The following is a 57345-nucleotide window of genomic DNA, read 5'->3' as shown; positions in this document are numbered from 1 at the left end:
ATTGGTCAGCTCGCTGGGGTCACCCGGCCCAGGCAGGTCGCCAGTGTGGTACTCCCAGGCCTTCTCGAGCTGGCCGGCATTTTCCGGAGTGATCACCGCCGCGGTGGAATACCGGTCGCCCTGCTTCGACCCTCCATAAGCAGGCCATTCACTTTGCGAGCGCCCGGCCAGCGCCTGCGGCGTGCCGCCCTGCATCTGCGCACCGCTGAACTCGCCTTCGATGGAGTGGTAATCCTGCGTCAACGAATAGCAGGCCATCAGTGCGCCGGCCAAGATACCTACACCCAGAATGCCAGTGGCGCCATCACGCCAGACGCCGCGGTTGCCAACATGACGATTGACGAACGGCAGAATCAACCACAAACCAAGGATGCACCACAGATCGATACGTGGCGCCAGCTGCCACCAATCGAAACGGACCTCATAGAAGGTCCAGGCCAGGGTGCCTAAAAGCAGCAGGCCATACAGCGCGATCGCCGCCCGGCTGCGTGCGAACACCAGCCCCGCCACGACCAACAGACCGACGCCTGCCACGAGGTAGTACCAGGAGCCGCCAAGGGTGACGAGGTAACCGCCCCCTGCGGCCATCAGAGCACCTAGCAACACCATTACCACAGCGGTCAGGATAACGAGTGTGGGCCGACGGCCGTAATGGGTATTCATGGCAAGCTCTCCATCTGATTCATTCCACAGCAAGCGCAGCGAAACCTTTTGAAACATAGGTTTGGCGATAGTCTGTGGAGAGGATGGAGGGGGTTTGGTTCAGGTTTTTTCCGGCGTGAATTGGCGAAGCTTGGCTGCTACAGTTGCTACTACAGACTCGAGGTACTCGATGATTGCCCTCAGCATTTATCTAAGTGAACAGCCATTGCGTATGCAGCAAAATTAGTGTGGCGTAATCCGCCGAACGATGCCCGCCGTACCGCAGAAACCAGAAAGCAAAACGCCCCGCAAGAGGCAGGGCGTTTGGTGTTGTGGAGAATGTCGCAGGTTACGGTGAACGACGGATTACGCTTCGCTAATCCATAACTACGAGTGATCTATCATATCGCGATGCAGTCACTTATTTATAACTGCTGCAGCACTCAGGAATTGTTAATTCATATGCCTTAAAGTTAGGGAAACCGGCCTGCCTTTCTGAGGCGATTTTCTGAAGATAGGTAATTTCGCGATCAGGCCAAATCCTTCTAATACTCTCGACCAGATAGCCATCAGGTAAATTCGGGTAAACCGCGTATCTCGCTTTTAAAACAGAAGAGGCAAAATCGAAATCTTGCCGTGCAAGAGCGAATAGAGCCACACGCTCCAGATAAATATAATTAGGCTCCTTTACTGCCATAAAAATGGTCTTGCACATTCTGTACTCCCAATCAGGCCCATTCTCAACAACAAGATATTCCATCAAAACTTTGTCAGCAGGCCAATCAAGTGCCGGATTGAGTGAGTACTCGATCAACTCTTGCATCCGCTGCAAATTCACTCGAGAATCTTTTGTGGGATAGACATACCCCGCAAGGGAAGAATATCCAAAAACAACCGCTACTCCCAAAACCACGCCGCACGCCGCAACCACTCTTAAAATACTGCCACTTAGCCTCTTAACAACCGGCATATATATCGCCAAAAACGACAAAAACAAAGCAAGAAAATTCATGTACCAGAGTGGATACTCAAGCAAGCTATGCACACAAAAAATCAATAAGACAGCGGCCACCACCAGACCGTCCACATTATTTCTCAGACAGCGACCAAGCGCCCCTTTAAGCACCCATATAGCGAGCAGCAATAAAGGAAACGCCCACACACCCAATTCCACCAGAAAATGAAATACAATATTGTGAGCGTGAGACCACGTTATCTGCGCGGGCAAGCCAGACTCGAGCTGATAAACAAAGCTATAACGTGCATAGTTACCAAAGCCAACCCCCCAAGGGTAATCCAAAAATATACTCCACGCCTTACTCCACTCCTGTAAGCGATACACATCCCCCGCGATGGATATACGGGACGAAGCACCCAACTCAAAGAACCACAGAACAATCAAACACAGCGAAAAGAAAATCGAAAACAGGGAGTAAGAATAGAAAGCTACAGACTCTTCCGCAGACCAATCACGTAGCCTAAATACTATCAAAGCTAAAAGCAGGAGAGTCAGCACCGCAAGAACGGCCATACGCGAAGCAGCGTAGGCTAGCAAAATTGCTACGAGCGCTAGCATCCCTCCCGCAAATAGAACATTAATATTTCGTTTACACAACAGCCCACACAAGACAACCGAAAAAACCAAAAGGTATGTAGAGAAGTTATTTCGCTGCCCAAAATTCCCATACACCTGGTATCCACCGCGAAAAACCAACGCCGAAATATGATCGACCCAGCCAAACAACTGAAAATACCCAAGCACAACATTCAAAAAGCCTCCGACGACTACCCCCCACAGGCACCCGGCGAGAAATGACTCACGAAGATTAGCTTCAAGCCCAGATACGGTAGAAAAATACAAAAACAAACAGATAACTGCTGCAATCGGAAAAAACCAGCCTTGATAATAATAACCCCTCTCACCAGCAGCGAGAGCAATCAGAAGAAAAAAAGAAAACACCCAGACAATATGCGTCATTGCCACACGTCGACCAAAACATACAACAACGCATAGCGACAGAATCACTGCCATTGCATCTGAATAGAAATCCCCATCAGGATAATCCCTAAACGGGAGAACAAACGAAGCCCCGCAAATCAGAAAAGCGAAAATGAAAATTACTTTACTCAAGCACACCCCCACTTACAACGCCAAAAAAAAACGCCTCCCAGTGATGAGAGGCGCTCTAAGCAACTAAACCATATAAAACTTAGCTACCTTTGCACCAGCCCTTGGTTACGCACTGACCGGAAACTGCCCAAGTCACGTTGCGAGTAGTAGTGTTATAAGTTGGAGTGAGAACGTAGTCATCCCCCGCAACGAAGCCATTGGTGGCCTTCGGTACTACGGTGACAACACCGCCACCGCCAACAGTGATAGTGCTGTATTGAGCTGTTGTAGGAGCATCTGTTGCCGCGAGATCAGCCGGAACCGAAGAAGCCGCACGTGAAGCAGACGCAGGAACAGTAATACCGTTCGCTGCGGCGTTCAGGCAGTTGCCGTTAGCAACACACTCGGTAACACCGAGCTTGTAAGGAGCGGTAGCCAAGACAATCTCAGCACCGCGAGCACGCTTGGTGTAGTCCTGATAAGCGGGCAGAGCGATTGCGGCCAAAATACCGATGATCGCGACTACGATCATCAGTTCGATCAAGGTAAAGCCTTTTTGAGCTTTCATAAGAATCTCCAGAGTAATGAGAGTAGGCAGACAAGCCTGAAGGAGGTTTAGCAGAACTCATGCCAACACCTCACACGCTCGTTAAACCTTTGTTCTCTAAGCAGCAATACGCATCAGCGGCACTCAACTTAGCCCCTTCAACTGAACAGCTTGGCCAGCATGAGCAACTTGTGACATTTTTGGTCACATCAACGCACCCTGTTTGGCAGCCTTTGGCATCTGCGCTATAACGCACCCATTCGATATGTGTGAGGTCCCCATGAGCGAGAACATCCCCCTTTCTGGCTTGGCCAAGCAGGTAGTACTGGCTGATTTGCTGGATGAAAAGGCCGCTCAACAGGCTCAGGTGCAAGCAAAGCGCAACAAGCTGTCGCTGGTTCACTACCTAGCTCAGAACAAGCTGGTGAAAAGTCGCGCGTTAGCTGAGCTGACCGCTGATCAGTTCGGTATCGCCTACTTCGACCTCACCGCGCTGGACAAGGACGGTCAGCCTAGGGACCTAGTCAGCGAAAAGCTGGTGCGCCAACACCGAGCACTGCCTTTATGGCGCCGTGGTAATAAGCTTTTCATAGGCATCTCCGACCCATCCAACCATCAGGCCGTCACGGATATCCAATTCAGCACAGGGCTCTCCACTGAGGCGTTGCTGGTGGAAGACGACAAGCTGGGCGATGCCATCGACAAGTTTTTCGAGACCGGGCATAGCGGCCTTGAGGATATGGGCGACGTCGACCTGGATGGCTTGGAAACCGAATCCGTCGATGACGACAAGAAGATAAATGACGGTAGTGGTCAGGACGCTGACGATGCGCCGGTGGTGCGTTTCGTCAACAAGATGCTGCTCGATGCCATCAAAGGCGGCTCATCGGACCTGCACTTCGAACCTTACGAGAAAGCCTACCGCGTACGCTTTCGTACCGACGGCATCCTGCATGAGACGGCTCGCCCGCCCATTCAGTTGGCGCCACGCATCTCTGCGCGCCTGAAAGTCATGGCTGGCCTGGACATATCCGAAAGACGCAAGCCACAGGATGGCCGTATCAAAATGCGGATATCAAAGAGCAAATCTATCGACTTCCGCGTCAACACGCTGCCCACTCTTTGGGGCGAGAAGATCGTGATGCGGATTCTCGACTCTTCAAGCGCTCAGATGGGCATCGACGCCCTGGGCTATGAGGAGAGCCAGAAAGATCTGTATATGGCGGCGCTCAAACAGCCACAGGGAATGATTCTAGTAACAGGCCCTACGGGTTCGGGTAAAACCGTCTCTCTCTATACCGGTCTCAACATTCTCAATACCCCTGATGTAAATATTTCCACAGCGGAAGACCCGGTAGAGATCAACCTGGAAGGCATCAATCAGGTCAACGTCAACCCCAAGCAGGGCATGGACTTTACCCAGGCGCTGCGCGCTTTCCTGCGTCAGGATCCGGACATCATCATGGTCGGCGAGATCCGTGATCTGGACACCGCCTCGATTGCCATCAAGGCGGCGCAGACCGGTCACATGGTGATGTCGACCCTGCACACCAACAGCGCGGCGGAAACCCTGACGCGGCTGCGCAATATGGGCGTGCCTTCTTTCAACATCGCCACCTCGGTGAACCTCATCATCGCTCAGCGCCTGGCGCGCAAGCTGTGCAGCAGTTGCAAGAAGGAAATGCCTGTCCCGAATGAAGCGTTGCTGGAGGAGGGTTTCCCGGAAGGCAAGCTCGGCACCTTCAAGCTTTACGGTCCCGTTGGCTGTGAAAATTGCAAGAACGGTTACAAAGGTCGTGTCGGTATTTATGAAGTGGTTAAAAACACGCCGAGCCTGCAGAGGATTATCATGGAGGAAGGCAACTCCATCGATATTGCCACGCAAATGCGTAAAGACGGCTTCAACGACCTGCGCACCTCGGCCTTGCTGAAGGCCATGCAAGGCGTGACCAGCCTCGAGGAAGTCAACCGCGTGACCAAGGATTAACCATGGCAACAGCAAAGGCAGTAAAGACCAGCACGTTTGTCTGGGAAGGCAAGGATCGCAAGGGGTCGGTGGTCAAAGGCGAGCTCAATGGGCAAAACCCGGCGCTGGTCAAAGCGCAGCTGCGCAAGCAAGGGATCAATCCGACCAAGGTACGCAAGAAGGGCATCAGCCTGTTCGGGGCGGGCAAGAAGATCAAGCCCATGGACATCGCGCTGTTCGCTCGGCAGATGGCGACAATGATGAAGGCAGGGGTCCCGCTGCTGCAGTCGTTCGATATCATCGCCGACGGCCTTGAAAATCCGAATATGCGGAAGCTGGTTGACGAGATCAAACAGCACGTGGCAGCTGGTAATAGTTTCGCCGCCGCGTTGCGCACCAAACCTGCTTATTTCGATGACCTGTTTTGCAATTTGGTAGAGGCTGGTGAGCAATCAGGTGCACTGGAAACCCTGCTCGACCGGGTTGCAACCTATAAAGAAAAAACTGAGGCTCTGAAAGCCAAGATAAAAAAGGCGATGAACTACCCAATCGCAGTAGTGGCAGTCGCAGTGATCGTGACCTGTATTTTGCTCATCAAAGTAGTACCGCAATTCAAAGATGTTTTTGCAGGTTTTGGTGCTGAACTGCCTGCATTCACACTTTTCGTAATTGACATATCTGAAGGACTACAAAGATGGTGGTTTGTTTTCCTGATTGCGATGATTGCAGCGGGCTACGCCTTTATTCAGGCTAAACAACGCTCAGAAAAATTCCGTGATGCACTTGACCGCACCGTTCTTAAAACACCGATTGTTGGCAACATCGTCTACAAATCATCCGTAGCACGCTATGCCCGCACCCTATCCACAACATTCGCAGCAGGCGTTCCTCTTGTAGAAGCCCTGGACTCTGTGGCCGGAGCGACCGGCAACGTGGTATTCCGCAATGCCGTTAATAAGGTCAAGCAGGACGTCACTAGCGGCATGCAACTGAACTTTTCAATGCGCTCTACCAATGTATTCCCGGCAATGGCCGTGCAGATGACAGCCATCGGCGAAGAGTCAGGCGCACTGGATACCATGCTTGATAAGGTTGCCAGCTACTACGAGGCAGAAGTAGATAACGCAGTAGACGGCCTCACCGCCTTAATGGAGCCAATGATAATGTCTGTACTTGGAGTGCTGGTAGGCGGTCTTATCATCGCCATGTACCTGCCAATTTTCCAACTGGGCAACGTCGTATAATCCATGACAGTAATCGACTTTCTGGCCGGCAACACGCCGGCCTTTGTTTTCTGCGCGCTAGTTGTCGGCTTGCTGGTTGGCAGCTTCCTGAACGTGGTGATCCATCGCCTGCCGAAGATGATGTTTCGTGATTGGCGCATTCAGGCGCGCGAAGTGCTGGAGCTACCCGCAGAGCCTGCTGGGGAAACCTACAACCTGGTACTCCCCCACTCAAGCTGCCCACAGTGCAAACACGAAATACGCCCCTGGGAAAACATCCCGGTTGTCAGCTACCTTTTTCTGCGCGGCAAATGCGCGGGCTGCAAGGCGAAGATCAGCCTGCGCTATCCGCTGGTCGAGTTGAGCTGTGGGTTGCTGTCGGCGTATATCGCCTGGCATTTTGGCTTCAGCTGGCAGGCGGCCGGCATGCTGGTGCTGGCGTGGGGGCTGCTGGCGATGAGTTTGATCGATGCGGATCACCAGCTGTTACCGGATTCGCTGGTACTTCCCCTGCTGTGGCTGGGCCTGATCGCCAACCACTTTGGATTGTTTACCAGTCTTGAAGATGCACTGTGGGGCGCCGTGGCGGGCTATCTGAGCCTTTGGTCGGTGTTCTGGTTGTTCAAGCTCGTCACCGGCAAGGAAGGCATGGGCTATGGCGATTTCAAGCTGCTGGCGATGCTTGGAGCGTGGGGCGGCTGGCAGGTTCTGCCTTTGACCATTCTGTTGTCTTCGGTGGTTGGCGCCGTGTTGGGCGTGATCATGTTGCGGATGCGCGATGCGAGTACCAGCACCCCTATTCCCTTTGGCCCCTATCTGGCCATTGCCGGTTTTATTGCCTTGCTGTGGGGCAAGCAGATTACCGATACCTACCTGCAGTTCGCCGGCTTCAATTGAAAGCCGAGCCATGGGCCGCGGCGGGCAGTGCGTACGGCCGGAGTCGGTGGCGTTGCTACGATCTTTCGCGCCGGGGGCGACGCTCCTGCGCGAGTGGTGGTGTGCCGCAATCCATTGCAGGAGCCGCGACCCCGCTGCGAATGGCGGCCATTACGCGGTTGCGCGGCACGGCTGCAGTCGTTCGCGCCGGGAGCAATGCTCCTACGCGAGTGGTGGTGGTCCTGCGATCCATTGTAGGAGCCGCGACCCCGCGGCGAATGGCGGCCGTTACGCGACGGCGCGGCACGGCTGCCATTTTCGCGCCGGGAGCAATGCTCCTGCGCGAGTGGCGATGCCGCAATCCATTGTAGGAGCCGCGACCCCCCGGCGAATGGCGGCCGTTACGCGATGGCGCGGCACGGCGGCGATCTTTCGCGCCGGGGGCGACGCTCCTACGCGAGTGGTGGTGTGCCGCAATCCATTGTAGGAGCCGCGCCCCCGCGGCGAATGGCGGCCGTTACGCGACGGCGCGGCACGGCGGCGATCCTTCGCGCCGGGGGCGACGCTCCTGCGCGAGTGGTGGTGTGCCGCAATCCATTGTAGGAGCCGCGACCCCGCGGCGAATGGCGGCCATTACGCGATGGCGCGGCACGGCGGCGATCTTTCGCGCCGGGGGCGACGCTCCTGCGCGTAGCTGCCTTAACCCCTGCCCATCCTAGGCGTTGCGACCTCGCGGCGATGGCGTGATCGATGCCGGCGTACCCAGCCGATTCGCCACGCAACGGCTGTCTCCTTTACAATCCGCCCCTGATTTTCCATAAGGGGCATGCGCACCCATGAAACCCTGGACGCTTGGCCTGACCGGCGGTATCGGCAGCGGCAAGAGCGCCGTCGCCGGGCATTTCGTCGAGTTGGGCGTGGACGTGGTCGATGCTGACCAGGCCGCTCGCTGGGTTGTCGAACCCGGGCGCCCTGCCCTCACGGCCATTGCCGAGCATTTTGGCGACCACATACTGCAGCCTGATGGGCAACTGAACCGTTCGGCGCTGCGGGCGCAGATCTTCGCCGATCCGGCCCAGCGTCGCTGGCTGGAGAGTCTGCTGCATCCACTGGTCGCTCAAGAAGTGGCGCGGTTTCTGGCTGAAGCCACGTCGCCCTACGCCATCATGGTTTCACCGCTGTTGATCGAATCCGGTCAGTACAGATTGGCGCAGCGCGTGCTGGTGGTCGATGTACCCGAGCAACTGCAGATCGAGCGCACCATGCGTCGTGATCAGTTGTCAGCCGAACAGGTGCAAGCGATTCTGGCCGCTCAGGCGACCCGTGAAGAGCGCCTGCGTCATGCCGACGATTTGCTGACCAACGACCGCGACCTGGCCTGGATGAAAAACGAAGTCGAGCGCCTGCATACCTATTACCTGACCTTGACTGGAGGCCAACCATGACCACCCCCACCCTCGTCGCATGCCCGACCTGCGCCGCTCCGGTGGAATGGGGCCCGCAAAGCCCGAGCCGCCCATTTTGCTCCGAACGCTGCAAATTGATCGACCTTGGCGCCTGGGCCTCGGAAGAGCACGCGATCCCCGGCAACGAGCTGGAAGATGACCTGTTCTCCGACGACCTCCCCCCGCGCCAGCACTGACGGTGGTTGCGCCGCAATGCATGAAGCGCATGTTGCGTGGCTGACCTGCTGTGATCAGTCAGTACATCTGCCTGTGCAACACGCCTTGCGGATCCCTTTCTCCACCCCGGTATCGTCATGAGCCCGCTACAAGCCCTGATTGCCGCCGTGCCACAGCACGGCCAGGTACGCTGGATTGGTGTTCGCCCGCAGTCACGCGGCGAGATGCTGGCACTCGATGCAGTGGAAGCGCGCCGCGAAGCCGGGCTCACCGGCGACCATGCCCGCCCGGGGCCGCGTAACGCACGGCAGGTCACGCTGATCCAGTGGGAGCACCTGGCAGTCGTCAGCGCGCTGCTGGGCCGCGATGCCGAGCACGCGATCAGCCCGCAAGATCTCAGGCGCAACATCGCCGTCAGTGGCATCAACCTGTTCAGCCTCAAGGGCCGACGCTTCCGGCTCGGCCAGGCCATTCTGGAAACCACCGGCTGGTGTCAGCCCTGCGCCCGCTTGGAAGAACGCCTGGGTACAGGCACATTCCAGGCAGTGCGCGGCCACAGCGGCATCACGGCGCGGGTGCTGCACGGCGGTATCATCCGCCTCGATGATTCACTGACTGTCGAGCCCCTGCTGACCGACGAGTAGCTTCCTGAAGACGGATCACGCCCCCTGCCCGCCAGCGCCCTGCTAGACTGGCCGCATTTGCGCAGCACGCGTGCCGGGCGATTGAACCTTGGCAGTCAACGTCGAGTCGATGACACCAGAGTGCACCTCGGCGCTGTGTTGCACGTCAGTTTGCTGCGGCCTGCCGAGCCGCCCCTGAGTCGCCCGGCGCCATGAGCCTCGCTCGCCCGGACTCACACCGATTTTTTAGCCTTGAGAGAAGTATCGATGAGCCATCGAATCGTAATTGTCGGCGGCGGTGCCGGCGGCCTGGAACTCGCCACTCGCCTGGGCAGGAAGCTCGGCAAGCACGGCAAGGCCCACATCACCCTCGCCGACGCCAACCTGACGCATATCTGGAAGCCGCTGCTGCACGAAGTGGCCGCCGGCTCGCTGAACTCCACCGAGAACGAACTCAACTACGTGGCCCAGGCAAAATGGAATCACTTCCAATTCCAGCTCGGCCGCATGAGCGGCCTGGACCGCGAGCGCAAGACCATCCAGTTGGCCGCGACCCTGGATGAGGACAATCGCGAACTGGTGCCCGCCCGCGAACTGTCCTACGACAGCTTGGTGATTGCCGTGGGCAGCACCACCAACGACTTCGGCACCGAGGGCGCGGCCCAGCACTGCATCTTCCTCGACACCCGGGAGCAAGCCGAGCGCTTCCACCGCAAGATGCTCAGCCATTACCTGCGCGCCCATGCCGGCAACGGCGACAACGACCAGATCAGCGTCGCCATCGTCGGCGCTGGCGCCACTGGCGTCGAACTGGCAGCCGAACTGCACCACGCCGCCCGCGAACTGGCGGCGTACGGCCTGGACCGAATTCGCCCGGAAAACATGCGCATCAGCCTGGTCGAAGCAGGGCCGCGCGTGCTACCCGCCTTGCCCGAGCGCATCAGCGCTCCGGTGCACAAGACCCTGCAGAAGCTCGGCGTCAACGTGATGACGGGCGCCGCGGTGAAAGAAGTCACCGCGGACGGCATGGTGCTCGCCAATGGTGAAACCATCTCGGCCAGCCTCAAGGTGTGGGCGGCCGGCATCCGCGCGCCGGCCTTCCTGAAAGACCTGGACGGGCTGGAAAGCAATCGCATCAACCAGTTGGTCGTTACGCCAACCCTGCAAACCACGCGTGACGAGAACATCTTCGCCTTTGGCGACTGCGCCGCGTGCCCGATGGGCGACGGCAGCGAACGCAATGTGCCGCCACGCGCCCAGGCAGCCCACCAACAGGCCTCCCTGCTGGTCAAATCGCTGGCGGCGCGCCTGCAGGACCAGCCATTGCCGACCTACACTTACAAGGACTACGGCTCACTGATCTCGCTGTCGAGCTTCAGCGCCGTCGGCAATCTGATGGGTAACCTGATGGGCAGCGTGAAGCTCGAGGGCTGGCTCGCGCGCATGTTCTACGTCTCGTTGTATCGCATGCATCAGATGGCGCTCTATGGCCCCTTCCGCACCCTGCTGCTGATGCTCAGCGACCGCATCGGCCGCAGCACCGACCCACGCCTCAAGCTGCATTGATCCCAAGGGCAGCCTGCCGTAGGGTGGACGACGCTTCACCTACGCGGCCCGACCCGTCGACCGCCCTGCAAGCGCAATGGTGGATGAAAAGCGTCATCCACCCTACGGGAAGCACACCCTGTCTCCAGAAAGCAAAAAACCCGCTCTAGGCGGGTTTTCTACTCAAGCAGAGCTTGAAATGGTGGGTCGTGTAGGATTCGAACCTACGACCAATTGGTTAAAAGCCAACTGCTCTACCAACTGAGCTAACGACCCAAAAATGGTCGGGGTGAGGGGATTCGAACTCCTGACATCCTGCTCCCAAAGCAGGCGCGCTACCGGACTGCGCTACACCCCGAAGAAAGATTGGCTCCGCGACCTGGACTCGAACCAGGGACCCAATGATTAACAGTCATTTGCTCTACCGACTGAGCTATCGCGGAACTATGCTTCTTTCAGTCTCTGTTACTAGCTTCTGGCTTTCGCCATTTGCCGCTGCAGAGGCGCGCCATTTTACGGTTCCGCGAACGCCTGTCAACCCCCTAAATTGCTTTTATGACAATGCTTTGCGAAACAATGGCCATTTGCTATACCTTCGCCGCACACCTGCACGGGTTGCAGCACAGCAGCAGGGCTTACCCCAGGACCTCAGATGACCACTCAGGGCACGCCGCCAACGCCTCCATACAGCTCGCGCACGCTGGCCAGCAGGGGCATTCAGCCGCGCTTCAGCGAATTGGGGCAGAGCTGCCGCAAGCTGGTGCTCAATCACCTGGCGGACAGCCTGCAGCGCACCTTCGCCCACGTCGACGACACGCTTTTCCACTGTGCGGAAAAAGCCGAGAACAACCAGGTGCAGGCGCTGTTCTTTGACAGCATGCGCAACATCCGCACATTGCGCCCGCAGATAGAGCGCCATTACCACCTGAGCATTTCCGAGGGGATCGCTGATTTCCTCGACGGCAAACTGGTCGCGACCGCCGGCGTCGCAGACGTGCAGCTCCAGGAACTCGCCCTGGTGCAGAATGAAGATTACGAAGAGATCCTTCAGGTCACCAATATGGCCAGCCGGGTTCAGGCACGTAGCGCCCAGGCCCTGTTTGCACTGGAGCAGCGCCTTGCCTTGCTCAACAACGGCCAGCCGCTACCGGAAGGCAGCAACCCGATAGCCCCGAAGACCATCGCCCAGGCATTTCTTACCGCACTCGCCCCCTGCTCCGTGCCTCTGCGGATCAAGCTGGTGCTGTACGGGTTGTTCGACAAGCACCTCATGCACGAACTCGACGCCCTTTATAACGCGCTCAATCAGCGCCTCATCGAGGCCGGCGTGCTCCCCAACCTCAAGTACACCCCTGCACGGCCGGCAGAACAGCCGAGCCAAGGCGCACCAGACGCATCCCCGCGAGTCGTCGCCACCCAGCACGCCGAGCCGGATAGCGAACAGCCGCTGCCGGATCTCGATGCCGCGCCCCCTGCTGATTTGAATCAACTGGTGCACGGCCTAAGCGCCCTGCTTGCCGAATACCGAAAACAGAGGACGAGCATCAACCTGTACGCCGGTACACCGAGCATGGCCAGCTTCGCCCCCGAAGGCGCGCGGCGCACGTATGAGGCAGCCGACCTGCTGGCGGCCCTCAATCGCATGCAGCAGGCCTCCGCCGCCGAACTGGCGCAGCGACTCGACCATCCGCTGCAGGTCGCCGGGCTCAAGGAAGACCTGCAGCGCCAGCTGGCCAGCCATAACCCGGAACCGCAGCAGCATCGCCTGGGCAACCGCGAGAGCGACGTCATCGACCTGGTGGGCATGCTGTTCGATTTCATCCTCGATGACGACAACCTCCCGCAGCCTTACAAGGTCGCCCTCTCCCACCTCCACACGCCCTACCTGAAGGTCGCACTGCTGGACAGGGCGTTGTTCACCCAGCAACACCACCCGGCGCGCAAGCTGATCAACGCCATGGCCAAGGCTGGCGTGCTGTACGGCGCGCAGGACGAGGCCCACGGCCTGCTCGACAAGGTGCATTGGGTGGTCAAGCAGGTGATCCAGCATTTTGCAGGTGACCTGCGCCTGTTCGACGAACTGACCGGCGAATTCAACGAATTTGCCGGCACCCTCAAGCAACGGGTGGATCTTCAGGAGCGCAGGGCGGTGGAGACCGCCAAGGGCAGAGACAAGCTGCTCGCCGCCCGGCACCTGTCCGCCCAGGTCATCGCGCAGAGCCTGGCTAAACGGGCGCCGCCGCCGATCATTCGACAGTTTCTCGAACGCACCTGGATAGATGTGCTGGTGTTCATTCAGTTACGCCATGGCTCGGCCAGCAGCGAATGGCAGCGCGCCAGCGAAGCCGCCGAACACCTGGCCTGGAGCGGCACCCCGCTGGATGCTGCGCAGCGCGAACGGCTGCAGCGCTTGCGCATCGAGATGCTCGACGAACTGCGCAAGGGCCTGATGCTGCTCGGCGGTTACCGTGACGACGACATACGTCGCCTGTTGCAGGACCTGGTGGCCTGCCAACATGCCGTACAGGCCGGCCAGCCCGGCCTGGCGTCGGGCCTGAGCCTGCCGCCAGCGCCCAGCCAACTGGGTGCCATGCTGGGCGATGATGCCGCACTGCTCGACCCTGCCCTGACTCGCATGCCGCTGTCTGAGATGGGGCGCCGCCTGGTCAGTGAGCTTGAAAAAATCGAGTTCGGTACCTGGTTCGAATTCACCGGCGGCGCCGAGCGCCAGACGCTGAAATTGTCCTGGTATAGCCCGACCACCCACAATTACATGTTCGTCGACGCCAACGGCCAGCGCGCGGCGGTCAAGTCGGTCAGCCAGTTGGCGCAGGAAATGGAGCGGGGCACGGCCCGACTGAGCAAGCCGGACCGCGCAGCGCCCGTGGTTGATCGTGCCCTGACCGCCGTTTATCGCGTTCTGCAACAACTCACCGGCCGTACCCACTGAGGTTCATACATGAACGACCGTCGCCAGCACAGCCGATACCAGGCCACTTCGCTGTTGGAAGTGTTCGAGCAGCACAGCGGCCGGTACCTGGGTCGTGTAGCGGATATTTCCAGCGACGGGCTGATGCTCTGCGGTCCAGCGCTTCAGCCTGCCGATACGTTGGTGGAGTGCGAACTGGTGTGCTCGGCAACCCTCAACGGCGTCAGCAGGCTGCACTTCATCGGTGACTGCCTGTGGAGCCGGGGCGGTGAAACAGGCCAGCAATGCTGGTCGGGGTACCACATCATCGATATCGATCAGCCCAACACGGACGCCCTGAACGCCCTGCTGCAACACTTTCAGGCCAGCACATGAGGCGAAGCCGAACGTCTCGGGCAGGGGGCTTGGGCCTTGCTCACATCGAACGATAGAGCGCATCGATCAATGTATCGGCAACAGCGATTAGACGCCGGCAGAGCGAGCGCCTAGGCTTCTCTGTGTCAATCCGCCGCAGGGGAGCTTGCCGTGCCCCGGTCAGCCGAATCTTCCACCATCGCCGAACCGCCCGAAGCCGTCGCGCCGCAGCCCCAGGGCTATGCGTACGCCCAGCTGGGCAATCCGCACGCCACGGATTGCGCCGTGCTGGCCGAGGAAAGCGCGCTCGCCATCAGTTACAACGGCATCAGCCATGCGGTGATGATGGTCTCGCCAAGTGCCGTGGAAGATTTCATCGTCGGGTTCAGCCTCAGCAGTGCCGTGGTCGACTCCATCGACGATATTTATGACATCCGCGCGCGCCACGTTGGCGCGGCGATCAATGCCGAGGTCGAAATCAGCAGCCGGGCCTTCTGGGCCATGAAACAACAGCGTCGGCAACTGGCCGGCACCAGCGGTTGTGGGCTGTGTGGCGTGGAAGCCCTGGAGCAGGCATTGCCCGAGCTGAGCGTGCTGGCCAAGGCCGAATTGCCGCCTGCAGAGCACCTGAACGGCCTTCGCGAACGGATCAACGCCGTGCAGGATCTGGCTCGCCGCAGTGGCGCGCTGCATGCCGCCCTGTATGTCGATGGCGACGGCGAGATTCGCACCTGTCGCGAAGACATCGGCCGGCATAACGCCTTGGACAAGCTGATCGGCGCACTTCTGCGCGAGCAGCACGACGTTCGCCAGGGCTTTGCGGTGGTCACCAGCCGCTGCAGCCTGGAATTGATTCACAAGGCGGTCAGAGCCGGTATCGGCAATCTGCTCAGCCTTTCGGCCCCGACCGCCCTGACCGTGCAATGGGCGCGCCGGCACAACCTCAACCTGATTCATTTGCCCCATCACAGCGCGCCGCGGGTCTACAGCCCCGCGCCGGCTGCAAGAGAAGAACAGCCATGAGCCTGCAACCCGTTAACCCGCGTTACAAACCCTACAAAGGCGCCGCCGCCGGTTGGGGTGCGCTGATCAGCGTCACCCAGTTCTGGCTGGACAGCAAACAGCCGTTCAAGAACCTGCGCGCCCTGCTCAAGACCAACCAGAACGGCGGCTTCGACTGCCCTGGCTGCGCCTGGGGCGACTCCCCGGAAGATGGCCGTATCAAGTTCTGCGAGAACGGTGCCAAGGCGGTCAACTGGGAAGCCACCAAGCGCCGGGTCGACGCCAAGTTCTTCGCCAAATACACCGTCGCCCAGCTGCGCGAGCAGAGCGATTACTGGCTCGAATACCAGGGCCGCCTGACCGAGCCGATGCGCTATGACGCGGCCACTGACCGCTACGTGCCAACCTCCTGGGACGATGCCTTCAGCCTGATCGCCAAGCACCTGAAGAACCTCGAAAGCCCCAACCAGGCCGAGTTCTACACCTCTGGCCGGGCCAGCAACGAGGCTGCGTTCCTGTATCAGCTGTTCGTGCGCGCGTTTGGCACCAACAACTTCCCCGACTGCTCGAACATGTGCCACGAGGCCAGCGGCGTCGCGCTGACCCAGAGCGTCGGTATCGGCAAGGGCAGCGTGACCTTCGCCGACTTCGAACACGCCGATGCGATCTTCGTGCTCGGCCAGAACCCGGGCACCAACCACCCGCGCATGCTCGAGCCGCTGCGCGAGGCAGTGAAGCGTGGCGCCCAGGTAGTGGCGTTCAACCCGCTCAAGGAGCGCGGCCTGGAACGCTTTCAGCATCCGCAGCACGCGCTGGAAATGCTCACCAACGGTTCCGAACCACTGAACACCGCCTTCTTCCGCCCCGCCCTGGGCGGCGACATGGCTGCCCTGCGCGGCATCGCCAAGTTCCTCCTGCAGTGGGAGCGTGAGGCCGTCGCCAAGGGCGACAAGCCGGTCTTCGATCACGCGTTCATCGCCGAACATACCGACGGCGTCGACGCCTACCTGGCCGTGCTCGATGCCAGCTCCTGGGAATCGCTGGTCGAACAGTCCGGCCTGACCCTGGAAGACATCGAACAGGCGGCGCTGATGTATCGCCGCGCCGAGAAGGTCATCATGTGCTGGGCGATGGGCATCACCCAGCACGTTCATTCGGTGGCGACCATCCAGGAAATCGTCAACCTGCAACTGCTGCGCGGTAACCTCGGCCGCCCGGGCGCCGGCCTGTGCCCGGTACGTGGCCACAGCAACGTGCAGGGCGACCGCACCATGGGCATCAATGACCGCCCGCCGGTGGTGCTGCTCGACAACCTCGAGAAACGCTTCCAGTTCCAGGTACCGCGCGACAACGGCCACAACACCGTCGAGGCGATCAACGCCATGGTCAACGGTCAGGCCAAGGTATTCATCGCCCTGGGCGGCAACTTCGCCCAGGCCACGCCAGACAGCCCGCGCACCCACCAGGCACTGCAGAACTGCGAGCTGACCGTGCAGATCAGCACCAAGCTCAACCGCAGCCACCTGACCACCGGCACCGATGCGCTTATCCTGCCGTGCCTGGGCCGTACCGATATCGACATCCAGGCCACCGGCCCGCAAGCGGTGACCGTGGAGGACTCGTTCAGCATGATCCACGCCTCCAATGGCCAACTGGAACCGCTGTCCAGGCAGATGCGCTCGGAGCCCGCCATCGTTGCCGGCATCGCCAAGGCCACCCTGGGTAATCACCCGGTCGACTGGGACGCCATGATCGCCGACTACAGCCGCATCCGCGAGCTGATCGCCGATACCATCCCGGGCTTCCAGGATTTCAATACGCGCGTGCAGCATCCCGGTGGCTTCTACCTGGGCAACTCGGCCGGTGCCCGCCAGTGGAAGACCACCACCGGCAAAGCCAATTTCAGGGCCAACGCCCTGCTCGCCGACCTGCTGCCGCCACAAGTGCGCAACAGCGGTCACACGCCGGACCTGATCCTGCAAACCATGCGTTCCCACGATCAGTACAACACCACCATCTATGGGCTGGATGACCGCTACCGTGGCGTTCGCGGCCAGCGCGACGTGTTGTTCGTCAATGAAGCCGACATCACGCGCCTGGGCTACAAGCCGGGCCAGAAGGTCGACATCACCTCGCTGTGGGACGACGGCATCGAGCGCAAGGTGGTGGGCTTCACGCTGCTGGCGTTCGACATTCCAGCCGGCCAGGCCGCGGCCTATTATCCGGAGGCCAACCCGCTGGTGCCGTTGGAAAGCGTGGGCATTGGCAGCCACACGCCCACCTCCAAGTTCGTCGCCATTCGCCTGCACGCCGCCGGGCAGACCGCGCGCATCGTGTAACTTGGCGCGCCTCGCCCAGGCACACTGGGCGAGGCATGGCAGCGCGGTCACGCTCCCTGCGGCGATGCAGGGCCAGCCAGCGGCTTAATCGCCGACAATCCTGCATTTCGTCGGAATTTGCCGACGATTCCAGCCTAATTACGGTCTGATGTCCCTTTGCCGTCATGGGCGTCGGTTAACGTCCCCGCCAAGCGCTCGAATGAGGCGCGTTGCGTTTTCGCCCAAGCCACGATGTGGCCCTTCGGGCTTCTGCCACACCAGCGGCACCGTACGGATGGACCAGCACCTGAGCCGGCAAGCGCCTCGTACTGCTTTCATTCGCCTGTAACGGGAGGGAATTCCATGCGTTTTCCACATGTCGTCCTGCTTGGGACGGCCTTGCTGAGCATCCACGCCCAGGCGGCCATCCTGGAGCGGGAGTTGGGCGACTATGAGCTCAATCTAGGCACCACTCCAAGCCGCAGCATGGCCCAGGGCCTGGTCAAGCCGCAGAGCGGCGGAGCCTTTCACGGTGGCATGGACCTCAGTCATCCGAGCGGCTGGTACCTCGGCCAATGGGCACCGAACCTGGGGATCACCCCGGACAGCCGCATGGAGTTGAACAGTTACGTCGGCTACCGGCAGCAGTTCGCCGATACGCTCGGCTACGAACTCGGCACCATCCGCTACAGCCACCCGGGCTACAGCCAACTAGACAGCCAGGACATCTACGCCGGCCTCACCTATGACGTACGGCGCTTCGGCCTCTCGCTGAGCAACGATCCAACCCGTTTCAACAGCACGCTGCTGGCCGACTTCGGCCGTGTGAACGCACTCGGCATGGCAGTGACCATGCGCTACGGCAACCACCTGCTCGACACCCCAGCCACCGTCAGCGGCGGCCGCCAGGTGAGTTCCTTCAATGACTGGTCGCTGAGCCTGTCCAGGCCCTGGAAAGGTATCGACCTGGACTTTTCGTATTCGGACTCCAGCCTCAGCGGCGATGCATGCTCGGCCTATTCGGGGCATAACACCGAATGCGAAGGCTGGTTCCTGATCAAGGCATCACGCGCACTCTTCTAAGAGCCTGTTCACGATCTTTATGCGCCTGAAGTAGCAGCTACAAGGCGATAGCGGACGTAGGGTGGATGACGCTCTTCTCATCCACCATTGCGATCGCAGAGCGGTGGACGGGTCGGGCCGCGTAGGTGAGGCGTCTTCCACCCTACGACCGGCCGGTATCGCCACTTAGCTGCCGAAATCGGCGAATCTGGGCTGAAAGATTATGAACAGGCTCTAAGAACCTGTTCACGATCTGCATGTGCAGAAGCGGCAGCTAGCAGCCGTCGCTGGCCATTGTGGGAGCGGGCCATGCCCGCGAAAAATCAAGGGCATGGCCCGTTCCCACAGGATAGGGGGAATGACCGCTTGCGCCACTTAGCTGCCAAAATCGACGAACCTGGGCTGAAAGATTATGAACGGGCTCTAAGCGTTCCTGTACCTGCCGGTCGTAGAGATCACTGCAGATAAAGCACCGCAAGAATGCTCAGGGAGGCTCATCCGCGAATGAGCCAACAGCCTGGCCTAGGACGACGCGGGAACAGCCACCCGGCACCGCTCCACGATGCGCAGCCCTGTCGACCTATACACATTTAGATACATTCATCGATGTATCTTTAATCGTGCCTCCGGGAATTTCCTTGCAGATCAGGTTCTAAGCTTGTGTCGCCGGCACGCTTCGGTTGACCGCATGAACCCATGGCACCGCCATGGCTACGCCCGCAAGGGTACTTTTCGAGGGTTGCACAATGCGTACATTCCTTACCGCATTGGCTTTTAGTGCACTGGTTTCTCCCCTGGCCACCGCCGACACCGCCAAGACCGCTATCGGCAGCGGCGTGGGCGGAGCGCTCGGTAACATCGTCGGCCAGCACCTAGGCGGCAGCACGGGCGCTGCGATTGGCGCCGGCCTGGGTGGCGCGGCGGGTGGCGCCATCAGCTCACGCAACAAGACCGAAGCCGCTCTGGGCGGTGGCCTGGGCGCCTCCGCTGGCTCCGTGCTGGGCAATCAGTTTGGCGGTGGTACCGCCTCGACCATCGGCGCCGGCCTCGGCGGCGCGGCTGGCGGGGCGCTGGCCAACGAAATGGCCGACAGCAACCGCAATGAATCGCGCTACCGCGACAACGGCCATCGCCACGGCAAGAAATACCACAAGCGCCACCACAAGTATCGCCATCGCTGAGTCACCGACCAACAAGGGCGCCTTAGCAGGCCGTGTGAACGAGCGCAGTCGTTTTCACACCGTCTGGTAGGCGCCCTCGTTCTTTCAGGTGATCCACAACCGATCCAGCGCTACGCGTAACGCGGCTGGCATCGCCGCCGGCCGGCTGCTGGCTCTGTCCACGAACACGTGAACGAAGCGCCCCGCCGCGCAGGCTTGCTCCTCGCCCTCCTTGAACACCGCCAGTTCGTATTGCACCGAGCTGTTACCCAGGTTGCCGACCCGTAAACCGATCTCGATACGGTCGGGAAAGGCAATGGACGCGAAATAATCGCAGCTGGAACTGACCACGAATCCCACGACCTCGCCGTGATGGATATCCAGCCCGCCCACCTCGATCAGGTAACTGTTCACCGCGGTATCGAAATAGCTGTAGTAGGTCACGTTGTTCACGTGCCCATACAGGTCGTTGTCATGCCAGCGCGTGGTGATTGGCTGGAAGTGGCGATAATGCTCGCGCAGGTGCTGCTGCATGGAACGGCGCCTTGCAATAAGGGGAAACCGGCATGGTGCCGGCCTCCGGTGGCGCTGGCAACTTGCCCCGAGCCCAGCGCCCGAGTCGGTCAGTAGGCGACCTGGTAGATCGCCAGTGCATGGGCCTCGGTCATCTGCCGCGGATTATTGGCCAGCAAGCGCTCGTGCACCATGGCATCGCTGGCCAGGCGCGGCAGCAGTGCCTCCTCCACACCGACATCGCGCAGGCGCGTCGGCAAACCGCTGCGTTCGCTGAGATCGGCCAGCTCGATGATGAACTGCTCGGTATGGTCCGTCGCATCGCCGCTGCGCAGGCGGCCACCGAGCAACAGTGGCGCCAGTTCCTCATAAAGCGGCGCTGCCACCGAGGCATTGAAACCCAGCACATGAGGCAACAGAACCGCCGTGCTGACCCCGTGCGGCACCTGGAAATGCCCACCCAGGGGATAGGCCAGCGCATGCACTGCGGCAAGCGGTGCATTCGCATAAGCCTGGCCGGCCAGGCAGGCGCCCAGCAGCATGGCCTGGCGGGCCTCGCGATTGCTGCCGTTATGCACCGCTTCCTCGAGGTTGGCACCGAGAAGCCGCAACGCCTCGCGGGCGAGCATGTCCGAGAGCGGGTTCTTGCGCCGCGCGCCGGTGTACGCCTCCACCGCATGCCCCATGGCAAGCATGCCGCAGGCAGCGGTAACAGCGGCCGGCAGTTGCAACGTCAGCTCGACGTCGAGCAGCGCCAGGTCGGGCAACAGCCGGGCCGAGAGCACGGCCACCCGCGTGGCATGCGCCGTGGTGACCACCGCGATGGGCGTTACTTCGGAGCCGCTGCCGGCGGTGGTCGGCACCTGGATCAGCGGCAGACGCTGGCCCATCGCTTTGTCGACCCCATACAGATCCTTGAGCGACTGCTTGCACTCGGGGTGAGCCAACAGTGCGACCAGCTTGGCTACGTCCAGCGAGCTGCCACCGCCAAAGCCGATGATCAGGTTCGCCTGCGCGTTCCTGGCAGCCTGCACAGCGCCGGTGATAACGGACTCCGGCGCCCCGGCAGTCACGCCGTCGAATACGTGCAGCGTCATATCGGTACCGGCGAACGCAGCGCGCACCTGCGCGAAGAAATCCAGCCGGGCGACCCCGCCGTCGGTGACCAGCATGACCGAACGCGCCCCCCAGGCCTTGCACAACGGCACGAGCCGCTGCACGGCCCCGGGTTCGCAGATGAGATGGGCGGCTGTAGCGAAACTGAATGGCTGCATGACGCTTTCCTCTTGTGATCGCGCAATCGGGCACGCGGATGGGCTAATTCGAGTGGCCTGCCAACGCGCCCCTACCAACTGCCCCTTGTCTTTATAGTAGGCCGGTATCCGTGATCCGGGTGGCGACGCTGTCGCCTGTGACCGCTCGTCGATTTGCCGCTGCGTCGGTATTACGCCAGCGGGCGCCCGCCAGGCGATCGGCAACTCGACGCTGGTGGTGGCAATTTCCAGCCAGCCTAGCGCTCATGGGGGTTTCACGAGCTCGAAGGTAGATCGACGCGGATGGCCGACATTCAGCCGGGAAAAAAGTGCTAGTCCATCCTGTTCTTGAGGTTATGACACATCCGCCTAAGGCCCGAGGAATGAGGCGCTTAGACTGAGCCTATCGAAACGAAAGCAGGAGGTGACTCATGCCCCTTTCTATCGACGGCATGAATATCGGGGTCTACGGCAACCGCTCGAACAACTTCAATACCGGCTTGCAGACCAATCGACTGGATCCGGTCAGCCCGGCGACGCAGCCGCTGGACGATGCCCAGCAACGCCTGCTGGAGCGTCGCCGCCTGGAGCAGGACCGCCAGGAACAACTGAGCGAATTGCGCGAGCAGCGAATTGCCCGGCAGGAACAGCGTGAGGAATGTGAGCTGCAGGTGCGCCTAGAGCGCGAGCAGGCGGCTCAGGCATTGGACGAGCAGCTGCGCGAGCAACGCCTGGAAACACTGCAGGAGCAGCGCCAGGCCTATTACGACCCTCTCTCGGCCGAAAACCTGGCGCGCCAGCGTACGCAACTGGAGGTATCGCCTCCAGCCAGCAACAATGCCGGGGTTAGCCCCCGCTTAGCGGCTGAAGCCATTTCGACCTATCGCCAGACGGCATCGCCGGACTTCATCGGCCGCAGCCTGGTAGCCTGACCCATGCACCGAGCCCCTGGATGACGTGTGAAAACCTGGTGAGCGAAGGTCAGGCCAGGCAAAAACCGGCGAAATGGCGCAGCTTACGCGTTGCAAATGAGCTGGTTTTTAACGCCGCATGGCCGAGCGCAGTAGTTTTCAAACGGCCTGCCTGGCAGCCCTGGCAGTTCGATGCCAGGGCTGGGAGGGGCTAGGTGAGTTGCGTCATGCACTTACCGTTGGCAAGTGCATGACCAGCCGCTATGGCTTTTCAAGCGCCTCCTGACGCTCCAGAAACTCTTCCTGCAACAGCGCATCGGGGCTCTCGTGCTCGCTGGTATCGAGCTCCTGTTCGAGATGACCGGTACCGACCGCCTTGCTCTCCAGCTTGCCAACCAGATGTTCCAGCGCATGGCGCATCTTTTCGGCAGCGCCTTCTACGGCCTGGTCCAGCGACTCGGCCCTGTGGGTAACCGACAGCGGCTGATGCCCCTTGGGCCGGGCTTCGATCTGGCAGCGCTTGTCATCGGCGCCGCTCTTGCTGCCGTTTTCATCGCTGATATGCACTTCTACCCGCGACAGAAACTCCTCGTAGCGCTCAAGGCGATCCGCCACCGATGCGCCGACCCATTCCTGGAGACGCGCACTGCCTTCGATATGGTTGCTGTTCACTTGAACTTGCATGGTGTTCCTCGCTTTTACGGGTCTACTCATTAGGAGACAGCGAAACGGCACTAGGTTCCTGCTGTTTGCCCTCACAGATGCATCATGGCGTGACAAACCGCTTCATGCGCTCAGAAGCGGTCGCGAATCACCACCTCGTCGAATGGCAGCTTGCCGATTCGCGGCTTGGCATCGACAGCCTTTTTGCCCACCGCGACCATCAGGCCGATCAGGTGGTTGTCCGGCAGGTTGATCAGTTTGCCCACGGCGTCGAAATCGAAACCGTCCATGGGGCAGGAGTCCAGTCCCTTGCCGCGTGCGGCCAGCATCAGGGTCTGCGCCATCAGGCCACAGCTGCGCATGGTTTCATCACGCTGCACCTGCGGCTTGTCGCGGTAGTAGTTGTCGATGGCACCCGCCATGTACTGCTGCACCTCCACTGGCGCCCCTTCCCACACGCGGCCGACATTCTTCTCCCAACTGTCGAGCTGCGCGCAGACCACCACCAGCATGGCGGCATCGGTCATCTGCGCCTGCCCCCAGCCCGCCTCGCGGATCTGCTGGCGCAGCGCCGGATCGCTGACTTCGACCAACCGCACGTGCTGCAGGTTGAAGGCCGAGGGTGCGAGCAGCGCCAGTTGCAGTAGCTCGTTCTTCTCTTCACTGCTGAGCGTGAACCCGGCGTCGTATACCTTGATGGCGCGGCGGCTACGGATGGCTTCGTCGATATGCATGGGAAAGCTCCTGATAAGTGGCGCGAACGATTGCCCGCCATGCTAGGCAACCCTGGCGGGTAAAACCACCGGGCTTTTACGATGCGATTCATCACCTGCAACGATTTATTCGAACCCCGCCCGGCTTAGCCAGTCGATTACCGCATACTCTGCGGCCAGCCCCGGCTTGCGGCGCCTATCGTGGGTGCACCAGCGAGGGTTTGCAAAGTTGCCGACAAGGCTCTATTACGGCTGTTCCCTACGAACGTTCGAGCGTTAAGCTGTCGACCATGACCAACCCGCCCTACATCTCCCCGCCCACTGCCGCCGCCACCGCGCTGACGGTGGGAGGTGACTGGACGCTCGCTCACTACGGCGCGCTGCTCGACCAGGTGGAGGCCGTCCGGCACACGCTGGCGGGTGACGTGCCCGTTGATATCGGCGAACTGCAAGCGCTGGACACCGCCGGCGCCAGCCTTCTGGTGGAGTTGCTGGGCGCCGAGCGGCTGAGCCGGCTGCTGCCTGCCGCAGCCCTCAGCGGCGAGCGTCGCGCCTTGCTGCAAACCGTCGCCAGCGCCATGCAGGAGGCCCAGCACGCGCCCGACCACCCCGCCCGCTCGACCTATCGCGAGTTTTTCGGGCATATCGGTGAAGTGGTCGAAGGCGTCTGGCACAAGGCAGTAGGGCTGCTGGGCTTTGTCGGCATGACGCTCAGCGCGATGCTGACAATCCTCTTCAGGCCACGGCGCTGGCGGCTGACCTCGCTGGCCTCGCACCTGGAACAGATCGGTCTCAACGCCGTGCCCATCGTCGCCCTGCTGACCTTTCTGGTGGGCGCGGTAGTGGCGTTTCTCGGCGCCACCATCCTTGCCGACTTCGGTGCGACCATCTACACGGTCGACCTGGTGGCGTTTTCGTTCCTGCGTGAATTCGGGGTGCTGCTGACCGCCATCCTGATGGCCGGGCGCACCGCCAGTGCGTTCACCGCGCAGATCGGTTCGATGAAGGCCAACGAAGAGATCGACGCCATCCGCACCCTCGGCCTCAACCCGATGGAGCTACTGGTGCTACCGCGGGTGTTCGCCATGCTGATCGCCCTGCCCCTGCTGACCTTCGTGGCCATGGTCTGCGGTATGGTCGGCGGCGCCATGGTGTGCATGCTGACTCTGGATATCTCGCCGCCGATGTTCCTCTACCTGCTGCAGGAGAACATCCCCATCAACCACTTTCTGGTCGGCATGCTAAAGGCCCCTATCTTCGCCTTCCTGATAGCCGTGATCGGCTGCCTGGAGGGTTTCAAGGTCACCGGCAGCGCCCGCTCGGTGGGCGAGCGCACCACATCGAGCGTGGTGCAATCGATCTTCATCGTGATCGTGGTGGATGCGGTGGCCGCACTGTTTCTGATGGAGATGGGCTGGTGAGTGACGAGGCGATCATCCAGGTCCGTGACCTGACCAACCAGTTCGGCCCTCAGGTGGTGCATCAGCACCTGGACCTGGACCTGTATCGCGGCGAAGTGCTGGGCGTGGTCGGCGGTTCAGGCACCGGTAAATCGGTGCTGCTGCGTACCATCGTCGGCCTGCGCCAGCCCAACGCCGGCACGGTGCGGGTGTTCGGTGAAGACCTGCTGACCCTCTCGGCGCAGCGGCGCTCGGAAATGGAGCGGCGCTTCGGTGTGCTCTATCAACGCGGCGCGCTGTTTTCCTCGCTCACCGTACTGGAAAACATCGCCCTGCCACTGATCGAGCACGCCGGGCTCAACCGTGCTCAGGCAGAGCGCCTGGCCGAGTCCAAGGTCGCCCTGGTCGGCTTGCCCAGCCTGGCCGGCGACAAGTACCCGACCGAATTGTCCGGCGGTATGGTCAAGCGGGCAGCCCTGGCCCGTGCCCTGGCGCTGGAGCCGGACATCCTGTTTCTCGACGAGCCCACCGCCGGCCTCGACCCGATTGGCGCCGCCGCCTTCGACCAGTTGATCCGCACCCTGCGCGACGCCCTGGGCCTCAGCGTTTTCCTGGTCACCCATGATCTGGACACGCTTTATACCCTGTGCGACAGGGTCGCGGTGCTATCGCAGAAACGCGTACTGGTGGCCGACCGGCTCGAGGTCGTCGCAGCGACGGACGACGCCTGGATTCGCGATTACTTTCACGGCCCGCGCGGACGCGCGGCCGAACAGGCTTCAGCGAGGATTAGTTGAATGGAACCACGCGCTCACCACGTATTGATCGGCATGTTCACGGTGGCCATCGTCAGCGCCATCCTGCTGTTCGCCCTCTGGCTCGGCAAGTCGAGCGCGGACAAGCAGTTCAACTACTACGAGGTGATCTTCACCGAAGCCGTCAGCGGCCTGTCCCAGGGCAGCGCCGTGCAGTACAGCGGTATCCGCGTCGGTGACGTCACCAGCCTGACCCTCGACCCGCAAGACCCGCGCAAGGTGCACGCGAACATCCGCATCACCAGCAGCACGCCGATCAAGGAAGACACCCGCGCGCGTCTGACCATCACCAACATCACCGGCGGCGCGGTGATCCAGCTGCACGGCGGCTCGCCGGAGAGCCCGCCACTGCAGGCCGGCAACGGCGGCACGCCGGTCATCATCGCCGACCGCTCGCCGCTGTCCCGGCTGATGGCCAACGGCGAAGACCTGATGGTCAGCGTCACCCGCCTGCTCGACCGCGCCAACGCGATGTTCTCTCGCGAGAACACCCAGAACATCGCCAAGACCCTGCGCAACCTGGAACAGATCACCGCCAGCGTGTCCGAGCAGCGTGAAGAATTGCGTGAAGCGCTGACCCAGATGAGCGCCGCCGGACGTGAAGCAGCCAACCTGATGAACAACGCCAACGGCCTGTTCACCGGGCCAGCCCAGGACACCCTGGAAAGTGCCGAGCGTCTGGTGACGTCCCTGGAGCGCACCAGCAGCAACATCGAGCAGTTGCTGCAGGACAACCGTGCCGCCCTCGATGGCGGCATGCAGGGTATCGGCGAACTGGGCCCGGCAATCAACGAACTGCGTGACACCCTCGGCTCCCTGCGCTCGTTCTCGCGGCGCCTGGAAGAAGACCCCGCCGGCTACCTGCTGCGCAGCGACAGCATCAAGGAGTTTCAACCATGAAAGCATTCGCCACCGTTGCCGCCCTGCTGCTGACCGGCCTGCTCGGTGCCTGCTCGGTACTGCCTGCCGGTGAGGCGCTGAACGTCTACCTGCTGCCGAGCAATCTGCCGGTACGCACCGCCGACGCGCCACGCCAGGACTGGTCGCTGCGCGTCAACCGCCCGCAAAGCAGCCAGTTGCTCGACAGCCCGCGAATCGCCGTGCTGCCCGAGGGTGACCGGATCAGCGCCTACCAGGGTGCGCGCTGGAGTGACCGGGCACCGGCTCTGGTGCGTGATCGGCTGATCGGCGCCTTTCTCGACGATGGCCGCATCGCTGCCGTCAGCAGCGATGACAATCGCCTGCAGGCCGACCTGGAGCTGAGCAGCGACTTGCGCGCGTTCCAGAGCGAGTACCGCAATGGCCGCCCGCACGTGCACATTCTCCTCGACGCCCGCCTGGTGCAGGCCGGCAACCAGCGCATCCTCGCCAGCCGCCGCTTCGAAGTGCGCCAGATCGCCGGCGATACCGCCGTGGAATCGGTGGTGAAGGCCTTCGGCACGGCCAACGATCAGTTGTCGCGCCAGTTGATGGATTGGGTGGTCGACGAGGGCCAGCGCAACGCGCCGGATAGCGACAAACCCTGAGCGCAGGCGATGCCAGCAAAACATCCGGTAGCCTGGCGTTGAGCGCAGCGATACCCAGGGATCGACGGCAGCAGCGCTTACCGTCTGGCCGGCAAAGATGTTCCCGGGTATCGCTTCGCTCGACCACGGGCTACGGATCGTAATAAACAAACGGCCGCTGTGATCACGAACACCGGCCGTTCGTTTTGCTGCAGTTGCTGGCGTTAGGCAAAGACGATTTCGTCGTTTTCGACCCTGCCGTTCACCGTGCTGCCGGGGTTGAACTTGCCGGCCAGGATCATCTGCGCCAGCGGGTTCTCGATCCAGCGTTGGATCGCCCGCTTCAACGGGCGCGCACCATACACCGGGTCGTATCCGACGGCGATCAGCTTGTCCATCGCCTCATCGGACAGCTCCAGCGTCAGCTCACGCTCGGCGAGGCGCTGCAGCAGGCGTGACAGCTGGATGCGCGCGATACCGGCGATCTGCTCACGGGCCAGCGGCTCGAACACCACCACCTCGTCGATACGGTTGACGAACTCTGGGCGGAAGTGGCTGCCCACCGCGTCCATCACCGCTGCACGCTGCGCCTCGCGATCACCGACCAGCTCCTGGATCTGCGCCGAACCGAGGTTGGACGTCATCACGATCACCGTGTTCTTGAAGTCCACGGTACGGCCATGGCTGTCGGTCAGGCGGCCATCCTCGAGTACCTGCAGCAGCACGTTGAAAACGTCCGGGTGGGCCTTCTCGACCTCATCCAGAAGCACCACCGAATACGGCTTGCGGCGCACCGCTTCGGTCAGGTAGCCGCCTTCTTCGTAGCCGACATAACCCGGTGGGGCGCCGATCAGCCGAGCCACGGAATGTTTCTCCATGAACTCGGACATATCGATGCGCACCAGCGCGTCCTCGGTGTCGAACAGGAACTCGGCCAGCGCCTTGCACAGCTCGGTCTTGCCGACCCCGGTCGGACCGAGGAACAGGAACGAGCCGCTCGGCCGGTTCGGGTCGGCGAGGCCGGCACGCGAGCGGCGCACGGCGTTGGACACCGCGACCACCGCCTCGTCCTGGCCAATGACGCGCTGGTGCAGCAGCCCTTCCATCTTCAGCAATTTGTCGCGCTCGCCCTCGAGCATCTTCGACACCGGGATACCGGTCCACTTGGAAACGACTTCGGCAATTTCTTCCTCGGTCACCTTGCTGCGCAGCAACTGATTTTCGGTCTTGCCGTGCTGGTCGACCATCTGCAGGCTGCGCTCCAGGTCCGGAATGATCCCGTACTGCAGCTCGGCCATGCGGTTCAGGTCGCCCTTGCGGCGCGCCGCTTCCAGCTCGGTGCGCGACTGTTCGATCTTCTGCTGGATCTGCGCCGAACCCTGCACCTCGGCCTTTTCCGACTTCCAGATTTCATCCAGGTCGGAATACTCCTTCTCCAGCTTGGCGATGTCGTCCTGCAGCTTGGCGAAGCGCTTCTTGGCCGCCTCGTCCTCCTCCTTCTTCAGGGCCTGGGCTTCCACCTTGAGTTGGATCAGGCGGCGGTCCAGCCGGTCGAGCACCTCCGGCTTGGAGTCGATTTCCATGCGGATGCGACTGGCCGCTTCGTCGATCAGGTCGATGGCCTTGTCCGGCAGCTGGCGGTCGGTGATGTAGCGGTGGCTGAGCTTGGCCGCGGCGATGATCGCACCATCGGTGATCGCCACCTTGTGGTGCACCTCATAGCGCTCCTTGAGGCCACGCAGGATGGCGATGGTGTCTTCCTCGCTCGGTTCATCGACCAGCACTTTCTGGAAGCGCCGCTCCAGCGCCGCGTCCTTCTCGATGAACTGGCGGTACTCATTCAGCGTGGTCGCGCCCACACAATGCAGCTCGCCTCGGGCCAGGGACGGCTTGAGCATGTTGCCCGCATCCATGGCGCCCTCGGCCTTGCCGGCGCCGACCATGGTGTGCAACTCGTCGATGAACAGAATGATGCGGCCTTCCTGTTTGGACAGTTCGTTGAGCACCGCCTTGAGGCGCTCCTCGAACTCACCGCGGAACTTGGCACCGGCGATCAGCGAGCCCATGTCCAGGGACAGCAGGCGCTTGTCCTTCAGGCCATCCGGCACCTCGCCGTTGACGATGCGCTGGGCCAGGCCTTCGGCGATGGCGGTCTTGCCCACGCCCGGCTCGCCGATCAGCACCGGGTTGTTCTTGGTGCGGCGCTGCAGCACCTGGATGGTCCGGCGGATCTCGTCATCACGGCCGATCACCGGATCGAGCTTGCCTTCTTCGGCACGCTTGGTCAGGTCCACGGTGTACTTGTCGAGGGCCTGGCGCGATTCCTCGATGTTCGGGTCATTGACCGCATCGCCGCCGCGCAGGTTGTTCACCGCGTTCTCCAGCGCCTTGCGGCTGACTCCCTGGGCAAGCAGCAATTTGCCCAGCTTGGTGTTCTCGTCCATGGCGGCAAGCAGCACCAGTTCGCTGGATATAAATTGATCGCCCTTCTGCTGGGACAGGCGGTCGGCCTGGTTGAGCAGGCGCGCCAGATCCTGGGACAGGCTCACGTCGCCGGTGGGGTTCTGAATTTTCGCCAGGTGGTCGAGCTCCTTGCTCAACGCTTGGCGCAGGCCGTTCACGTCGAAGCCGACCTGCATCAGCAGCGGCCGAATGGAGCCGCCCTGTTGGTCGAGCAGCGCCTGCATCAGGTGCAGCGGTTCGATGGCGGAATGGTCGTGGCCGACGGCCAGGGATTGGGCGTCGGAAAGGGCAAGCTGCAACTTGCTGGTCAAACGGTCGATTCGCATGGCGTCATCCTTCCTGTGTAGGGCAGGCCGGCGCGGTGCATGCGCCTGAACTTAAAACCTGCCGAGATGGAGCATAGATGAGGCCGATTATGCGGGTTTCAAGCGAGGGGGTTTTGATAAGGGTCAGCAAGGCAGCGCCTGACGGCTGAGCGCAGCCAGGCAATCGACCTGCCAAGTGGCCATTACCTGCATTCCCCGCCTGGCAGAAGCCTCGGCGCGAATGCGATGGCGGCCGCCCGGCAGAACCTGCGCTGCAAGCACTATTCGCTGCGGGGTCGCAGCTCCTACAACGGCTTCAGAAATCGCCGCCAGATCCCGTAGGAGCGGCGCCCCCGGCGCGAAATGTTGCAGCCGTGCCGCGCAATCGCGTAACGGCCGCCATTCGCCGCGGGGTCGCGGCTCCTACAATGGATCGCGCCACCACCACTCGCGTAGGAGCGTCGCCCCCAGCGCGAAATGTTGCAGCCGTGCCGCGCAATCGCGTAACGGCCGCCATTCGCCGCGGGGTCGCGGCTCCTACAATGGATTGCGGCACACGACCACTCGCGCAGGAGCGCCGCCCCCGGCACGAACGATTGCAGCCGTGCCGCGCCATCGCGTAACGGCCGCCATTCGCCGCGGGGTCGCGGCTCCTACAATGGATTGCGGCACCACCACCACTCGCGTAGGAGCGTCGCCCCCGGCGCGAATGCGATGGCTGCCGCCCAGCGGAATCTGCGATGTGAGCACCATTCTCCAGGGGCGCGGCTCGCGCGCATGCCCTGTAAATCGCTGCTGGTCGCCAGGAAGCAGCCTAGCGGTCTGCCAGCCAGATCAGCGAGGCGAAGCGGCCGGTCTGTGCTGCGCGGCGATAGGAGTAAAAGCGTTCGTCGTTGACGGTGCAAAACCCGCCGCCATACACGGCGGTGATGCCGCGCGCGGCCAGGCGGATACGCGCCAGTTGGTAGATATCCGCCATGAAGCGCCCATGGTTGTCGCTTGGCACGAAGGCGCTGGCGGCCTGGGCATGCTGGCTGACGAACGCCTCGCGCACCTCTGCGCCCACCTCGAATGCCTGCGGACCAATCGCCGGTCCCAGCCACACGAGGGTGTCCTGGGGCTCCGCCGCCAGAGCGTCCAGCGTCGCTTCCAGTACGCCATTGGCCAGGCCCCGCCAGCCGGCATGAGCGGCTGCCACACGGGTACCGGCGCGGTCGCAGAACAAGGCCGGCAGGCAATCGGCGGTCATCACCGTGCAGGCGACACCCGGCGTCGCCGTCCAGCTGGCATCGGCCTCTTCGACGCATTCGGGATCAGCCTGCGCCACGGCGATGCCGTGCACCTGCTGCAGCCAGGCCGGGCGGCAGCCCAACTGGCTAAGCAGCCGCTGGCGATTCTTGGCCACGGCAGCCGGGTCATCCTCGACATGCGCGGCGAGGTTGAAACTGTCGTAGGGCGCCGCGCTTACACCGCCAGCACGGGTGGTCACGCAGGCGCGTACCCAGTCGGGTGCGGGCCAGTGCGGCGTCAGCCAGTCATGGGCCTTGTCACTCATCCAATGAACGCCTCGCGATCCTGGCGCAGCAGCGTCAGCAACCAGACGAAATCATCAGGCAGCGGCGATTGCCACTTCATTCGCTCGCCGGTGATCGGGTGATCCAGCTCGAGGAAGCGCGCATGCAACGCCTGGCGCGGGAACTCCTTGAGGCTCTGCACCATGGTCTGGCTGGCAGCCGGCGGGATGCGAAAACGCCCGGCATACACCGGGTCACCGACCAGCGGGTAGCCGATGTGGCTCATGTGCACGCGAATCTGGTGTGTACGCCCGGTTTCCAGCTTGACCCGAGAATGGGTGTGCGAGCGGAAGCGCTCCAGCACGCGGTAATGGCTGACCGCGGGCTTGCCGCCATCGGTCACCGCCATGCGCTGGCGCTGGGAAGAGCTGCGGCCGATCGGCGCGTTGATCTTGCCGCCAGAGGTGATCACGCCGATCACGATGCACTCGTAGATCCGGCTCACGGAGCGCTTCTGCAACTGATCGACCAGGCGGGTCTGCGCTTCGATGGTCTTGGCCACCACCATCAGACCGGTGGTGTCCTTGTCCAGGCGATGCACGATACCGGCCCGCGGTACGTTGACGATATCCGGCACGTGATGCAGCAGCGCATTGAGCAGGGTGCCGTCGGCATGCCCCGCAGCCGGATGCACGACCAGGCCAGCCGGCTTGTCGATCACCAGGATCTGCTCGTCCTCGTAGACGATATTGAGCTCGATGTCCTGGGCGATCCATTCGCCCTGGGCTTCCTGCTCGGCACAAAGAGCCAGCACGGCACCGCCGTGAACGATGTCGCGGGGGCGCAGCACCTGACCATCGACGGTCAGGTTGCCCTCCTTGATCCAGCCGGACAGGCGCGAGCGCGAGTGCTCGGCGAACAGCTGGGCGGCGACTTGGTCGAGGCGTTGACCGCCCAGATCGTAGGGCACCTCGGCGGATAACTGAATGGCCTGCTTATTAATAGATGACATGCTCGGCAACGGCGGGGGCATAGCCTTTGGTTTCGGCTACACGCTTGTGGTTAAATACGGCGTCTTTGCCCCAGGGGTACCGGGGGCGCTCATCATAACAGGACGGCCCTGCCCAAGACAGCCGCCGTCCCAGGGACGCAAGCCGCCATGCAAGTGAAACACCTGCTGCTGATCGCCATCCTCGCACTCACCGCCGCCTGCTCGTCCAAGGAAGTCCTGGATGAGAACCTCAGCGAGGCCGAACTCTATCAGCAGGCTCAGGAAGATCTGGACAACGGCAGCTACACCAGCGCCGTGACCAAGCTCAAGGCCCTGGAGTCGCGCTACCCGTTCGGCCGCTATGCCGAGCAGTCGCAGCTCGAACTGATCTACGCCAACTACAAGAACGCCGAGCCGGAAGCCGCACGCTCCGCTGCCGAGCGCTTCATTCGCCTGCACCCGCAGCACCCGAACGTCGACTACGCCTACTACCTCAAGGGCCTGGCCTCGTTCGACCAGGACCGCGGTATCGTCGCGCGCTTCCTGCCACTGGACATGACCAAGCGTGACCCGGGTGCCGCTCGCGACTCCTACAACGAGTTTGCCCAGCTCACCAGCCGTTACCCGAACAGCCGTTACGCGCCGGATGCCAAACAGCGCATGATCTACCTGCGTAACCTGCTGGCCGCCTATGAGATTCACGTTGCCCACTACTACCTGAGCCGTCAGGCCTATGTCGCCGCCGCCAACCGTGGCCGCTACGTGGTGGAAAACTTCCAGGAAACCCCATCGGTGGGCGACGGCCTGGCAGTGATGGTCGAGGCCTACCAGCGCCTGACCCTGGACGACCTGGCCGCCACCAGCCTGGAAACCCTGAAGCTCAACTACCCCGACCATCCGAGCCTGGCCAGCGGTGAGTTCGAACCTCGCGAAGAAGACGCCGACAACCGCTCCTGGCTGGCCAAGGCCACGCTCGGCCTGATCGAAAGCGATGCCCCGCCACCGCCGAGCCAGACCCAGGCGGCCCAGGACGTGATTCGTCAGTACGAAGAAGCCTCGGATCAGATCCCCGCCGAACTGAAACCGGAGAACCAGAGCGAGCAAAGCGAAGAGCCTCAGGGCAGCAAGCGCTCCTGGTTCAGCTACATGACCTTCGGCCTGTTCGACTGATTGGCACGCCATGCCAAACCCAGGTGCCAGTCAACAGACTGGCATCTTGCGTTTCGGCTCGGTAAAAACGCTGATCAAGCAACTGTCCGCTCACCCCTTCCTTAGCTAAACTGGCGCATTCCTCATACGAAGAGAGCGCCATGGGCCTGTTCCGCCTGCTGTTCTGGGTTGCCATCATTTTCGCCGCCATCTGGGTGTGGCGCCGTTATTTCAGTGCAGCACGTCGTCGCCAGGCACCGCCGCCGGCAGACGCGCCGGCACCCATGGTGCGCTGCGCCCATTGTGGCGTGCATACGCCACAACAGCATGCCGTGCAGCTGGCCCAGCGCTGGTACTGCAGCCAGGCCCACCTCGAACAAGGCCGCAAGCCCGGTGACCGCTGAAGCACTGGCCCTCAGCGGTCTTCAAGGCCGCCGCATCTTCAGGCTGTACCACCTCTATCGATTGCTGATCGGCGTTCTGCTGGTCGGGCTGGTATCGGCGGATCTGGACGCCGAACTGCTCGAACTGGCTCATGCACCGTTGTTTCGCGCCGCCAGCTGGCTTTACCTGATCCTTAATATTTTCGTGGCGCTGATCATCCACAGCCCACGCAGCCTGATTCAGGTGTTCGGCGTCGCGCTGGTCGATGTCATCCTGCTCTCGGCCCTTTTCTACGCTGGCGGCGGAACGCCCAGTGGCATCGGCAACCTGCTGATCGTCGCCGTGGCAATCGCCAATATCCTGCTGCGCGGCCGGGTCGGCGTGCTGATCGCAGCGAGCGCGGCGATCGGTCTCATCTACCTGACCTTCTACCTGAGCCTCAGCCACCCCCAAGCCAGCAGCCAGTATCTGCAGGCCGGCGCGCTGGGCGGGCTGTGCTTCGCCGCCGCATTGTTCGTGCAGGGGGTAACGCGGCGCCTGCAGGCCAGTGAAATTCTCGCTGCGCAGCGCGCCGCCGACGTGGCCGACCTGGAAGCCCTGAACAACCTCATCCTGCAGCGCATGCGCACCGGCATCCTGGTCATCGACGAACAGCATCGCGTGCTGCTCGCCAACCAGGCGGCGCTCGGCCTGCTGGGCCAGGAGCACCTGGCGGGCAAGATTCTCGACCCGCACTGCACCGTACTGGTCAAACGGTTGCAGCACTGGCAGGAGAATTCCAGCCTGCGCCCGGCGAGCCTGCAGGCACTCGCGGACGGCCCGACCCTGCAACCCAGCTTCATCGCGCTGCAGCGAGGGGGGCAGCGCCACACGCTGATCCTGCTCGACGACATCTCGCAGATCGCCCAGCAGGCCCAGCAACTCAAACTGGTCGCCCTTGGCCGCCTCACCGCGGGCATCGCCCACGAGATCCGCAACCCGCTGGGCGCCATCAGCCACGCCGCCCAGCTGCTGCAGGAGTCCGAAGACCTGCAGGGCCCCGACCTGCGCCTGGCGCAGATCATTCAGGATCACTCCAGGCGGATGAACCTGATCATCGAGAACGTCCTGCAGTTGTCACGCCGCCGCCAGGCAGAGCCGCAGCTGCTGGACCTCAAGTACTGGCTGCATCGCTTCGCCGCCGAGTTTCGCACCACCGCGGCGCCCTCGAAGGTGCTTCACCTGGCTATCGAAGGCAGCAGCATCCAGACCCGCATGGACCCCAACCAGCTCACGCAGGTGATCACCAACCTGGTGCAGAACGGCCTGCGCTACAGTGCCAAGCTCAACCCCCAGGGCCAGGTATGGCTGAAACTGTTTCGTGACCCGCGCAACGATTTGCCCGTACTCGAGGTGCTCGATGACGGCCCAGGCATCGCAGCGGACCAACTGCATCACATCTTCGAACCTTTCTACACCACCGAAAACAAAGGCACCGGCCTGGGCCTGTATATTTCCCGCGAGCTTTGCGAAAGCAACCAGGCTCATCTTCACTATCAACCACGCGAAGGCGGTGGTGCATGCTTCCGTATTACCTTCGCGCATCCGCGAAAAATGAGCTGAACGACCGATGAATCGCCAGAGAGCCCTGATCGTCGACGACGAACCCGATATCCGCGAACTGCTGGAGATCACCCTCGGGCGCATGAAGCTCGACACGCGCAGCGCGCGCAACGTCAAGGAAGCGCGTGAATGGCTCGCCAAGGAGCCGTTTGACCTGTGCCTGACGGACATGCGCCTGCCCGATGGCACGGGCCTGGACATCGTGCAGCACATCCAGCAGCGCTACCCGCAGACGCCGGTGGCGATGATCACCGCGTTCGGCAGCGTGGACACGGCGATCAACGCCCTCAAGGCAGGCGCTTTCGACTTTCTCACCAAACCGGTCGATCTCGGTCGCCTGCGCGAGCTGGTGGCCACCGCCCTGCGCCTGGGCACCACGGACGATGACGCCGCGCCAGGCGCCAGCCGCCTGCTCGGCGAGTCGCCGCCGATGCGCGCCCTGCGTGGGCAGATCCAGAAACTCGCCCGCAGCCAGGCGCCGGTGTACATCAGCGGTGAATCCGGCAGCGGCAAGGAGCTGGTCGCCCGGCTGATCCACGAGCAGGGGCCGCGGCGCGAACGCGCGTTCGTGCCGGTCAACTGCGGTGCCATTCCTTCGGAGCTGATGGAAAGCGAGTTCTTCGGCCACAAGAAAGGCAGCTTCACGGGTGCCATCGAAGACAAGCAGGGCCTGTTTCAGGCTGCCCACGGCGGCAGCCTGTTCCTCGACGAAGTCGCCGACCTGCCGCTGACCATGCAGGTCAAGCTGCTGCGCGCGATCCAGGAAAAAGCCATTCGCAGCGTCGGCGGCCAGCAGGAAGTGGTGGTCGACACGCGCATCCTGTGCGCCACCCACAAGGACCTGGCCGCCGAAGTGGCGGCCGGGCGCTTCCGCCAGGATCTGTATTACCGCCTCAACGTCATCGAGCTGCGCGTGCCGCCCCTGCGCGAACGCCGCGAGGACATCCCGCTGCTGGCCGACGTGATGCTCAAGCGCCTCAACGAAGGCATCGGCCTGCCGCCCGTGAAACTCGATGGCCCGGCCATGGACAAGCTCAAGAGTTACCGATTCCCCGGCAACGTGCGCGAGCTGGAAAACATGCTGGAGCGCGCCTACACCCTGTGCGAAGGCGACGTGATCTGCGCCCACGACCTGCGCCTGGCCGATGCTGCCCCGGCGGGCGAGAATGGCGATGCCAGCCTGGCGCAGATCGACAACATCGAGGACTACCTCGAGGACGTCGAGCGCAAACTGATCATGCAGGCACTCGAGGAAACCCGCTGGAACCGCACCGCCGCCGCGCAGCGCCTGGGTTTGAGCTTCCGCTCGATGCGCTATCGGCTGAAGAAGCTGGGGATCGACTGAGTCTGCCCGCAGGCCGCCATGTGAATGAGCCTGTGCTAGGATTCCCTCACTCGAGTTCATGGAGAAATCGCGTGAAACCGTCGCTAGCACTTGATCTAAAACGAGCCGCCATTCGCGAAGCGACCAGCCGATTTCGCGCGGCAAACCCACGGGTATTCGGTTCAGTACTGCACGGTACCGATCAGGAGGGCAGTGATCTCGACCTGCTAGTGGACACTCTCCCTGGAGCAACCCTATTCGACCTCGGTGGCTTGCAGGCTGAACTGGAAGAGATTCTAGGTGTTCACGTAGACCTGCTAACCCCCGGCGACTTGCCCGTCAGCTTCCGCGAACAGGTGCTGTCGGAGGCGCAGTTGATTTGAAAAAGTATCGTCTGGACGACTATCTCAGCCACATGCAACAGGCTGCAAGAGATGCATGCAGCTTCGTCGAGGGTCTGGATAAAGACGATTTCGGTACCGATAGGCGCACTCAGCAAGCGGTAATCATGAATCTCACCATTATCGGTGAAGCTGTAACAAGCTAATCGATAGTCATAGCCAATTTGTGAACGAAAACTCTCAAATTCCATGGCGAAACATGCGAGGCATGCGCAACCGCATCGCCCATGGTTACTTTGATATCAATCTCGACATCGTTTGGGAAACGGTACGAACGGCGCTACCGGAATTGCTTGAGCAGTTGCCCACTGTCGATAGCGGAAATGATTCAGATACCGCCAGCCCATAGAGTGAAATCCTGCGGTCTGCTTCACTGACCTCCGCCAACGCTTATAAACGTAGTGCCGGCGCATAAGGCGCTGGATCGATGATCGGCTCACGCCCAAGCATCAGATCCGCCAGCAACTGGCAGGACGCCGGCGCCAGTACCAGGCCGTTGCGGTAATGCCCGCAGTTCAGCCACAGCCCCTGGTAGCCCGGCACCTCGCCAATGAACGGAATGCCCTCGGGCGAACCGGGCCGCAAGCCAGCCCAATGCCCGACCACCTCGGCATCTTTCAGTGCCGGCAGCAGTTCCTCCGCCGACGCCCGCAAACTGGCTAGCGCGTCCTCGGTCGGCGTCTTGTCGAACCCGGCATGTTCCAGGGTGCTGCCCACCAGGACATGACCGTCGCGTCGCGGGATCGCATAGCGCCCCTTGGCCAGCACCATGCTCGGCAGGAAATCCTGCGCGCACTTGAACAGGATCATCTGCCCCTTTACCGGCTCTACCGGCAACGCAAGGCCAAGGCCCCGTAGCACCTTGCCACTCCAGGCGCCGGCTGCAACGACGACCTGATCGGCCAGCAACTCGCCATCGGTCGTGCGTACCCCGCGAACTCTCGCTCCATCATGAACGAAGCCTGTCACCGCGTCGTACTCGCGCAACGAGACCAGTGGCATGCCCTGCAGCGCCGCGCGCAGCGCCTTCACCAGCCGCGGGTTACGTACATTGGCGACGCCGGACATATGGATCGCCCGCTCGAAGCCTGGCCCCAGGGACGGTACCGCCGCATACGCCGAAGCGACGGGCACCTCGCACAGCGCACGCCGCTCGCGCTGCGCCCAGGCCAGCGCCTCGGCCTGATCGTCGAGGTCCAGCCAATACAACCCGGTGACGTGTACTTCAGGATCGAGGCCGGTCCGCTCCAGCAACTGCTGCGCAAAGCCTGGGTAGTAATCCTGAGACCAATGGGCCAGCGCCGTTACCGCCCGGCTGTAACGCCAAGGGTAAAGCGGCGAAACAATTCCGCCACCCGCCCAGGAAGCCTCCCCTCCGAGCGGACCGCGCTCCAGCAAAATGACCCTCATACCCGCGCCCGCCAGCAGGTACGCCGACAACAACCCGATCACCCCACCGCCGATAACGATCACATCCGAACGCACAACTCACCCCATCGCATGAACAGCACGCCTTGACAGCAACACCGCAGGGTGTAAACAGGAAAGGCAGCCAGGAAGGCCATCAATCATACGCGCATAGGGAGGTGCACCATGCAGAGAGATCAGCAGAAGGGACTCGGCCTGGTGGAGCTGCTGGTAACTCTCACCGTGCTGGCAGTATTGATGGCCGTCGCAGTGCCGAGCTTCAGCGGGCACGTGCAGCGAACTCAGCAAACCACTCACGTGAACGAGATGCTCGCCGCGCTGCACTACTCGCGCAGTGAAGCGGTAACCCGGCGCACCACCGTCAGCCTATGCGACGGTATCGATGAGTGCGGCACGCGACGCTGGCAAAACCAGCTGATCATCTTCGCCGATCACAACCACAATGGGCGCATCGACGAAGGCGAACCTATTCTGCGCACCTTGCAGATCGCCTCCGCTTACAGCTGGAATTGGTCGAACTTCCGTCAGCGCAATCACATTGCCTTCACGTCGAGCGGGCTGACCCACAGCCTCAACGGCACCTTCACCCTTTGCAGAGAAACCACCGCGGTGCGCAGCATCGTGGTGAACGTCGCCGGCCGAACGCGCCTCGATACGCCAGACGACAACTCCAGCTGCGAGTAGTCAACCGCTGGGTGGCAGAAAGCAACCGAACATCTCCCCCCCTGTATGGCCAAACGCCAACTTGCGACTATTCGCTGGCCAATACCAGCGAGACTGCCCATGCGCTTTACCCGAGGTTTCACCCTGATCGAATTGATGGTGACGATTGCCGTGCTGGCGATTGTCATCAGCATCGCAGTGCCCTCTTTCAGCAATATGCTGAGAGAAAATCGCACCCTGGCGATGACGAATGAGCTGCAGGGCGCTATCCAGCTTGCGCGCTCCGAGGCCGTAAAACGGCGCAGCAACGTGGTGATTTGCAGAAGAAACGCTGCCGGGGACGCTTGCGACAACTCGGCGGACTGGGCCGCAGGCTGGCTGATCCTGTCCGGCACTACGGTAATAAAGGTATGGGACGCCGTCACCGGCCTTGTTGTAGCTGGACCTAACACCGGCCTGACTTTCAAATCTAACGGCATGGTAACCAATGCGTCGAACTTCGCAGTCAATACGCCAAGCTGCTCGGGCCCGCAGAAGCGTACGCTTACCGTGAGTTTGATAGGCACGTCCACACTTGCGAAGGTCGACTGCTAATGACCCGCACAACGCATACACAGAAAGGCGCCACGCTGATCGAAGTGCTGGTAGCCATGGTCATCCTGTCCATCGGCCTTCTCGGCCTGGCCGGTTTGCAGGCAACCAGTATCCAGAGCAACCAGGGCGCGTTCTACCGTTCTCAAGCAACAATATTATCTAACGACATTATTGATCGTATGCGGGCTAATCGCATCGTTGCTATCGCCGATGGCTACAACCTAAGCGAATTAAAGAGCGCACATGGCAGCACCGCGACACGTGCCGATAAAGACCTCAGCGAATGGCTTACCCAAGTGGCAAAACTGCCCAGCGGAAAAGCTCGCATAGAGCGTAATGATTCGACTCGAATTTTTACAGTGACGATTAGCTGGGACGATAGCCGCGGCAGTATAAAAAAGTCTGACGGAAGTTCAGAAACTGCAGATGGCACGGCAACCTTTGTCTACAGGGCAGAAATATGAATACCAGTACAGCCAAGTGGCAAAGAGGGCTTTCTCTTGTCGAGCTGATGATTGCGATGGCACTTAGTTTGCTGTTGATGCTCGGCGTTATGCAAATATTTCTTTCCAGCAAACAAACCTACACGTCTACCGAAGCACTTTCTCGAGTTCAGGAAAATGGTCGTTTCGGCATAACGTTTCTGGGCTATGACATTCGGAACGCGGCCTACAAAGGAGAATGCCTGAGTAGCATTAACAATGTAAGCGGTAGCACAAGCGTGCCCTATACTCTGGACACCGGGCTGTACGGCATAGATAGCAGCCAAAGCTCGCCCGCCTGGTTTACTGGAACCCGGGATCCAGGAACCGACGCAATACTATTGAAACATGCCGCTGGCAACACTGGACTGACGCTATCCGCAACCGCAGCGGACCGCTTGACCACAACCGCCGCGACCGGGCTTAAACAAAATAGTTATGTCGTTGTTTCCGATCCGGTGAGCTGCGATCTTTTCAAAAATAGTTCAGCGGATACCGCATCAGCACTGACATCGGCACAAGCCTTCCCACGCATTTACCCCACAGCCTCAGAAATACTGCAGTATCAAAGCGTTGCTTACTACATAGAGGGCGCGGCGCTCAAGCGGATTAATTATGCAGACCCGTCACCTGCTGCGGCAGAACTAATGACCGGCGTTACAGACCTGCAAGTCAAGTATGCAGCTGGTGATATTTACGGCCAAGTGACAGGTGATTACGTCGATGCCCAAAACATCACTAATTGGGAAGCAGTGGTTTCCGTGCAGGTAACCCTAAAAGCATCCAGTCTCGAGGCAAGCAATCCGACCGTACGAGAATTTACATCCACTATCGGGATACGAAACAGACTGCCATGAAAATTTTCAGCATGAAAAAACATCAAGGTGGCGCAATTCTGATTGTCGCGCTTGTAATGCTATTGCTGCTTACAGTTATAGGCCTCAGCAGTATCCGCGGGACAACACTGCAAGAGCGAATGGCAGGGAATAGCAGAGATGAAAGTCTAGCTTTTCAAGCATCAGAAACGGCCATGAGACAAGCGGAAGCCGTTATTCAAGCGGAATCTCGAACTTATTGGCAAAACTACACCACGGCGCCCGCATGGGCGGGCGGCACCGCACTGACAGGCCTGGGCACACCACGCTACAAGATCACCCCGCTGCCAGGAATAAGCATTGTAAAAGCAGGCGACTCACTACAAGCCGGAGCGCCTATCAGTTCAAGCGTAATTAGGATAGAAGCCGAAGGCCTCGGCACTACAAAAAACGACGCAACCAACTGGGCATCTAAAGTCGAATTACGCTCCATATATAGGCGCTGACAGCATGTTAAAGCTTAATCGTTTCTACTGCCTCTCCGAGGCCACTCCTACGGCCAGGGCTGCACTTACCTTCATACTGACATTCGGACTTATTTTTCCGGCAACACAAGCAAGTGCAGCGATTGCGCAAGCGCCACTACTGCTACCGGCTGAGAATGTGCCAGGAAGCTTGGCTCTAGTTCCATCAGTAGAGTGGCCAACGATCCTTTCCGTCGCAAATTTGGGAAACTACAGCTCAAACGTTAATTACACTGGCTATTTTGACTCAGCCAAATGTTATCTCTACAAATACGACGACAGCAACACCGACGACACGTGGTTCTACCCGAACGGTGCGGCGGTTAATCGTAAATGCAACGTCGGCAGCTCAAAAAAGGAATGGAGTGGCAACTTCCTCAATTGGGCAGCGACCCCGACCATCGACCCGTTTCGTAGCGCCCTGACGGGGGGGCATAGGTATCGCGATACGGCAGCCCTAACGGTGCTACAAAAAGCCAGGCATGACGGTCAATCCGGGGCTGGCAATAGGATGGAAGATATTCAAGACAACCGGCAGGGTATTTTGCCCCAAGCGGAAATCACAGGGGCGACACCGGCAGGACCAGACTGGGGTAATTTTCACATCCGCCTTCAAGGCCTTAACTATGACATGTTGTTCTCAAACTGGCGGGACGGAATTGGAGGATTTGGATCAACAGGTGAGAAAACACAAGAGTGGATCGATTACCAGCCTAATCTTCAGAGACAGTTTAACAGCAACCGTCTTGTTACCGCCTACATACCCCTACTGCAAGTCAAAAGTGTTTTCCGGGTAAAGCTTCGCGTAAAGGTATGTGACCCTAGCTCCGGTGCTGGTGGAGTTGAAGCAAATTGCGAACGTTACGGTAATAACTACAAGCCTCAAGGCCTTCTTCAACAATATGCAGGAAAGTTGCGCTACAGTGCATTCAGCTACCTCAACGACTCCAGCAACGGAAGAGATGGGGGGGTTCTACGCGCCAATCAAAAATATATTGGTCCAACGCTTGGCGACGGCGGGGCGAACAACACCAACAAAGAATGGAGCGCAACGGATGGAGTACTCGTCAAAAATCCTAACCCGAATGACGCAACCGCAACGGGCAATGGCATCATTGACAGTGGCGTAATTAATTATCTAAATAAATTTGGCTCGATGTCGGATCGGAATCACAAGAGCTTGGATCCGGTCAGCGAGCTTTATTACACAGCCGTACGTTACTTCAAAAATCAAGGAAATGTCCGCAGCTACTCCAATCTCACCGATAATACAGCCGAGAACTATAAAACTGCGGATGGGTTCCCGGTAATCACGCAATGGAACGACCCAATTACTTATTCCTGCCAGAAAAATGTGGTATTGGGTATTGGCGATGTTAACACCCACCGGGATAAGAACCTCCCGGGCGCTACGAGCAGCACTGGAGAACCATCAAAACCGACTGAAGTAGCGAATGACACCACCGTTGACGTGGTCGCTGCGACTGCTAAAGTTGGTGCTCTTGAGGGGGTAAACCTGAATCAAAGCGCGGAATCTTACACGGGCCGCTTTAACTCGGCGTATATCGCTGGCCTCGCATATGATTCACACACCAAAGACTTGCGCACAGACAAGTCAGGCACGCAAACATTGTCTACCTATTGGGTAGACGTCCGGGAGAACCAGACGCTCGCATCCAGGGCATTTAATCAATACTGGCTCGCCGCCAAGTACGGTGGATTTACCGTTCCCAATAATTTCCAGCCCTACTCCGCAGACACAACGGGAGCGAGCATCACCGATGCAATGTGGTGGACAACAGGCCAGTACCTCAGCACCGGCGACAAGCGCCCAGATAATTTCTTCGTCGCCAGTGATGCACAAAACATGGTGAACAGCCTCAAGCAGGCATTTGCAAAGATTGCCCAGGAAACGCGCAGCTCTACAACTACCTCCCTGGCCACCAACTCCACTCAGCTAGACACCGGCAGTGCCGTATTCCAATCGCTATATGACCCTGCGAAATGGAGCGGAGACTTGGTAGCCAAGACTGTAACAGGACCCAACGCGGTAGAACCTAATCCTACCTGGAGTGCTGCTTCCAAATTGGATGCATTGACTGCGGACACCACCCGCAGCATTTTTACCAGTACCGCTTTAACCGGGAGAAGTAACAACAGCTATTCCACTGCTACTAGCAGCCGAGCCTTTACTTGGACTGGACTGGACGATAACGCAAGAACCTTGCTGAAATCATCGGGCACTGGCGGTAACGCAGTCGATGATACGGTAGGTGCTTCCAGACTGGCTTACCTTCGTGGTGATCGCTCCCAAGAAAGAAACTCAAGCAATCCGAGTCGCCCCTTCCGCGAACGTGCGAGTCGACTGGGCGACATTGTCAATTCGGACCCCCAGTACATTCACAAGCAGGATTTCGGTTACAACCTTCTGAGTGGCGAAGCATGGGCCACTGCTGGGAGCCGCTACCAATCATTCCGCAGTAGCACCGCCTACCAGAACCGAACCCCCATTGTCGCAGTGGGTGCCAACGATGGCATGCTACATATATTTAACGCCAGCCTGGGCAATAGTGGTGGCAGTGAGCTCTTTGCCTATGTTCCAAGGAGTGTCTTGGGCTCCCTCTATGCCCTGACTGACCCGGCGTACACGCACCGCTACTATGTTGACGGTACGCCGGCATTTTCTGATGTATGGATAAATAGTGATTGGAAAACCATTGCGGTAGGCACCACCGGAGCCGGAGGAAAGAGTGTCTTTGCACTAGACGTTACCAACCCAGCAAGCATGGGGTCGAGCAGCGTATTGTGGGAGTTTACCGCCCCTGACATGGGGTATCCGATTCAACAACCAAAAATCGTTGCGCTTGCCAACGGCAAATTCGGGGTGATCGTCAGCAGTGGCTTTGTTGACACAACGGTTAGCAGCGGGCAGGTCTGGGTACTGGACGCTGCAGACGGTTCGGTCATCAAGAAATTTAGCCTCACGACCAGTGGCGGCCTGGGTGAACCTCTTGCAATTGATCTCAACAATGATCGAATCGCCGATCGTATTTATGTAGGCGATACCACTGGCAAACTTTGGCGCTTAGACATAAATGCAACAGAGCCCTCGAACTGGGATGCGCCTGCCGGCTTGAAGAGCGAAGGTACCATTTCACCCCTGTTCATAGCAGCCGATGAAAGCGGCAACCCTCAGCCGATCACAGCCCCACTCTCGGCAGCTTTAAATAAAGACGGCTCTGCGCTGGTGTTATTTGGCACAGGCAGTTTTTATCAAGCAACAGATACCGACCTACAACAAAATCAGAGAATAGAATCTTTCTACGGGCTGATAGACAAAGGCGAACCGATTAGCCGCTCCGCTTTGCAAGAACAGAAAATCATTAACCAGCGCACCGCATCCAATACAAATTTGGGGCGCGCCGTTAGCCAGACCACGCTCGGGGCAAATACTAAAGGTTGGTATTTGGACCTGCTGTGGAAGCAAGCTGAAGGTGGCTCAAGCACCCTGACTGGTGAGCGAGTTGTTTCACGGCCAGTGCTGAGAAACGGCGCCGTTGTTTTCAGTACACTTACTCCATCCTCGGATCCATGCAAGGGGGGAGGGAGCAGCTGGGTCATGGCTCTTGATGTCTTTAGCGGTGGGCGCTTGACGCAAACGTATTTCGATGCAAACGGTAACGGACAGTTGGGTGAGGGCGACTATTATACGGACGGAGATGGGAATAAAATTCCATACTCAGGGATACAAAATCCACAATATGGTGCCATTAAGACTCCGACCTTCTTTGATGGATCCGGCGATGGCTCAGAAAGCGGTGACGACCTGATATGCTTCTCCGGCTCTGCTGGCGGCGAACCCTTCTGCTCTCCCACTGACCCTTTGGCGCGCTCTTTCGGGCGCGTATCGTGGCGTGAAGTTAATCGATAGGTAGTGTTATGAAAAATTGTCGAGCAAAACTGCGTTACCACAACCGGGCAAGCGGTTTCACTCTCATTGAAATGATGATCGTAGTTGCCGTCATCGGCATCCTTGCGGCCATTGCCTATCCCTCCTATCAGGAACATGTGCGCAAGAGCAAGCGAGCCGATGCCCAGGCTGCATTGATGGAGCTGTCGCATTTCATGGAGCGCTACTACACCGCTAATGGCAAATACACGAGAGCTGCAAACACCGGACCGGACCTGCCTTTCGCAAAAGCCCCGAAGGACGGGGCGACGGAAAACTATGGGCTGGCGCTGTCGGCCGTTACCGACTTCAGCTATACCCTGACCGCCACTGCCAGTAACTCCATGGCTAATGACAAGTGCGGCAACCTGACGCTTACGGACAAGGGCGTGAAGGGCTCCAGCGCAGGAACACCGGCTGACTGTTGGAGACGTTGAATAACAGCAGGTAACCAGACGGGCATGCGCCGCTATTACAGCTGCCATGCCCGTTGTCTGCTTCGATTGCAATGCAGCCAATACCGCCAGCTACCAGCAGCCTGAAATCCGCCATAACGCGTTTGCACTACACCTTCGAATAACGCGCCACTTCAACTCTCTGAAGCTGTACGCCCCCACTACTGCTACTATCTCCTCCTGTCATTCGATGCGACCAAATCGCCAGTATTGGGGTCGTATGCCGATAACGAAACAACAACGGATCGATGATGCAGGACAACCCGATTTGGTCGCTTCCCCCGCGTAAGCAGCGCAGCCGCCTGGCCGAAGACCTGGTGGCGAAGATTTCCCAGCATATGCGTGACGGTACGCTCAAGCGTGGCGAGAAGCTGCCGGCCGAGCTGGATATCATGAGGGCCGAGGGGGTGAGCCGGACGGTGGTGCGTGATGCGCTGTCTCGCCTGCAGGTGGCGGGCCTGGTGGAAACCCGCCGCGGCGTGGGTACCTTCGTGTGCGACATGCCGGCGGCACCGGAGCTGCAGCTTGGCCCGGCGACCATCAGCACGGCAGAAGACGTGCTGGAGCTGCTGGAGCTGCGCATGAGCCTGGAGGTCGCAGCGGTGGGGCTGGCTGCGCAAAGGCGCACGCCGGAGTCATTGCAGGAGATTCGCGTCGCACTGGATGCCCTGCAGCAGGGCGCCGTGCAGTTGCCGGCCGGCTTGCCGATCAGCGCGGATTTTCAGTTCCATATCAAGATCGCCAAAGCAGCTGATAATCCTCACCTGCTCGATATCATGAAGCACCTGGGTGCCAAGCAGATTCCGCGCAACAAGTTCAACTCGGCCTACAAGGCCCACGAGGACGGCGAAACCTACAAGGAGAACCTGAGCCTGGAGCACGAGATGATCTATGAGTCCATCGCCCGCGGCGATGTCGACTGCGCGCGTTCCGCCATGTTGCTGCACCTGATCAACAGCCGTGAGCGCCTGCTGAGGGCGCAACGCCGGACCTGACTGGCCGCTACGCCATGGCGGCCTGTCGCACGAAGCGCGGTTTAGCCAGAATCTAGCCCCTGCAGCGAATACAGTGGGCTCATTCGATACCAGGGCACGGCGACCTTCGCATCGCGCCGGGGGCGACGCTCCTACGCGTAGCGGGCATTCCCCCCATCCGTCGTAGGAGTCGCGCCCTCGCGGCGAATGGCGTGATCGATGCCGGCCTCGCGGTATGGCTGCGATCTTTCGCGCCGGGGGCGACGCTCCTACGCGTAGCGGGCATCCCCCATCCGTCGTAGGAGTCGCGACCTCGCGGCGAATGGCGTGATCGATGCCGGCCTCGCGGTATGGCTGCGATCTTTCGCGCCGGGGGCGACGCTCCTACGCGTAGCGGGCATTCCCCCCATCCGTCGTAGGAGTCGCGACCTCGCGGCGAATGGCGTGATCGATGCCGGCCTCGCGGTATGGCTGCGATCTTTCGCGCCGGGGGTGACGCTTGTATGTTCTCCTACGCGTAGCGGGCATCCCCCCATCCGTCGTAGAAGTCGCGACCTGGCGGCGAATAGCGTGATCGATGCCGGCCTCGCGGTATGGCTGCGATTTTTCGCGCCGGGGGCGACGCTCCTAAGCGTAGCGGGCATCCCCCCATCCGTCGTAGAAGTCGCGACCTCGCGGCGAATGGCGTGATCGATGCCGGCCTCGCGGTATGGCTGCGATCTTTCGCGCCGGGGCGACGCTCCTAAAGGCGTGACGATCTCGCGGCAGAAAACGCAAAACGGACGCCTCGAACTCTGCATCGTTCGATGCAAAGCTCTTGGGTCCGTCAGACATGCCCAGGCGTTGTTCCCTTTACATGAAGTTGTACTGCACGCCGATCCGCAAACGCGTCTGGCGGTCATCTTCGGTGGCGCTGACGCGCACGTCACCGATTTCGATGAACGGCGCCCACGCCTTGTCCCATTTGTATTTGACGATCAGGTTCTGCTCGTAGTCGCTCTTCTTGTTGTCGTAGCGGATGTAGTCGGTATCGAAATAGATGTACTGGTATTCGTAGGATAGCTTGCCCGCCGGGGTGTAGCCGAGCCAGCCCTCGTAGCGCTGGGTGTTGCGGTTGTCGGAGCCACGATCCGGCACGTCTTCGTCGATGCGGTCACGGTTCAGCTTCAGGGCATCGAAGCGGTAGCGCGCGGAGACGTAGAACTGATCGCTCAGTTTGCGGGTGTACTTGAGGCCGAACTTGTAGGTGGTGCCGTTCTCGTTGCTGTCCAGCTGGACTGCCGGCTGCCAGGTCGACACCGGGCTGTATTTGTACTGGTAGCTGGTGGTCAGTTCGTGGCCGCTGGACACCGTGTTGTCGAAGGCGACGTCCTTGCGATCACCGGCGGTGCGGTACTTCAGCTCGCCCTCGAAGCCCCAGCCGTTGTCCATGCGGTAGGACAGCTTGACCCGGTCGGAATGCAGGCTGTCGTCGTCGAGAAACGAGTGGCGGTAGTTGATCGAGGCACTGTCGGCCAGTGCGCTGCCCGCGGCGGCAGTGGACAGCAGGCAGGCGAGCAGGCGCAGGGTGAGAGTTTTCTTGTTCATCGTGACCTTCTTATTGTTTTCTATGGGTTGAGTTTGTGTTGCCCGGTTTTTGGGCAAAGCGCCGCCCTGCAGCGCTTTGTCCGCATGTTCGAATCACAGGGTTGCCACCGCGCAGGCGAGTCTGTGCCACGGGCCTGGAAGCCCGTTTCAACATTGGCAGGAGAGCTCGCGCTAACGCGTGGTGGTGAGCGTCAGGTTTTCACCTGAGCGCTCAGGCGCATCAGGGTGGTGCGACGGCACCGATGTCGCGGCTGGCATCGACCAGCAACTGGGTGTACGCGTGCTCGGCCCGGTTCTGCGCCAGCAGCGCGGTGTCGAGGGTCTCGACGATGCGCCCATGTTGCATCACCGCCACGCGGTCACAGAGGTGGGCGACCACGCCCAGGTCGTGCGTCACCAGCAGGTAGGTCAGCCCCTCCTGCTCGCGCAGGTCGGACAGCAGGTTGAGGATCTCCGCCTGCACCGACACATCGAGCGCGGAGGTCGGTTCGTCGAGCAGCAGCACCCGCGGCTCGAGGATCAGCGCCCGGGCGATGGCCACACGCTGACGCTGACCACCAGACAACTGGTGGGGGTAGCGATAGCGGAAGCTGTCGTTGAGGCCGACCTTGTTGAGGATCGAGGTGACCCGATCACCGCGATCACCGATGCCGTGCACGCTGAGCGGCTCGCTCAGCGCCGAGTCGATGGTGTGCCGCGGGTGCAGCGAGCCGTAGGGGTCCTGGAAGACCATCTGCACCTGACGGAAATGCGCCATGTCCAGTTTGTGGCGCAGACCTCGCCCGGCGATGCTCAACTGACCTTCCCAGTGCCGGTACTGCCCGGCGAGGCAGCGCAGCACCGTGGTCTTGCCGGAGCCGGACTCGCCGACCAGGCCGAACGACTCGCCCTCTTCGACGCGCAGGGCGACGTCGTAGAGCACCTGGTTGCGCGCCGCACTGGCGCCGAAACTGAGATTGAGTGATTCCACTTCGATCATGGCCATGGGTGCGTACTCAATGGGTCAGCCAGAGGGGATCGCGCTGCAGGTTGGGCAGGCGCGGACGGGGTTTGTCGATGTTCGGCAACGCGGCCAGCAGGCCCTGGGTATAGGGATGCCTGGCGTTGTCCAGGTCGGCGGCGTCCAGCGACTCGACCACGCGGCCGGCGTACATCACCAGCACGCGGTCGCAGAAACTGCGCACCATGTTGAGGTCGTGGCTGATCAGGATCAGGCCCAGGTCGCGCTGGCTGACCAGCTCGTCGAGGACGTTGAGCACCTGGCGACGTACCGAGACGTCCAGCGCCGAGGTCGGCTCATCGGCGACGATGATGTCGGGGTCGGTGATCACCATCATGGCGATCATGATGCGCTGCGCCATGCCGCCCGACACCTCGTGGGGGTACAGCCCGTAGACCCGTTTGGGGTCACGAATGTGTACCTTGTCGAGCATGTCCAGCACCCGCTCGCGGGCGTCGCTGCGGCTGGCACGGTGGTGGGCGAGGTAGGCCTCGGCGATCTGCTCGCCAACCCGCACCACCGGGTTGAGCGAGTACTTGGGGTCCTGCATGATCATCGAGATGCGCTTGCCGCGAATGGCCTGTACCTGCTTTTCGCTGGCGGTGAGCAGGTCGACATCGCCCAGGCGCATGGTGTTCGCGGTGATCCGCGCGCTGGCCGGGTGCAGGCGCAGCAGGCTGCGCCCCACGGTGGACTTGCCCGAGCCGGATTCGCCGACGATGGCCAGCTTCTCGCGGCCCAGGCTGAAGGACACGTTGCGTACCGCATCGACTTCCTTGCGGCCGCTGGTGAAGCGTACGCAGAGATCGTCTACTTCCAGTTTGATGGCGGACATGGGGCCTCCTTATTCGCTGCGCGGATCGAGGACGTCGCGCAGACCGTCACCCAACAGGTTGAACGCCAGGCTGACCAGCATGATGGTCGCCCCCGGTACGGCTACCAGCCACCAGCATTCGAGCATGTAGCGACGCCCGGTGGAGATCATCGCGCCCCACTCCGGCAGCGGCGCCTGCGCCCCCAGGCCGAGAAAGCCCAGCGCGGCGGCGGTGAGGATGATGCTGGCCATGTTCATGGTCAGGCGGATGATCACCGAGGACATGCACATCGGCATGATGTGGCGCAGGATGATGCGCGACGACGAGGCGCCCTGCAGCTGGACCGCGACCACGAAATCGGCGTTGCGCAGCGACAGGGTTTCCGCCCGTGCCAGACGCGCAATGGGCGGCCAGGAAGTCAGCGCGATGGCGATCACCGCGTGCTCCAGGCCTGGGCCAAGGGCTGCGATGAAGGCCAGTGCCAGCACCAGGCTGGGGAACGAGATGAAGATGTCGGTGATGCGCATGAACAGCGCGTCGACGAAGCCGCCGAAGTAACCGGAAACGGTACCGACCAGCAGGCCGATCGGCCCGACGATGACGGTCACCAGACCGATGATGTACAGGGTGATGCGCGAGCCGTAGACCAGCCGGCTGAACACGTCGCGGCCATACTCGTCGGTGCCGAACCAATGTGCCGCGCTCGGCGCCTGCAGGGCATTGCTGAGGTTCTGCACGATGGGGTCGTGGGTGGCGATCCACGGCGCGAACGCCGCCACCAGGAGCAGCAGCGCCACCACACTGGAGCCCATCAGCGTCATGGGATTGCGCAGCAGGTGCTGCAGTACCCTTGCGCTGCTGAGGCAGAACGCCTGGAACGCGGAGACCGGCGCCCGCCCGTTCGCCCGCTTGATGGATGAAGATGAAGAGATGTTGGCAATCATCGTATGCCTCCTCTAACTCGGTTCGCTCGGTACCGGGCGCGCTGCCGCGCCCGCTCACTCAACGCTGCTTGTACACACCCAGGTAACGCGTCGCCTCGGCGTCGGCTCCCTGGAATCCCTTGACGTCGGCAGCGCTGACCACTGGATCGGTCATCTGCGAAATCATCATGATCGGTCCCACCAGCTGGTCGTAACGCTGCTGCACGCGGTGGTACATGCTCAGCTTGGCGGCTTCGTCGCGTTCCACGCCGAGTTTGTCGATCAGGCTGTTGAGTTCGTCGTCCTGAAAGGCTGCGCGCCATCCCTGGAAGTTGGCGATACCGGCGTCATCGCGGTTGTTCGGGTTGTAAACGAAGGTGCGCAGGCTGAAGTACGGGTGCGGATAGCGTTCGGCACCGCGGGCGACGATGATCTCGAAGTTGCGCGCACGCATTGCGCCGTACACCTGGTTGCCGGTGCCGGTGATGATGCTTGCCTGGATGCCGGCCTGGGCCAGGGTCGACTGCAGGCTGGAGGCGATATTCACGAACGGCGGCTCGGCCAGGGTGCGGATGGTGGTCTTGAAGCCCTGCGGGTGGCCAGCCTCGGCCAGCAGTGCCTTGGCCGCCTCGACATCGAGCTTGTAGCCGGGGTCGGGCAGGCGCGCTTCCAGGCCCAGCTGCATGGGCTGCTGGTTGAGCTTGCCGTAATAAGGCATCACCACCTTGTCCAGGCCCTGGTAATCGATCAGCGAGCGCACCGCCTTGCGCACGCGGATGTCGTCGAACGGCGCCGACTTCATGCTCATCGCCACGTAATACATGGTGCCGCGCGGCAGGGTCTGAATGTGCATCTCGCCCTTGGCGGCCAGGGCCTGTACGTCGGAGGCCGCCATGCCGTAGCCCATGTCCAGATCACCCCGTTCCAGCATCAGGCGCAGCGATTGCGACTCGGTGATGTGGCGGATCAGCACGCGCTTGAGCTTGCTAGGGCCGGCCCAGTAATCGGCGAATGCGCTCATCACCAGGGTGTCGTTGGCGCGCCAGGAGCTGAGGGTGAACGGGCCGCTGCCGGCTTCGTTGGTCACCAGCCAGGCGGCGCCCAGGTCGCCATTCTTGTCGTGTTCGAGCACGGTCTTGCGGTCCAGCACCACGGCGCTGGGCGAGGTGGCCAGGGTGTCGATCATCAGCAGGGGGTCGGTCGGCTGCGGCAGCTCGATGATCAACGTCGAATCGTTCTCGGCACGAATCAGTTGCTCGATGTTGTCCAGGCTGTAGCCGTAGGCTTTCCAGGTGGTGGCCAGGCCGAAATTGAGCTTGAGTACGCGGTACAGCGACCAGGCCACGTCTTCGGCGGTCACCGGGTTGCCGGAGTGAAAGCGCGCGTCGCCTCGCAGGTGAAAGGTCAGCCGCCGACCGTCCTCGCTGACCTCCCAACGCTCGGCCAGTTGCGGCACGTGCTCGTCCGGGCTGCCATCCTTGCGCAGCACCAGGGTGTCGTAGAGGTTGGCGTTGATACCCGAGGCATCGAGCCCCGGTGCATTCGCCGGGTCGATGGAAAACAGGTTGGCCATGCTCATGCCGACGATCAGTTGATCGTTCGGGGTCTTGGCCTGGGCAGTCAGCAGTGGCGCGGTGCACAGCAATGCACCAAGCACCGCGCTCAGCACGGTGGAGCGAAACGATTTCATGCGGATATCCCTATTTTGTAATTATTGAAGGGCTGCAATCAGTAAATTCAGGTCAGCGGGTGCGCGGGTCGAACACCTTGTACAGCGCATCGCTGAGCAGGTTGAGGCCGACGAAGATGAAGCCGATCACCAGTACACACCCCATCACCGCGTTCATGTCGCCGAGCAGCAGGCTGCTGGTCAGGTACTGGCCGAAGCCGGGCCAGGCGAACACCGTCTCGATCAGCACCGCGCCTTCGAGCAGCGAGCCGTAGGCCAGCGCCACCACGGTGAGCAACTGCACGAGGATGTTGCGAAACGCGTGCCCCCAGATCACCTTGCGCCGCGACAGGCCCTTGACCCGAGCGGTGAGGATGTACTCCTGGGAAAGCTGCTCGAGCATGAAACTGCGGGTCATGCGGCTGATGTAGGCCACCGAGTTGAGGCCGAGGATCAGCGCAGGCAGAAGGATGTGCTTGAGGGCACTGGAAAACGCCTCCCAGTCGCCGGCGATGGCGCTGTCGATCAGCAGCATGCCGGTCACCGAGGGCACCATACCGTCGTAGGCCAGGTCGATACGCCCTGCCCCGCCGGCCCAGCCAAGCCAGGCGTAGAACACCAGCAGGCCCATCATGCCCAGCCAGAAGATCGGCGTGGAGTAGCCGAACAGGGTGACCACGCGGGCCAGGTGGTCGCCAACGCGGCCCTGGTTGGCGGCCGCGAACACGCCCAGCGGCAGGCCGAGCACCACACCGAAGATGATCGCCAGGGTGGCCAGTTCGATGGTCGCCGGGAACACCCGGGCGATGTCTTCGATGACCGGATGGCCGGTGAGCAGCGCGTTGCCGAAATCACCCTGCGCCAGGTCGCGCAGGTAGTAGCCGAATTGCACCAGCAGCGGCCGATCCAGGCCCATGGCCTGATAGACCTGGTCGTAGGTGGAACTGTCGGCATCCGGGCCGACCACCGCCAGCACCGGGTCGAGGGGCATCACCCGGCCGATGAAGAAGGTCATGGCCAAGAGGCCTAGCAGAGTCATCAGCACCGCACCGAAACGGCGTGAGGTACCGCCCATCCGCGTGCCGAAGAAAGACGCAGTCGAAGCAAACATAACAGGCTCCCGATTGATCGCAGCTCGTTGGTCTCAGCAGAGGCGGCCTGGGCCGCCTGCGGCTCAACGATCCTTGTGCACATCCTTGTAGCGCGTGGTCGCCGCGCTGTGGCCGACGTAGCCGACCACGTCGTGGTAGATCACCACCGTGTCGGTCATTTGCGAGATGGGCATGATGGCGCCGACCTGCTCGTCGTAGAGGTTCTGGAACTGGTGATACAGCTCCATCTGGGCCTGCTTGTCCGGTTCGACCTCGGCCTTCTCGATCAGCGCGTTCAGCTCGGGGCTGTAGAACGAGGTGCGCCAGCCCTGGAAGTTGCTCAGCTTGGCTTCATCCCGGTTGTCCGGGTTGTACACCAGGGTGCGCAGGCTGGAATGCGGGTGACGCTCGGCACCGCCGCCGCCGCGCCCAACGATGATGTCGAAGGTGCGCTCGCGCATGGAGCCATACACCTGGGTGCCGGTCCCGGTGACGATGCGCGCCTTGATACCGGCCTGGGCCAGGGTCGACTGCACGCTGGAGGCGATGTTGATGAACGGCGGTTCGGCAAGTACGCGGATGGTGGTCTGGAAGCCGTCCGGATAACCGGCTTCGGCCAACAGCTTCTTGGCTTCCTCGACGTTCAGGCGGTAGCCCGGGTCGTCCAGGCGCGCCGGCAGGCCGAGCGGCATCGGGCGCTGGTTGAGGGTGCCGTAGTGCGGCATCACCACATCGTTGATGCCCTGGTAGTCGATCAGCGAGCGAATGGCCTTGCGCACACGGGCGTCGGCGAACATCGGCTGCTTGGTGCTCAGCGCCACGTAATACAAGGTGCCGCGCTGCACGGTCTGGGTCTTGACCTTGTCCGAGCTGCTCAGCGCGGTGATATCCGGTGCGGACATGCCGCGGGCGATGTCCAGGTCACCACGCTCGACCATCAGGCGCAGCGACTGCGACTCGGTCATGTTGCGCATCACCACGCGTTTGAGTTTGGCCGGGCCACCCCAGTAGTCCTCGAAGCGGGTCATCAGAATCACGTCGTTGGCGCGCCAGGCGTTGAGCACGAAGGGCCCGCTGCCCGCTGCGTTGGTGGTCAGCCAGGCACCGCCCATGTCGCCGTTCTTGTCGTGCTTGAGCACCTCTTTCTTGTCGAGGATGAACGCACTGGGCGAGGTCGCCAGGGTATTGAGCACCAGCATCGGGTCGGTCGGGCGAGCCAGCTCGATCACCACGGTGTGGGCGTCGGGGGCACGGATCTGTTGCTCGACGTTGTCGGCGGTGAAGCCGTAGGCCTTCCAGGTGGAGGCCAGTGCCAGGTTGAGCTTGAGCACGCGGCGCAGCGACCAGATCACGTCCTCGGCGGTCAGCTCGTTGCCGGAATGGAACTTGACGCCGCTGCGCAGGTGGAAGGTCAGGGTCTTGTGGTCATCGCTGATTTCCCAGCGCTCGGCCAGGGCCGGTACCAGGTTGTCCGGCGCGGCGGCGTCCTGTACCAGCAACATGTCGTACAGGTTGGCGTTCACCTCGGACACGTCCAGGCCGGTCGCGGCCGCCGGGTCGAGGGAGAGCAGGTTGATCATGCTCATGCCGACGATGAGCTGGTCGGCAGGGGTCTTGGCCTGCACCGTGGAAACGCTGCTCAGGCTCAGGGTGGCGGCCAGCAGGCCCGCCAGCAGATGTGGAATTGGTTTGATCATGAGATAGCCTTCTTATAGTTATTCGACTCTCAGAAACAGCGCAGCCGCGAACGGCTGCGCGCCGGTGCTTCAGTACCGGTTGACGGTATTCGTCTCGATGTAGGCGAAGTTGATGTCTTCGCCCAGGCCCGGCCGATCCGGCAGGTGCACATAACCGTCGCTGTCCATGGGGTCGACGATGCTGTTCAGGTAGGCCGGCACATCGTCATAGTTGAGGAACGGGTGCAGCAGACCGCGCTCGTACCAATCGCAGTTCTTGATCGCGCCGACCACGGCCAGGTTGGCAGCGCCGTTACCGTGGATTTCGCAGTGCATGCCGTAGGATTCGGCGAGGTGTGCAACCTTCAGGCACGGCGCGATACCACCGACCCCGGCCACGCCGGCGCGCAGGATGTCACAGGCACCCTGCCCCACCCAACTGGCACGACTCATGTACTTGCCCCCGAGCGACTCCGGGCCCAGCACCGGGATGTCGAGGTTGGCGGCCAACCAGGCGTAGGATTCGGCGGACTCCTCCATCATCGGCTCCTCGAACCAGGCGAAGTTGAGCTTCTCCAGTTCACGGCCGATGTACAGCGCGTCGGTGCGGCTGTACCAGTGGTAGCCATCGAGCATCAGGGCGATGTCCGGGCCGACCGCTTCACGCACTGCGGCGCAGGCACGCACGTCCATCTTCGGATCCGGCGCGAAGGAGATCGGCGGCATCCAGGTGTGCAGCTTGATCGCCTTGTAGCCGCGTGCGACCAGTTGCTCGGCGAAACGGCCGTACTCCTCAGGCGTCGACAGGCCGCCCG

52 protein-coding genes and 3 tRNA genes (2 of these 55 only partly in view) are annotated in these 57345 nt (G+C 61.1%); 33 read left to right on the top strand and 22 right to left on the bottom strand.

The annotated features are described in order from the left end of the window. The 3 genes from ACZ0AV_RS17600 to ACZ0AV_RS17590 form a co-directional block, all read right to left on the bottom strand. Nucleotides 1-663: the beginning of a membrane-bound PQQ-dependent dehydrogenase, glucose/quinate/shikimate family gene (locus tag ACZ0AV_RS17600; RefSeq protein WP_499152220.1), read on the bottom strand. 1746 nt of this gene lie to the left of the window's left edge; the window shows 663 of its 2409 coding nt (coding positions 1-663); the start codon lies at nt 661-663; its stop codon lies beyond the left edge, outside the window. A 400-nt stretch (nt 664-1063) separates the two neighbouring features. Then, nucleotides 1064-2773, bottom strand: coding sequence for a PglL family O-oligosaccharyltransferase (locus tag ACZ0AV_RS17595; protein WP_499152219.1), 1710 nt, complete (start codon nt 2771-2773; stop codon nt 1064-1066). Between the two features lie 79 nt (nt 2774-2852). Then, nucleotides 2853-3320, bottom strand: coding sequence for a pilin (locus ACZ0AV_RS17590; RefSeq protein WP_499152218.1), 468 nt, complete (start codon nt 3318-3320; stop codon nt 2853-2855). A gap of 259 nt (nt 3321-3579) precedes the next feature. On the opposite strand from ACZ0AV_RS17590, the gene pilB reads away from it, so the two are divergent. The 7 genes from pilB to ACZ0AV_RS17555 all read left to right on the top strand — a co-directional run bounded on the left by pilB (nt 3580) and on the right by ACZ0AV_RS17555 (nt 11175). Further along, nucleotides 3580-5286, top strand: a complete 1707-nt coding sequence (pilB, locus tag ACZ0AV_RS17585) for a type IV-A pilus assembly ATPase PilB (protein ID WP_499152217.1) — start codon at nt 3580-3582, stop codon at nt 5284-5286. 2 nt (nt 5287-5288) lie between these two features. Further along, a complete protein-coding gene (locus tag ACZ0AV_RS17580) occupies nt 5289-6509 on the top strand; it encodes a type II secretion system F family protein (RefSeq protein ID WP_499152216.1) in 1221 nt (406 codons plus the stop codon). Between the two features lie 3 nt (nt 6510-6512). Next, the gene (locus tag ACZ0AV_RS17575; protein ID WP_499152215.1) at nt 6513-7385 is read left to right on the top strand and encodes a prepilin peptidase; all 873 of its coding nucleotides are present in this window, start codon (nt 6513-6515) and stop codon (nt 7383-7385) included. Nucleotides 7386-8200: 815 nt separating this feature from the next. Further along, entirely contained in the window at nt 8201-8809 is a 609-nt protein-coding gene (coaE, locus tag ACZ0AV_RS17570) for a dephospho-CoA kinase (RefSeq protein ID WP_499152214.1), read from the top strand. Further along, nucleotides 8806-9006, top strand: a complete 201-nt coding sequence (gene yacG, locus ACZ0AV_RS17565) for a DNA gyrase inhibitor YacG (RefSeq protein ID WP_499152213.1) — start codon at nt 8806-8808, stop codon at nt 9004-9006. The genes coaE and yacG overlap by 4 nt, the downstream gene beginning before the upstream one ends. A gap of 117 nt (nt 9007-9123) precedes the next feature. Further along, nucleotides 9124-9630: an MOSC domain-containing protein gene (locus ACZ0AV_RS17560; protein ID WP_499152212.1), complete on the top strand. Its 507-nt coding sequence runs from the start codon at nt 9124-9126 to the stop codon at nt 9628-9630. Nucleotides 9631-9876: 246 nt separating this feature from the next. Continuing rightward, nucleotides 9877-11175: an NAD(P)/FAD-dependent oxidoreductase gene (locus tag ACZ0AV_RS17555; RefSeq protein WP_499152211.1), complete on the top strand. Its 1299-nt coding sequence runs from the start codon at nt 9877-9879 to the stop codon at nt 11173-11175. Nucleotides 11176-11354: 179 nt separating this feature from the next. Here ACZ0AV_RS17555 and ACZ0AV_RS17550 read toward each other — a convergent pair. The 3 genes from ACZ0AV_RS17550 to ACZ0AV_RS17540 all read right to left on the bottom strand — a co-directional run bounded on the left by ACZ0AV_RS17550 (nt 11355) and on the right by ACZ0AV_RS17540 (nt 11597). Continuing rightward, nucleotides 11355-11430: transfer RNA gene (locus ACZ0AV_RS17550), tRNA-Lys, on the bottom strand. A gap of 5 nt (nt 11431-11435) precedes the next feature. Continuing rightward, a tRNA-Pro gene (locus tag ACZ0AV_RS17545) sits at nt 11436-11512 on the bottom strand. Nucleotides 11513-11521: 9 nt separating this feature from the next. Beyond that, a tRNA-Asn gene (locus ACZ0AV_RS17540) sits at nt 11522-11597 on the bottom strand. 209 nt (nt 11598-11806) lie between these two features. Between ACZ0AV_RS17540 and ACZ0AV_RS17535 the strand changes: the two genes are divergently transcribed. The 6 genes from ACZ0AV_RS17535 (at nt 11807) to ACZ0AV_RS17510 (ending at nt 20000) form a co-directional block, all read left to right on the top strand. Beyond that, nucleotides 11807-14104, top strand: a complete 2298-nt coding sequence (locus tag ACZ0AV_RS17535; RefSeq protein WP_499152210.1) for a DUF1631 domain-containing protein — start codon at nt 11807-11809, stop codon at nt 14102-14104. Nucleotides 14105-14113: 9 nt separating this feature from the next. Continuing rightward, nucleotides 14114-14458 carry a PilZ domain-containing protein gene (locus ACZ0AV_RS17530; protein ID WP_499152209.1) on the top strand — a complete coding sequence of 115 codons (345 nt, stop codon included), beginning with the start codon at nt 14114-14116 and terminating at the stop codon, nt 14456-14458. 150 nt (nt 14459-14608) lie between these two features. Then, nucleotides 14609-15460 carry a formate dehydrogenase accessory sulfurtransferase FdhD gene (gene fdhD / locus ACZ0AV_RS17525; RefSeq protein WP_499152208.1) on the top strand — a complete coding sequence of 284 codons (852 nt, stop codon included), beginning with the start codon at nt 14609-14611 and terminating at the stop codon, nt 15458-15460. After that, nucleotides 15457-17778 carry an FdhF/YdeP family oxidoreductase gene (locus tag ACZ0AV_RS17520; RefSeq protein WP_499152207.1) on the top strand — a complete coding sequence of 774 codons (2322 nt, stop codon included), beginning with the start codon at nt 15457-15459 and terminating at the stop codon, nt 17776-17778. The genes fdhD and ACZ0AV_RS17520 overlap by 4 nt, the downstream gene beginning before the upstream one ends. A 342-nt stretch (nt 17779-18120) precedes the next feature. Continuing rightward, complete coding sequence (locus ACZ0AV_RS17515; RefSeq protein ID WP_499152206.1) at nt 18121-18840, top strand: TorF family putative porin; 720 nt, start codon at nt 18121-18123, stop codon at nt 18838-18840. Between the two features lie 725 nt (nt 18841-19565). Further along, the gene (locus ACZ0AV_RS17510; protein ID WP_499152205.1) at nt 19566-20000 is read left to right on the top strand and encodes a YMGG-like glycine zipper-containing protein; all 435 of its coding nucleotides are present in this window, start codon (nt 19566-19568) and stop codon (nt 19998-20000) included. A gap of 84 nt (nt 20001-20084) precedes the next feature. Here the strand turns inward: ACZ0AV_RS17510 and ACZ0AV_RS17505 are convergent, their stop codons facing one another. Further along, nucleotides 20085-20513 (bottom strand): acyl-CoA thioesterase, encoded by a 429-nt coding sequence (locus tag ACZ0AV_RS17505; RefSeq protein ID WP_499152204.1) that lies wholly within the window; start codon nt 20511-20513, stop codon nt 20085-20087. 89 nt (nt 20514-20602) lie between these two features. Then, complete coding sequence (locus ACZ0AV_RS17500) at nt 20603-21766, bottom strand: iron-containing alcohol dehydrogenase (RefSeq protein WP_499152203.1); 1164 nt, start codon at nt 21764-21766, stop codon at nt 20603-20605. A 410-nt stretch (nt 21767-22176) separates the two neighbouring features. Between ACZ0AV_RS17500 and ACZ0AV_RS17495 the strand changes: the two genes are divergently transcribed. Further along, nucleotides 22177-22677: a hypothetical protein gene (locus tag ACZ0AV_RS17495; RefSeq protein ID WP_499152202.1), complete on the top strand. Its 501-nt coding sequence runs from the start codon at nt 22177-22179 to the stop codon at nt 22675-22677. Between the two features lie 240 nt (nt 22678-22917). On the opposite strand, the gene ACZ0AV_RS17490 is transcribed toward ACZ0AV_RS17495, so the two are convergent. Together ACZ0AV_RS17490 and ACZ0AV_RS17485 are read right to left on the bottom strand one after the other, a co-directional pair. Further along, complete coding sequence (locus ACZ0AV_RS17490; protein ID WP_499152201.1) at nt 22918-23340, bottom strand: HPF/RaiA family ribosome-associated protein; 423 nt, start codon at nt 23338-23340, stop codon at nt 22918-22920. 110 nt (nt 23341-23450) lie between these two features. After that, nucleotides 23451-24053, bottom strand: a complete 603-nt coding sequence (locus tag ACZ0AV_RS17485; RefSeq protein WP_499152200.1) for a nitroreductase family protein — start codon at nt 24051-24053, stop codon at nt 23451-23453. A gap of 269 nt (nt 24054-24322) precedes the next feature. Between ACZ0AV_RS17485 and ACZ0AV_RS17480 the strand changes: the two genes are divergently transcribed. Genes ACZ0AV_RS17480 through ACZ0AV_RS17465 form a run of 4 tightly spaced genes read left to right on the top strand, consistent with a single transcriptional unit; the run spans nt 24323 to nt 27773 of the window. After that, a complete protein-coding gene (locus ACZ0AV_RS17480) occupies nt 24323-25453 on the top strand; it encodes an MlaE family ABC transporter permease (RefSeq protein WP_499152199.1) in 1131 nt (376 codons plus the stop codon). Then, a complete protein-coding gene (locus tag ACZ0AV_RS17475; protein ID WP_499152198.1) occupies nt 25450-26229 on the top strand; it encodes an ABC transporter ATP-binding protein in 780 nt (259 codons plus the stop codon). Before ACZ0AV_RS17480 ends, ACZ0AV_RS17475 begins: the two co-directional genes overlap by 4 nt. Further along, the gene (locus ACZ0AV_RS17470) at nt 26230-27147 is read left to right on the top strand and encodes an MlaD family protein (RefSeq protein ID WP_499152197.1); all 918 of its coding nucleotides are present in this window, start codon (nt 26230-26232) and stop codon (nt 27145-27147) included. Beyond that, the gene (locus tag ACZ0AV_RS17465) at nt 27144-27773 is read left to right on the top strand and encodes an ABC-type transport auxiliary lipoprotein family protein (RefSeq protein ID WP_499152196.1); all 630 of its coding nucleotides are present in this window, start codon (nt 27144-27146) and stop codon (nt 27771-27773) included. The genes ACZ0AV_RS17470 and ACZ0AV_RS17465 overlap by 4 nt, the downstream gene beginning before the upstream one ends. A gap of 203 nt (nt 27774-27976) precedes the next feature. Here the strand turns inward: ACZ0AV_RS17465 and clpB are convergent, their stop codons facing one another. From clpB to rluD, 3 genes are all read right to left on the bottom strand, one after another. Further along, on the bottom strand, nt 27977-30541 hold the full coding sequence (gene clpB, locus ACZ0AV_RS17460; RefSeq protein WP_499152195.1) for an ATP-dependent chaperone ClpB: 2565 nt from the start codon (nt 30539-30541) through the stop codon (nt 27977-27979). A 793-nt stretch (nt 30542-31334) separates the two neighbouring features. Continuing rightward, nucleotides 31335-32075: a peptidoglycan editing factor PgeF gene (gene pgeF / locus ACZ0AV_RS17455; RefSeq protein WP_499152194.1), complete on the bottom strand. Its 741-nt coding sequence runs from the start codon at nt 32073-32075 to the stop codon at nt 31335-31337. Then, the gene (rluD, locus tag ACZ0AV_RS17450; protein WP_499152193.1) at nt 32072-33046 is read right to left on the bottom strand and encodes a 23S rRNA pseudouridine(1911/1915/1917) synthase RluD; all 975 of its coding nucleotides are present in this window, start codon (nt 33044-33046) and stop codon (nt 32072-32074) included. The genes pgeF and rluD overlap by 4 nt, the downstream gene beginning before the upstream one ends. 147 nt (nt 33047-33193) lie before the next feature. On the opposite strand from rluD, the gene ACZ0AV_RS17445 reads away from it, so the two are divergent. The 7 genes from ACZ0AV_RS17445 to ACZ0AV_RS17415 all read left to right on the top strand — a co-directional run bounded on the left by ACZ0AV_RS17445 (nt 33194) and on the right by ACZ0AV_RS17415 (nt 38234). Continuing rightward, complete coding sequence (locus tag ACZ0AV_RS17445; protein WP_499152192.1) at nt 33194-34195, top strand: outer membrane protein assembly factor BamD; 1002 nt, start codon at nt 33194-33196, stop codon at nt 34193-34195. Between the two features lie 140 nt (nt 34196-34335). Next, on the top strand, nt 34336-34578 hold the full coding sequence (locus tag ACZ0AV_RS17440; RefSeq protein ID WP_499152191.1) for a PP0621 family protein: 243 nt from the start codon (nt 34336-34338) through the stop codon (nt 34576-34578). Next, on the top strand, nt 34568-36160 hold the full coding sequence (locus ACZ0AV_RS17435; RefSeq protein ID WP_499152190.1) for a sensor histidine kinase: 1593 nt from the start codon (nt 34568-34570) through the stop codon (nt 36158-36160). Before ACZ0AV_RS17440 ends, ACZ0AV_RS17435 begins: the two co-directional genes overlap by 11 nt. A 7-nt stretch (nt 36161-36167) precedes the next feature. Continuing rightward, nucleotides 36168-37505: a sigma-54-dependent transcriptional regulator gene (locus ACZ0AV_RS17430; RefSeq protein ID WP_499152189.1), complete on the top strand. Its 1338-nt coding sequence runs from the start codon at nt 36168-36170 to the stop codon at nt 37503-37505. 71 nt (nt 37506-37576) lie between these two features. After that, nucleotides 37577-37867: a nucleotidyltransferase family protein gene (locus tag ACZ0AV_RS17425; protein ID WP_499152188.1), complete on the top strand. Its 291-nt coding sequence runs from the start codon at nt 37577-37579 to the stop codon at nt 37865-37867. Between the two features lie 32 nt (nt 37868-37899). Continuing rightward, complete coding sequence (locus tag ACZ0AV_RS17420) at nt 37900-38031, top strand: HepT-like ribonuclease domain-containing protein (protein WP_499153386.1); 132 nt, start codon at nt 37900-37902, stop codon at nt 38029-38031. Nucleotides 38032-38093: 62 nt separating this feature from the next. Further along, nucleotides 38094-38234, top strand: a complete 141-nt coding sequence (locus ACZ0AV_RS17415) for a HepT-like ribonuclease domain-containing protein (protein WP_499152187.1) — start codon at nt 38094-38096, stop codon at nt 38232-38234. Between the two features lie 41 nt (nt 38235-38275). On the opposite strand, the gene thiO is transcribed toward ACZ0AV_RS17415, so the two are convergent. Next, nucleotides 38276-39358 (bottom strand): glycine oxidase ThiO, encoded by a 1083-nt coding sequence (thiO, locus tag ACZ0AV_RS17410; protein ID WP_499152186.1) that lies wholly within the window; start codon nt 39356-39358, stop codon nt 38276-38278. Between the two features lie 120 nt (nt 39359-39478). On the opposite strand from thiO, the gene ACZ0AV_RS17405 reads away from it, so the two are divergent. From ACZ0AV_RS17405 to ACZ0AV_RS17370, 8 genes are all read left to right on the top strand, one after another. Further along, nucleotides 39479-39997 carry a GspH/FimT family pseudopilin gene (locus ACZ0AV_RS17405; RefSeq protein WP_499152185.1) on the top strand — a complete coding sequence of 173 codons (519 nt, stop codon included), beginning with the start codon at nt 39479-39481 and terminating at the stop codon, nt 39995-39997. A 99-nt stretch (nt 39998-40096) separates the two neighbouring features. After that, complete coding sequence (locus tag ACZ0AV_RS17400; protein ID WP_499152184.1) at nt 40097-40570, top strand: GspH/FimT family pseudopilin; 474 nt, start codon at nt 40097-40099, stop codon at nt 40568-40570. Next, nucleotides 40570-41034, top strand: coding sequence for a type IV pilus modification protein PilV (gene pilV / locus ACZ0AV_RS17395; protein ID WP_499152183.1), 465 nt, complete (start codon nt 40570-40572; stop codon nt 41032-41034). Before ACZ0AV_RS17400 ends, pilV begins: the two co-directional genes overlap by 1 nt. Then, nucleotides 41031-41909 (top strand): PilW family protein, encoded by an 879-nt coding sequence (locus ACZ0AV_RS17390; protein WP_499152182.1) that lies wholly within the window; start codon nt 41031-41033, stop codon nt 41907-41909. The genes pilV and ACZ0AV_RS17390 overlap by 4 nt, the downstream gene beginning before the upstream one ends. Then, nucleotides 41906-42373, top strand: a complete 468-nt coding sequence (locus ACZ0AV_RS17385) for a pilus assembly PilX family protein (protein ID WP_499152181.1) — start codon at nt 41906-41908, stop codon at nt 42371-42373. Before ACZ0AV_RS17390 ends, ACZ0AV_RS17385 begins: the two co-directional genes overlap by 4 nt. A gap of 4 nt (nt 42374-42377) precedes the next feature. Beyond that, nucleotides 42378-46322 carry a pilus assembly protein gene (locus tag ACZ0AV_RS17380; protein ID WP_499152180.1) on the top strand — a complete coding sequence of 1315 codons (3945 nt, stop codon included), beginning with the start codon at nt 42378-42380 and terminating at the stop codon, nt 46320-46322. An 8-nt stretch (nt 46323-46330) separates the two neighbouring features. Then, the gene (locus ACZ0AV_RS17375) at nt 46331-46777 is read left to right on the top strand and encodes a type IV pilin protein (RefSeq protein WP_499152179.1); all 447 of its coding nucleotides are present in this window, start codon (nt 46331-46333) and stop codon (nt 46775-46777) included. Between the two features lie 269 nt (nt 46778-47046). Continuing rightward, on the top strand, nt 47047-47790 hold the full coding sequence (locus tag ACZ0AV_RS17370; RefSeq protein WP_499152178.1) for a FadR/GntR family transcriptional regulator: 744 nt from the start codon (nt 47047-47049) through the stop codon (nt 47788-47790). An 831-nt stretch (nt 47791-48621) separates the two neighbouring features. On the opposite strand, the gene ACZ0AV_RS17365 is transcribed toward ACZ0AV_RS17370, so the two are convergent. The 8 genes from ACZ0AV_RS17365 to ACZ0AV_RS17330 all read right to left on the bottom strand — a co-directional run. After that, nucleotides 48622-49356 (bottom strand): oligogalacturonate-specific porin KdgM family protein, encoded by a 735-nt coding sequence (locus ACZ0AV_RS17365; RefSeq protein WP_499152177.1) that lies wholly within the window; start codon nt 49354-49356, stop codon nt 48622-48624. A gap of 220 nt (nt 49357-49576) precedes the next feature. After that, complete coding sequence (locus ACZ0AV_RS17360) at nt 49577-50341, bottom strand: ABC transporter ATP-binding protein (protein WP_499152176.1); 765 nt, start codon at nt 50339-50341, stop codon at nt 49577-49579. Nucleotides 50342-50351: 10 nt separating this feature from the next. Then, on the bottom strand, nt 50352-51191 hold the full coding sequence (locus tag ACZ0AV_RS17355; protein WP_499152175.1) for an ABC transporter ATP-binding protein: 840 nt from the start codon (nt 51189-51191) through the stop codon (nt 50352-50354). 9 nt (nt 51192-51200) lie between these two features. Next, a complete protein-coding gene (locus ACZ0AV_RS17350) occupies nt 51201-52115 on the bottom strand; it encodes an ABC transporter permease (RefSeq protein WP_499152174.1) in 915 nt (304 codons plus the stop codon). A 58-nt stretch (nt 52116-52173) separates the two neighbouring features. Continuing rightward, a complete protein-coding gene (locus ACZ0AV_RS17345) occupies nt 52174-53784 on the bottom strand; it encodes an ABC transporter substrate-binding protein (protein ID WP_499152173.1) in 1611 nt (536 codons plus the stop codon). A gap of 52 nt (nt 53785-53836) precedes the next feature. After that, nucleotides 53837-54874, bottom strand: coding sequence for an ABC transporter permease (locus tag ACZ0AV_RS17340; protein ID WP_499152172.1), 1038 nt, complete (start codon nt 54872-54874; stop codon nt 53837-53839). 63 nt (nt 54875-54937) lie between these two features. After that, nucleotides 54938-56551, bottom strand: coding sequence for an ABC transporter substrate-binding protein (locus ACZ0AV_RS17335; protein ID WP_499152171.1), 1614 nt, complete (start codon nt 56549-56551; stop codon nt 54938-54940). 69 nt (nt 56552-56620) lie between these two features. Beyond that, a protein-coding gene (locus tag ACZ0AV_RS17330) for a mandelate racemase family protein (RefSeq protein ID WP_070880601.1) crosses the window boundary here: on the bottom strand, nt 56621-57345 show its 3' portion. Its footprint extends 430 nt past the window's final position; only the last 725 of its 1155 coding nucleotides appear in the window; its start codon lies off the right edge, out of view — the gene reads right to left on this strand; the stop codon is at nt 56621-56623.

The sequence above is a fragment of the Pseudomonas sp. AC532 genome (genome assembly GCF_979258965.1).
Note: the sequence above shows the minus strand (reverse complement) of the source record. Positions and strands in the feature narration are given on the sequence as shown.

Excerpts from the sequence above, each read along its gene's own strand:
- pilV (WP_499152183.1), top strand. The coding sequence starts at position 40,570 with ATGACCCGCACAACGCATACACAGAAAGGCGCCACGCTGATCGAAGTG.
- ACZ0AV_RS17580 (WP_499152216.1), top strand. The coding sequence starts at position 5,289 with ATGGCAACAGCAAAGGCAGTAAAGACCAGCACGTTTGTCTGGGAAGGC.
- clpB (WP_499152195.1), bottom strand. The coding sequence starts at position 30,541 with ATGCGAATCGACCGTTTGACCAGCAAGTTGCAGCTTGCCCTTTCCGAC.
- ACZ0AV_RS17520 (WP_499152207.1), top strand. The coding sequence starts at position 15,457 with ATGAGCCTGCAACCCGTTAACCCGCGTTACAAACCCTACAAAGGCGCC.
- ACZ0AV_RS17390 (WP_499152182.1), top strand. The coding sequence starts at position 41,031 with ATGAATACCAGTACAGCCAAGTGGCAAAGAGGGCTTTCTCTTGTCGAG.
- ACZ0AV_RS17370 (WP_499152178.1), top strand. The coding sequence starts at position 47,047 with ATGCAGGACAACCCGATTTGGTCGCTTCCCCCGCGTAAGCAGCGCAGC.
- ACZ0AV_RS17490 (WP_499152201.1), bottom strand. The coding sequence starts at position 23,340 with ATGCAAGTTCAAGTGAACAGCAACCATATCGAAGGCAGTGCGCGTCTC.
- ACZ0AV_RS17500 (WP_499152203.1), bottom strand. The coding sequence starts at position 21,766 with ATGCAGCCATTCAGTTTCGCTACAGCCGCCCATCTCATCTGCGAACCC.
- ACZ0AV_RS17590 (WP_499152218.1), bottom strand. The coding sequence starts at position 3,320 with ATGAAAGCTCAAAAAGGCTTTACCTTGATCGAACTGATGATCGTAGTC.
- ACZ0AV_RS17495 (WP_499152202.1), top strand. The coding sequence starts at position 22,177 with ATGCCCCTTTCTATCGACGGCATGAATATCGGGGTCTACGGCAACCGC.
- ACZ0AV_RS17350 (WP_499152174.1), bottom strand. The coding sequence starts at position 52,115 with ATGATTGCCAACATCTCTTCATCTTCATCCATCAAGCGGGCGAACGGG.
- ACZ0AV_RS17485 (WP_499152200.1), bottom strand. The coding sequence starts at position 24,053 with ATGCATATCGACGAAGCCATCCGTAGCCGCCGCGCCATCAAGGTATAC.
- ACZ0AV_RS17555 (WP_499152211.1), top strand. The coding sequence starts at position 9,877 with ATGAGCCATCGAATCGTAATTGTCGGCGGCGGTGCCGGCGGCCTGGAA.
- ACZ0AV_RS17340 (WP_499152172.1), bottom strand. The coding sequence starts at position 54,874 with ATGTTTGCTTCGACTGCGTCTTTCTTCGGCACGCGGATGGGCGGTACC.
- ACZ0AV_RS17480 (WP_499152199.1), top strand. The coding sequence starts at position 24,323 with ATGACCAACCCGCCCTACATCTCCCCGCCCACTGCCGCCGCCACCGCG.
- ACZ0AV_RS17375 (WP_499152179.1), top strand. The coding sequence starts at position 46,331 with ATGAAAAATTGTCGAGCAAAACTGCGTTACCACAACCGGGCAAGCGGT.
- ACZ0AV_RS17430 (WP_499152189.1), top strand. The coding sequence starts at position 36,168 with ATGAATCGCCAGAGAGCCCTGATCGTCGACGACGAACCCGATATCCGC.
- ACZ0AV_RS17380 (WP_499152180.1), top strand. The coding sequence starts at position 42,378 with ATGTTAAAGCTTAATCGTTTCTACTGCCTCTCCGAGGCCACTCCTACG.
- ACZ0AV_RS17560 (WP_499152212.1), top strand. The coding sequence starts at position 9,124 with ATGAGCCCGCTACAAGCCCTGATTGCCGCCGTGCCACAGCACGGCCAG.
- ACZ0AV_RS17465 (WP_499152196.1), top strand. The coding sequence starts at position 27,144 with ATGAAAGCATTCGCCACCGTTGCCGCCCTGCTGCTGACCGGCCTGCTC.
- ACZ0AV_RS17515 (WP_499152206.1), top strand. The coding sequence starts at position 18,121 with ATGCGTTTTCCACATGTCGTCCTGCTTGGGACGGCCTTGCTGAGCATC.
- ACZ0AV_RS17400 (WP_499152184.1), top strand. The coding sequence starts at position 40,097 with ATGCGCTTTACCCGAGGTTTCACCCTGATCGAATTGATGGTGACGATT.
- ACZ0AV_RS17405 (WP_499152185.1), top strand. The coding sequence starts at position 39,479 with ATGCAGAGAGATCAGCAGAAGGGACTCGGCCTGGTGGAGCTGCTGGTA.
- rluD (WP_499152193.1), bottom strand. The coding sequence starts at position 33,046 with ATGTCATCTATTAATAAGCAGGCCATTCAGTTATCCGCCGAGGTGCCC.
- ACZ0AV_RS17530 (WP_499152209.1), top strand. The coding sequence starts at position 14,114 with ATGAACGACCGTCGCCAGCACAGCCGATACCAGGCCACTTCGCTGTTG.
- pgeF (WP_499152194.1), bottom strand. The coding sequence starts at position 32,075 with ATGAGTGACAAGGCCCATGACTGGCTGACGCCGCACTGGCCCGCACCC.
- ACZ0AV_RS17385 (WP_499152181.1), top strand. The coding sequence starts at position 41,906 with ATGAAAATTTTCAGCATGAAAAAACATCAAGGTGGCGCAATTCTGATT.
- pilB (WP_499152217.1), top strand. The coding sequence starts at position 3,580 with ATGAGCGAGAACATCCCCCTTTCTGGCTTGGCCAAGCAGGTAGTACTG.
- yacG (WP_499152213.1), top strand. The coding sequence starts at position 8,806 with ATGACCACCCCCACCCTCGTCGCATGCCCGACCTGCGCCGCTCCGGTG.
- ACZ0AV_RS17535 (WP_499152210.1), top strand. The coding sequence starts at position 11,807 with ATGACCACTCAGGGCACGCCGCCAACGCCTCCATACAGCTCGCGCACG.
- ACZ0AV_RS17505 (WP_499152204.1), bottom strand. The coding sequence starts at position 20,513 with ATGCAGCAGCACCTGCGCGAGCATTATCGCCACTTCCAGCCAATCACC.
- ACZ0AV_RS17470 (WP_499152197.1), top strand. The coding sequence starts at position 26,230 with ATGGAACCACGCGCTCACCACGTATTGATCGGCATGTTCACGGTGGCC.
- coaE (WP_499152214.1), top strand. The coding sequence starts at position 8,201 with ATGAAACCCTGGACGCTTGGCCTGACCGGCGGTATCGGCAGCGGCAAG.
- ACZ0AV_RS17445 (WP_499152192.1), top strand. The coding sequence starts at position 33,194 with ATGCAAGTGAAACACCTGCTGCTGATCGCCATCCTCGCACTCACCGCC.
- ACZ0AV_RS17365 (WP_499152177.1), bottom strand. The coding sequence starts at position 49,356 with ATGAACAAGAAAACTCTCACCCTGCGCCTGCTCGCCTGCCTGCTGTCC.
- ACZ0AV_RS17360 (WP_499152176.1), bottom strand. The coding sequence starts at position 50,341 with ATGGCCATGATCGAAGTGGAATCACTCAATCTCAGTTTCGGCGCCAGT.
- ACZ0AV_RS17335 (WP_499152171.1), bottom strand. The coding sequence starts at position 56,551 with ATGATCAAACCAATTCCACATCTGCTGGCGGGCCTGCTGGCCGCCACC.
- ACZ0AV_RS17355 (WP_499152175.1), bottom strand. The coding sequence starts at position 51,191 with ATGTCCGCCATCAAACTGGAAGTAGACGATCTCTGCGTACGCTTCACC.
- ACZ0AV_RS17575 (WP_499152215.1), top strand. The coding sequence starts at position 6,513 with ATGACAGTAATCGACTTTCTGGCCGGCAACACGCCGGCCTTTGTTTTC.
- ACZ0AV_RS17420 (WP_499153386.1), top strand. The coding sequence starts at position 37,900 with ATGCAACAGGCTGCAAGAGATGCATGCAGCTTCGTCGAGGGTCTGGAT.
- ACZ0AV_RS17415 (WP_499152187.1), top strand. The coding sequence starts at position 38,094 with ATGCGCAACCGCATCGCCCATGGTTACTTTGATATCAATCTCGACATC.
- ACZ0AV_RS17510 (WP_499152205.1), top strand. The coding sequence starts at position 19,566 with ATGCGTACATTCCTTACCGCATTGGCTTTTAGTGCACTGGTTTCTCCC.
- ACZ0AV_RS17345 (WP_499152173.1), bottom strand. The coding sequence starts at position 53,784 with ATGAAATCGTTTCGCTCCACCGTGCTGAGCGCGGTGCTTGGTGCATTG.
- ACZ0AV_RS17440 (WP_499152191.1), top strand. The coding sequence starts at position 34,336 with ATGGGCCTGTTCCGCCTGCTGTTCTGGGTTGCCATCATTTTCGCCGCC.